Origin of the sequence: Amycolatopsis sp. NPDC102389 (genome assembly GCF_044765885.1) — a bacterium.
GTDB lineage: Bacteria > Actinomycetota > Actinomycetes > Mycobacteriales > Pseudonocardiaceae > Amycolatopsis.
In genome coordinates this window covers 129,427-186,002 of record NZ_JBIWKX010000006.1, presented here as the reverse complement: position 1 = coordinate 186,002, position 56,576 = coordinate 129,427, and the positions used below count along the sequence as shown (strand labels likewise).

Annotated in this window: 53 protein-coding genes and 1 pseudogene (1 of these 54 running past the window's edge); 37 read left to right on the top strand and 17 right to left on the bottom strand. The window is 69.7% G+C overall.

The features are described 5' to 3' along the window. Positions 1–68, top strand: partial view of a CBS domain-containing protein gene (locus tag ACIRGA_RS08455; protein ID WP_400938128.1) — the final stretch only. Its footprint begins 364 nt before the window's first position; 68 of the gene's 432 nt are visible here — the last part of the coding sequence; its start codon lies beyond the left edge, outside the window; the stop codon is at positions 66–68. Positions 69–124: 56 nt separating this feature from the next. On the opposite strand, the gene ACIRGA_RS08450 is transcribed toward ACIRGA_RS08455, so the two are convergent. Continuing rightward, positions 125–1,933 carry a glycoside hydrolase family 15 protein gene (locus ACIRGA_RS08450; RefSeq protein WP_400938126.1) on the bottom strand — a complete coding sequence of 603 codons (1,809 nt, stop codon included), beginning with the start codon at positions 1,931–1,933 and terminating at the stop codon, positions 125–127. Positions 1,934–2,127: 194 nt separating this feature from the next. Between ACIRGA_RS08450 and ACIRGA_RS08445 the strand changes: the two genes are divergently transcribed. Genes ACIRGA_RS08445 through ACIRGA_RS08435 form a run of 3 tightly spaced genes read left to right on the top strand, consistent with a single transcriptional unit; the run spans position 2,128 to position 4,270 of the window. After that, a complete protein-coding gene (locus ACIRGA_RS08445) occupies positions 2,128–2,661 on the top strand; it encodes a DUF1269 domain-containing protein (protein ID WP_400938124.1) in 534 nt (177 codons plus the stop codon). Continuing rightward, the gene (locus ACIRGA_RS08440; protein WP_400938122.1) at positions 2,658–3,098 is read left to right on the top strand and encodes a hypothetical protein; all 441 of its coding nucleotides are present in this window, start codon (positions 2,658–2,660) and stop codon (positions 3,096–3,098) included. The genes ACIRGA_RS08445 and ACIRGA_RS08440 overlap by 4 nt, the downstream gene beginning before the upstream one ends. Continuing rightward, positions 3,092–4,270 carry an AI-2E family transporter gene (locus ACIRGA_RS08435; protein ID WP_400938119.1) on the top strand — a complete coding sequence of 393 codons (1,179 nt, stop codon included), beginning with the start codon at positions 3,092–3,094 and terminating at the stop codon, positions 4,268–4,270. Before ACIRGA_RS08440 ends, ACIRGA_RS08435 begins: the two co-directional genes overlap by 7 nt. On the opposite strand, the pseudogene ACIRGA_RS08430 reads toward ACIRGA_RS08435, so the two are convergent. Beyond that, positions 4,213–4,734 (bottom strand): annotated as a pseudogene (locus ACIRGA_RS08430) (GAP family protein); the annotation flags it as partial. The gene ACIRGA_RS08435 and the pseudogene ACIRGA_RS08430 overlap by 58 nt on opposite strands. Positions 4,735–5,332: 598 nt before the next feature. On the opposite strand from ACIRGA_RS08430, the gene ACIRGA_RS08425 reads away from it, so the two are divergent. Further along, a complete protein-coding gene (locus ACIRGA_RS08425; protein ID WP_400938117.1) occupies positions 5,333–7,957 on the top strand; it encodes a LuxR C-terminal-related transcriptional regulator in 2,625 nt (874 codons plus the stop codon). A 9-nt stretch (positions 7,958–7,966) separates the two neighbouring features. Here the strand turns inward: ACIRGA_RS08425 and ACIRGA_RS08420 are convergent, their stop codons facing one another. Next, the gene (locus tag ACIRGA_RS08420) at positions 7,967–9,532 is read right to left on the bottom strand and encodes a DUF4139 domain-containing protein (protein ID WP_400938114.1); all 1,566 of its coding nucleotides are present in this window, start codon (positions 9,530–9,532) and stop codon (positions 7,967–7,969) included. A gap of 82 nt (positions 9,533–9,614) precedes the next feature. On the opposite strand from ACIRGA_RS08420, the gene ACIRGA_RS08415 reads away from it, so the two are divergent. The 3 genes from ACIRGA_RS08415 to ACIRGA_RS08405 all read left to right on the top strand — a co-directional run bounded on the left by ACIRGA_RS08415 (position 9,615) and on the right by ACIRGA_RS08405 (position 14,293). Beyond that, positions 9,615–11,426 carry a Xaa-Pro dipeptidyl-peptidase gene (locus ACIRGA_RS08415; RefSeq protein WP_400938111.1) on the top strand — a complete coding sequence of 604 codons (1,812 nt, stop codon included), beginning with the start codon at positions 9,615–9,617 and terminating at the stop codon, positions 11,424–11,426. A gap of 798 nt (positions 11,427–12,224) precedes the next feature. Further along, positions 12,225–13,079 (top strand): M23 family metallopeptidase, encoded by an 855-nt coding sequence (locus ACIRGA_RS08410; RefSeq protein WP_400938109.1) that lies wholly within the window; start codon positions 12,225–12,227, stop codon positions 13,077–13,079. A 149-nt stretch (positions 13,080–13,228) separates the two neighbouring features. Continuing rightward, the gene (locus tag ACIRGA_RS08405; protein WP_400938106.1) at positions 13,229–14,293 is read left to right on the top strand and encodes a DUF4192 domain-containing protein; all 1,065 of its coding nucleotides are present in this window, start codon (positions 13,229–13,231) and stop codon (positions 14,291–14,293) included. On the opposite strand, the gene galE is transcribed toward ACIRGA_RS08405, so the two are convergent. The 3 genes from galE to ACIRGA_RS08390 all read right to left on the bottom strand — a co-directional run bounded on the left by galE (position 14,268) and on the right by ACIRGA_RS08390 (position 17,347). Beyond that, a complete protein-coding gene (gene galE / locus ACIRGA_RS08400; RefSeq protein WP_400938223.1) occupies positions 14,268–15,221 on the bottom strand; it encodes a UDP-glucose 4-epimerase GalE in 954 nt (317 codons plus the stop codon). The genes ACIRGA_RS08405 and galE overlap by 26 nt on opposite strands. A 228-nt stretch (positions 15,222–15,449) precedes the next feature. Then, positions 15,450–16,631 carry a galactokinase gene (galK, locus tag ACIRGA_RS08395; protein WP_400938103.1) on the bottom strand — a complete coding sequence of 394 codons (1,182 nt, stop codon included), beginning with the start codon at positions 16,629–16,631 and terminating at the stop codon, positions 15,450–15,452. Then, positions 16,628–17,347, bottom strand: coding sequence for a metal-dependent transcriptional regulator (locus ACIRGA_RS08390; protein WP_016332755.1), 720 nt, complete (start codon positions 17,345–17,347; stop codon positions 16,628–16,630). The genes galK and ACIRGA_RS08390 overlap by 4 nt, the downstream gene beginning before the upstream one ends. 108 nt (positions 17,348–17,455) lie before the next feature. On the opposite strand from ACIRGA_RS08390, the gene ACIRGA_RS08385 reads away from it, so the two are divergent. From ACIRGA_RS08385 to ACIRGA_RS08375, 3 genes are read left to right on the top strand one after another with little or no spacing between them, the layout of a single operon-like run. Next, positions 17,456–18,304 carry a sulfurtransferase gene (locus ACIRGA_RS08385; protein ID WP_400938100.1) on the top strand — a complete coding sequence of 283 codons (849 nt, stop codon included), beginning with the start codon at positions 17,456–17,458 and terminating at the stop codon, positions 18,302–18,304. A gap of 56 nt (positions 18,305–18,360) precedes the next feature. Continuing rightward, positions 18,361–19,533 carry an acetoin utilization protein AcuC gene (locus tag ACIRGA_RS08380; protein ID WP_400938098.1) on the top strand — a complete coding sequence of 391 codons (1,173 nt, stop codon included), beginning with the start codon at positions 18,361–18,363 and terminating at the stop codon, positions 19,531–19,533. Positions 19,534–19,535: 2 nt separating this feature from the next. After that, positions 19,536–22,229: a GNAT family N-acetyltransferase gene (locus ACIRGA_RS08375; RefSeq protein ID WP_400938096.1), complete on the top strand. Its 2,694-nt coding sequence runs from the start codon at positions 19,536–19,538 to the stop codon at positions 22,227–22,229. On the opposite strand, the gene ACIRGA_RS08370 is transcribed toward ACIRGA_RS08375, so the two are convergent. Both ACIRGA_RS08370 and ACIRGA_RS08365 read right to left on the bottom strand, forming a co-directional pair. Beyond that, positions 22,222–23,133: a hypothetical protein gene (locus ACIRGA_RS08370; RefSeq protein ID WP_400938094.1), complete on the bottom strand. Its 912-nt coding sequence runs from the start codon at positions 23,131–23,133 to the stop codon at positions 22,222–22,224. The two genes, ACIRGA_RS08375 and ACIRGA_RS08370, sit on opposite strands and share 8 nt — an antisense overlap. A 28-nt stretch (positions 23,134–23,161) precedes the next feature. After that, on the bottom strand, positions 23,162–23,587 hold the full coding sequence (locus tag ACIRGA_RS08365) for an SgcJ/EcaC family oxidoreductase (RefSeq protein WP_400938092.1): 426 nt from the start codon (positions 23,585–23,587) through the stop codon (positions 23,162–23,164). A 64-nt stretch (positions 23,588–23,651) separates the two neighbouring features. Here ACIRGA_RS08365 and ACIRGA_RS08360 point away from each other — a divergent pair, with 64 nt between their 5' ends. Further along, a complete protein-coding gene (locus ACIRGA_RS08360; RefSeq protein ID WP_400938090.1) occupies positions 23,652–24,257 on the top strand; it encodes a TetR/AcrR family transcriptional regulator in 606 nt (201 codons plus the stop codon). Here the strand turns inward: ACIRGA_RS08360 and ACIRGA_RS08355 are convergent. The 4 genes from ACIRGA_RS08355 to ACIRGA_RS08340 are packed head-to-tail and all read right to left on the bottom strand — an operon-like array spanning position 24,209 to position 29,145. Further along, the gene (locus ACIRGA_RS08355; protein ID WP_400938089.1) at positions 24,209–25,306 is read right to left on the bottom strand and encodes an alpha/beta hydrolase family protein; all 1,098 of its coding nucleotides are present in this window, start codon (positions 25,304–25,306) and stop codon (positions 24,209–24,211) included. The two genes, ACIRGA_RS08360 and ACIRGA_RS08355, sit on opposite strands and share 49 nt — an antisense overlap. A 45-nt stretch (positions 25,307–25,351) precedes the next feature. Further along, complete coding sequence (locus tag ACIRGA_RS08350) at positions 25,352–26,884, bottom strand: long-chain-fatty-acid--CoA ligase (protein WP_400938087.1); 1,533 nt, start codon at positions 26,882–26,884, stop codon at positions 25,352–25,354. After that, on the bottom strand, positions 26,881–27,954 hold the full coding sequence (locus ACIRGA_RS08345; RefSeq protein ID WP_400938084.1) for an acyl-CoA dehydrogenase family protein: 1,074 nt from the start codon (positions 27,952–27,954) through the stop codon (positions 26,881–26,883). The genes ACIRGA_RS08350 and ACIRGA_RS08345 overlap by 4 nt, the downstream gene beginning before the upstream one ends. 9 nt (positions 27,955–27,963) lie before the next feature. Beyond that, the gene (locus tag ACIRGA_RS08340) at positions 27,964–29,145 is read right to left on the bottom strand and encodes an acyl-CoA dehydrogenase family protein (protein WP_400938082.1); all 1,182 of its coding nucleotides are present in this window, start codon (positions 29,143–29,145) and stop codon (positions 27,964–27,966) included. Positions 29,146–29,247: 102 nt separating this feature from the next. On the opposite strand from ACIRGA_RS08340, the gene ACIRGA_RS08335 reads away from it, so the two are divergent. From ACIRGA_RS08335 to ACIRGA_RS08275, 13 genes are all read left to right on the top strand, one after another. Then, positions 29,248–29,439: a ferredoxin gene (locus ACIRGA_RS08335; RefSeq protein ID WP_005164609.1), complete on the top strand. Its 192-nt coding sequence runs from the start codon at positions 29,248–29,250 to the stop codon at positions 29,437–29,439. Between the two features lie 71 nt (positions 29,440–29,510). Next, entirely contained in the window at positions 29,511–30,395 is an 885-nt protein-coding gene (locus tag ACIRGA_RS08330; RefSeq protein WP_400938079.1) for a 3-oxoacyl-ACP reductase, read from the top strand. Between the two features lie 16 nt (positions 30,396–30,411). Then, positions 30,412–31,173: a glucose 1-dehydrogenase gene (locus tag ACIRGA_RS08325; protein WP_400938077.1), complete on the top strand. Its 762-nt coding sequence runs from the start codon at positions 30,412–30,414 to the stop codon at positions 31,171–31,173. 91 nt (positions 31,174–31,264) lie between these two features. Then, complete coding sequence (locus ACIRGA_RS08320; protein ID WP_400938074.1) at positions 31,265–32,050, top strand: MlaE family ABC transporter permease; 786 nt, start codon at positions 31,265–31,267, stop codon at positions 32,048–32,050. A gap of 1 nt (position 32,051) precedes the next feature. Next, positions 32,052–32,900 (top strand): MlaE family ABC transporter permease, encoded by an 849-nt coding sequence (locus ACIRGA_RS08315; protein ID WP_400938072.1) that lies wholly within the window; start codon positions 32,052–32,054, stop codon positions 32,898–32,900. Beyond that, entirely contained in the window at positions 32,897–34,231 is a 1,335-nt protein-coding gene (locus tag ACIRGA_RS08310; RefSeq protein ID WP_400938070.1) for an MCE family protein, read from the top strand. Before ACIRGA_RS08315 ends, ACIRGA_RS08310 begins: the two co-directional genes overlap by 4 nt. 315 nt (positions 34,232–34,546) lie before the next feature. Then, positions 34,547–35,584 (top strand): MCE family protein, encoded by a 1,038-nt coding sequence (locus ACIRGA_RS08305; protein ID WP_400938067.1) that lies wholly within the window; start codon positions 34,547–34,549, stop codon positions 35,582–35,584. Further along, positions 35,581–36,612: an MCE family protein gene (locus tag ACIRGA_RS08300; protein ID WP_400938065.1), complete on the top strand. Its 1,032-nt coding sequence runs from the start codon at positions 35,581–35,583 to the stop codon at positions 36,610–36,612. The genes ACIRGA_RS08305 and ACIRGA_RS08300 overlap by 4 nt, the downstream gene beginning before the upstream one ends. Then, positions 36,609–37,790 carry an MCE family protein gene (locus ACIRGA_RS08295; RefSeq protein WP_400938062.1) on the top strand — a complete coding sequence of 394 codons (1,182 nt, stop codon included), beginning with the start codon at positions 36,609–36,611 and terminating at the stop codon, positions 37,788–37,790. The genes ACIRGA_RS08300 and ACIRGA_RS08295 overlap by 4 nt, the downstream gene beginning before the upstream one ends. Continuing rightward, entirely contained in the window at positions 37,787–38,992 is a 1,206-nt protein-coding gene (locus ACIRGA_RS08290; protein WP_400938059.1) for an MCE family protein, read from the top strand. Before ACIRGA_RS08295 ends, ACIRGA_RS08290 begins: the two co-directional genes overlap by 4 nt. After that, a complete protein-coding gene (locus ACIRGA_RS08285; protein WP_400938058.1) occupies positions 38,989–40,224 on the top strand; it encodes an MCE family protein in 1,236 nt (411 codons plus the stop codon). The genes ACIRGA_RS08290 and ACIRGA_RS08285 overlap by 4 nt, the downstream gene beginning before the upstream one ends. After that, a complete protein-coding gene (locus ACIRGA_RS08280; protein WP_400938055.1) occupies positions 40,224–40,712 on the top strand; it encodes a hypothetical protein in 489 nt (162 codons plus the stop codon). Before ACIRGA_RS08285 ends, ACIRGA_RS08280 begins: the two co-directional genes overlap by 1 nt. Beyond that, on the top strand, positions 40,709–41,203 hold the full coding sequence (locus tag ACIRGA_RS08275; protein ID WP_400938052.1) for a hypothetical protein: 495 nt from the start codon (positions 40,709–40,711) through the stop codon (positions 41,201–41,203). The genes ACIRGA_RS08280 and ACIRGA_RS08275 overlap by 4 nt, the downstream gene beginning before the upstream one ends. Here the strand turns inward: ACIRGA_RS08275 and ACIRGA_RS08270 are convergent, their stop codons facing one another. Continuing rightward, positions 41,204–41,707 carry a hypothetical protein gene (locus ACIRGA_RS08270; RefSeq protein WP_400938050.1) on the bottom strand — a complete coding sequence of 168 codons (504 nt, stop codon included), beginning with the start codon at positions 41,705–41,707 and terminating at the stop codon, positions 41,204–41,206. 177 nt (positions 41,708–41,884) lie between these two features. On the opposite strand from ACIRGA_RS08270, the gene ACIRGA_RS08265 reads away from it, so the two are divergent. The 3 genes from ACIRGA_RS08265 to ACIRGA_RS08255 all read left to right on the top strand — a co-directional run bounded on the left by ACIRGA_RS08265 (position 41,885) and on the right by ACIRGA_RS08255 (position 45,326). Further along, entirely contained in the window at positions 41,885–43,129 is a 1,245-nt protein-coding gene (locus ACIRGA_RS08265) for an aminotransferase class I/II-fold pyridoxal phosphate-dependent enzyme (RefSeq protein WP_400938048.1), read from the top strand. An 87-nt stretch (positions 43,130–43,216) separates the two neighbouring features. Then, on the top strand, positions 43,217–44,161 hold the full coding sequence (locus ACIRGA_RS08260; protein WP_400938046.1) for a ferritin-like domain-containing protein: 945 nt from the start codon (positions 43,217–43,219) through the stop codon (positions 44,159–44,161). Between the two features lie 67 nt (positions 44,162–44,228). After that, positions 44,229–45,326: an FAD-dependent oxidoreductase gene (locus tag ACIRGA_RS08255; protein ID WP_400938044.1), complete on the top strand. Its 1,098-nt coding sequence runs from the start codon at positions 44,229–44,231 to the stop codon at positions 45,324–45,326. A gap of 84 nt (positions 45,327–45,410) precedes the next feature. Here ACIRGA_RS08255 and ACIRGA_RS08250 read toward each other — a convergent pair whose 3' ends face one another. Next, a complete protein-coding gene (locus ACIRGA_RS08250) occupies positions 45,411–47,201 on the bottom strand; it encodes an AMP-dependent synthetase/ligase (RefSeq protein ID WP_400938041.1) in 1,791 nt (596 codons plus the stop codon). 125 nt (positions 47,202–47,326) lie between these two features. Here ACIRGA_RS08250 and ACIRGA_RS08245 point away from each other — a divergent pair, with 125 nt between their 5' ends. The 7 genes from ACIRGA_RS08245 to ACIRGA_RS08215 all read left to right on the top strand — a co-directional run bounded on the left by ACIRGA_RS08245 (position 47,327) and on the right by ACIRGA_RS08215 (position 52,539). Continuing rightward, a complete protein-coding gene (locus tag ACIRGA_RS08245) occupies positions 47,327–47,737 on the top strand; it encodes a polyketide cyclase / dehydrase and lipid transport (protein WP_400938038.1) in 411 nt (136 codons plus the stop codon). An 80-nt stretch (positions 47,738–47,817) separates the two neighbouring features. Beyond that, on the top strand, positions 47,818–48,606 hold the full coding sequence (locus ACIRGA_RS08240) for a metallophosphoesterase (protein ID WP_400938220.1): 789 nt from the start codon (positions 47,818–47,820) through the stop codon (positions 48,604–48,606). 27 nt (positions 48,607–48,633) lie between these two features. Beyond that, entirely contained in the window at positions 48,634–49,074 is a 441-nt protein-coding gene (locus ACIRGA_RS08235; protein WP_400938035.1) for an SRPBCC family protein, read from the top strand. A gap of 14 nt (positions 49,075–49,088) precedes the next feature. After that, positions 49,089–50,270 (top strand): ArsA family ATPase, encoded by a 1,182-nt coding sequence (locus tag ACIRGA_RS08230; protein ID WP_400938032.1) that lies wholly within the window; start codon positions 49,089–49,091, stop codon positions 50,268–50,270. Continuing rightward, complete coding sequence (locus tag ACIRGA_RS08225; protein WP_400938029.1) at positions 50,267–50,686, top strand: hypothetical protein; 420 nt, start codon at positions 50,267–50,269, stop codon at positions 50,684–50,686. Before ACIRGA_RS08230 ends, ACIRGA_RS08225 begins: the two co-directional genes overlap by 4 nt. A gap of 16 nt (positions 50,687–50,702) precedes the next feature. After that, positions 50,703–51,662, top strand: coding sequence for an ROK family protein (locus ACIRGA_RS08220; RefSeq protein ID WP_400938217.1), 960 nt, complete (start codon positions 50,703–50,705; stop codon positions 51,660–51,662). 4 nt (positions 51,663–51,666) lie between these two features. Then, positions 51,667–52,539 carry an NUDIX domain-containing protein gene (locus tag ACIRGA_RS08215; RefSeq protein WP_400938026.1) on the top strand — a complete coding sequence of 291 codons (873 nt, stop codon included), beginning with the start codon at positions 51,667–51,669 and terminating at the stop codon, positions 52,537–52,539. Between the two features lie 25 nt (positions 52,540–52,564). Here the strand turns inward: ACIRGA_RS08215 and ACIRGA_RS08210 are convergent, their stop codons facing one another. The 3 genes from ACIRGA_RS08210 to ACIRGA_RS08200 are packed head-to-tail and all read right to left on the bottom strand — an operon-like array spanning position 52,565 to position 54,986. Further along, positions 52,565–53,707, bottom strand: a complete 1,143-nt coding sequence (locus ACIRGA_RS08210; protein WP_400938023.1) for a glutamate--cysteine ligase — start codon at positions 53,705–53,707, stop codon at positions 52,565–52,567. 20 nt (positions 53,708–53,727) lie between these two features. Further along, on the bottom strand, positions 53,728–54,219 hold the full coding sequence (locus ACIRGA_RS08205) for a hypothetical protein (RefSeq protein ID WP_400938020.1): 492 nt from the start codon (positions 54,217–54,219) through the stop codon (positions 53,728–53,730). Then, positions 54,216–54,986 carry an alpha/beta hydrolase gene (locus ACIRGA_RS08200; protein ID WP_400938017.1) on the bottom strand — a complete coding sequence of 257 codons (771 nt, stop codon included), beginning with the start codon at positions 54,984–54,986 and terminating at the stop codon, positions 54,216–54,218. Before ACIRGA_RS08200 ends, ACIRGA_RS08205 begins: the two co-directional genes overlap by 4 nt. 216 nt (positions 54,987–55,202) lie before the next feature. On the opposite strand from ACIRGA_RS08200, the gene ACIRGA_RS08195 reads away from it, so the two are divergent. Together ACIRGA_RS08195 and ACIRGA_RS08190 are read left to right on the top strand one after the other, a co-directional pair. Further along, positions 55,203–55,964, top strand: a complete 762-nt coding sequence (locus ACIRGA_RS08195; RefSeq protein ID WP_400938015.1) for a lysophospholipid acyltransferase family protein — start codon at positions 55,203–55,205, stop codon at positions 55,962–55,964. 20 nt (positions 55,965–55,984) lie between these two features. Beyond that, positions 55,985–56,470, top strand: coding sequence for a polyadenylate-specific 3'-exoribonuclease AS (locus ACIRGA_RS08190; RefSeq protein ID WP_016332795.1), 486 nt, complete (start codon positions 55,985–55,987; stop codon positions 56,468–56,470). The last annotated feature ends 106 nt before the right edge of the window (positions 56,471–56,576 follow it).

Below are 56,576 nucleotides of genomic sequence, written 5' to 3'. Positions count from 1 at the left end.
TGAAGACCAGGATGGAGCAGCTGGAGCAGAGTCAGGAACAGCTGGAGGCGTACATCTCCCAGGGCTGAGCCGCCGGACGAAGGGCCGTTCCCGAGGCAGGGGAACGGCCCTTCGCGCGCGCGGCTCAGCCGATGGCCCTGTCGAGCGTGAGCGCGGCGTCGATCAGCCCGAGATGGGTGAACGCCTGCGGGAAGTTGCCGAGTTGCTCGCCGTCCGGGCCGATCTCTTCGGCGTAGAGGCCGACGTGGTTGGCGTAGGTCAGCATCTTCTCGAACACCAGCCGTGCCTTCTCCGGATACCCGGCTCGGGCCAGGGCGGTGACGTAGCCGAACGTGCACAGCGAGAACGTGCCCTCGTCGCCGCGCAGGCCGTCAGGTGAGGCATCCGGGTCGTAGCGGTAGACGAGACTGTCGGTCACCAGCTCGTTCTCGATACCCGCCAGGGTCGCCAGCCAGCTCGGGTCGTTCGGGGTGATGAACCCGACGTCGGCCATGCGAAGCAGGGACGCGTCGAGGAAGACCGAGTCGTAGCGCTGGACGAAGGCCTGCTTGAGCGGATTCCAGCCGTGCTCCCAGATCTGGTCGTAGACGCGGTCGCGTTCGGCTCGCCACGAGTCGAGCGCGCAGGGCAGGCCGTGCGCCGTCGCGAGGCGGACGCCGCGATCGAAGGCGACCCAGCTCATGAGCCTGCCGTAGGTGAAGTCGGCCTTCCCTTCCCGCGTCTCCCAGATTCCCTCGTCCGGCTGGTCCCAGTTCGCCGCGAGCCAGTCGAGCAGATCGGTGAGCGCCTTCCAGCCTTCGTGCCCGACCTCGGCGCCCCGTTTGTCGGCCTGGTACACGGTGTCGAGCAGCTCGCCGTAGACGTCGAGCTGGAGCTGATCGGACGCCGAGTTGCCGATCCGTACCGGAACCGAGCCGCGGTACCCGGACCAATGCGCGAGGGATTCCTCCAGCAGATCCGATGCCCCGTCGACGCGGTACATGATCTTCAACCGCCCGTCGCCCTCGAGGTGGCGATCCCGGAGCCAGCGGGCGAACGCGACCGCTTCGTCGGTGAACCCCAGAGCGAGCAGGGAAGTGACCGACAACGACGCGTCCCGCACCCAGGCGTAGCGGTAGTCCCAGTTCCGTTCGCCGCCGACCTGTTCCGGCAGGCTCGTGGTCGGCGCGGCGACCATCGCCCCGGTCGGCGCGTAGGTCAGCAGCTTGAGGGTGATCGCGGACCGGTCGACCATCTCGCGCCAGCGGCCCCGGTAGGTCGAACGGTTCAGCCAGTCCCGCCAGAAACGGACGGTCTCGTCGAAGGCCCGATCGATCTCGGCGACCCGGATCGCGCGCGGCTCCCCGCCGCCCGATTCGAGCACGAATCCCCGGGCCTGCCCGGTTTTCAGGATGACCGAGCCGTACACGCCGCCTTCGATGACGTGGGCGTGCACCGGTGGCGGATCACCCGGTTCCCGGACCGCGTGCAGGGTCAGTGAGGACTCCTCGCTGGCGAACAGCACGCCGTCTTCGGTGACGGTGGTGGTGTGCGGACGGCGCGCGTAGTCGAAGCGCGGAACGACCTCCATGGCGAACTCGACGTGCCCGCGCACGCAGCGGACCATCCGGATCAGCCGGTGGCCGCCGTCGGCGCGCGGCCCGTTCGCCGGACGCATGAAGTCGATGACCTCGCCGGTGCCCAGCCTGGTCATGAACCGGGTGATCAGCACGGCGGTGCCGGGGAAGTAGAACTGGCGCGACGTGTACGGCTCCCGGACGGGACGGATCCGGCAGTGGCCGCCGCCGGGATCCAGGAGCGCGCCGAACACGCTCGGGGAATCGAACCGGGGACAGCAGAACCAGTCGATCGAGCCGCCGGTGCTCACCAGCGCGGCGGTCTGGAGATCCCCGATCAGCCCGTGGTCGGCGATCGGCGGTTGGTGGTGGTTCACGGGCGACTCCTTGCCGGAAGGGCTTTTCCGACCACCCTTGTCCGCGCCGGGGGAGCCGGGCGTCACCCTGGCCGGATGACTTCCCGGCCGGGGCGGGTCCTGACGCTCATCCGCCTGAGGTGATGTGCGCACCCCCGCCGCCGCTGTGCGATGGCCACCGTCAGATCACCCATTTTCAGAAGGGACGGTGAGCCGTGGACACGTTGACCATCTGGACGTTCCGCACGGCCGAAGGCGCGGATCGCGCGGCGGAGGCGCTGAGGAGCCTGGCGAAGAACCAGCTGATCTCCGTGCACGACGCCGCGACGGTGTCGTGGCCGGTGGGCGCTTCCAAACCGAAGCTCCGCCAGTTGCGCAATCTGGCCGGCCGCGGCGCGCTGAGCGGCGCGTTCTGGGGCCTGCTCTTCGGCCTGATCTTCCTGGTGCCGTTGCTCGGCGCGGCGCTCGGCGCCACGGCGGGGGCCTTCGGCGGTCTCACGTCGGATTACGGCATCGACGACGACCTGATCAAGGAGATCAGGGGAGACGTCACCGAGGGCACATCGGCCCTGTTCCTGCTCAGTTCGGGTGCGGTCATCGACAAGGTGCGAGACGCCTTCACCGGCGAGGAAACGCCCGAGCTGACCTTCACGAACCTGACGTCCGAACAGGAAGCCGCCCTGCGGGAAAGCTTCCTGCCGGACCAGGAACTCCAGACCGCCGAGGCGCCGGGAACGGGGACGAAATGAGCAGGCAGTGGAGTGCCGGCGCCGATCTCGCCGACCAGTCCGGGATACGGTCGGCCTGGGCCGGATGGATCGTCTTCGCCAGCGTGATCATGCTGATCCTCGGCGCGTTCGACGTCATCGCCGGGATCGTGGCGCTGGCGCGGGGCGACTACTACATCTCGGGCCCGGTGTACTCGATCGTCCTCGACGTGACCGGCTGGGCGTGGGCGCATCTGGTCGGCGGCACGCTGGTGGCGGTCGCGGGTGTCTTCCTCATCTCGGGAGCCATCTGGGCGAAGGTGGTCGCGGTGCTCTTCGCGGCCGGGAACGCGGTGACCCATCTGGTGTTCCTTTCGGCTCATCCGCTGTGGTCGATGCTCGTGATCGCCTTGTGCGTGACGGTCATCTGGGCGATCGTCGTCCACGGTGACGCGGTCCCGAACCGCGAGTCATGGTGACCGATCGGCCTGCGACCCGGACACCGCGGGCGCTCGTCGTCCTGCTCGGCGCGGCCGCGATCGTGGTCGGTATCGCGGGGATCAAAGCGGTCGCGTGGCTGGCGGCGCCGACGTTGCTGGCGCTCGTCATCGTGATCACGCTCAGCCCCGCGCATGGCCGGTTACGGCGCTTCGGTTTCCCGCGCTGGGCGGCGACGGCGGCGCTCGTGGTGTTCGTTTACGGGATTCTCATCGCCTTCTGTGTCGCGATGGTCGTTTCGGTCGCCCAGCTCGCGGCGCTGCTGCCCCGCTACGGCGACCGGATCACGGCCCTGTACGAACAGATCGCCGGCGTGCTGGCGGACTTCGGTGCCGGGCCCGCCCAGCTGCGCGACATCTTCCACGCCCTCGATCCCGGCAAGCTCGTTTCCTATGCCGGTTCCTTGCTCGCCGATCTGACCGGTGTCACCACGAGCCTGGTCTTCCTGCTGGGCCTGTTGCTGTTCCTCAGCGCGGAGACGGCGGACATCGACGGCCGGATCGCCGGCATCGCGGGAGAGCGGGCGCGCACGGCCGAAGCACTGCGTGACTTCGGCCGTCGCGTCCGGGTGTATCTGGTGGTGACCACGGTGTTCGGGCTCGTCGTCGCGGCGATCGACGTCCTCGCGCTGATCCTGCTGGGAGTCCCGCTCGCGGCCTTGTGGGGCCTGCTTTCGTTCGTGACCAACTACATCCCGTCGATCGGTTTCCTGCTCGGCCTCGCCCCGCCCGCCACGCTCGCCCTCCTCGACGGCGGCTGGCAGGCGATGGCGGCGGTCGTGGCGGTCTACGGCGTGATCAATTTCGTGCTGCAGTCGCTGATCCAGCCGCGGTATGTCGGTAACGCGGTCGGCCTGTCCGCGACGGCGACGTTCGTCGCGCTGGTGTTCTGGGCCTGGGTGCTCGGACCGCTCGGGACGTTGCTCTCGGTGCCGGCGACCCTGCTGGCGCTGGCCGTGCTGGTCGACGATCCGGCGCGCAGCTGGGTCACCGCGCTGGTGGGTTCGCCCCGGCGGGAACCCGGCGGCGATCAGAACAGGATGAGCACGACGAAGAAGAGGCACGCCACGATGTTCAGCAACCAGCCGTGGTCGTTCGTCCAATCGCGGACGGCGGGCATGACCCGGGCGGCGCGCCGCCGGAAGAGGAGATAGGCCAAGAGCGGCAGGGCGGCGATCAGCGTGGTGGTCAGGAGGAACGGGACCGCCGCGCCGAACCCCGCCCCGCCGCGGCCGAGTTCGAGGCCGACGACGCACATCACGACGACGTCCGACGGAAAGAACGCGATGAGCAGGAATCCGGTGCGGAATCCTCGCCGCGGGCCCGCGGACATGAGCGTTCCCAGCCATTTCGGCGGTTCCGCGGTCTTCCGGTGCGTCCAGTTCCAGAGCGCGACTCCCAGGAGGAGCGCGACCAGACCGTATTGGATCAGCGTGTAGACGGAGCCGCCCGAGCCGGCGACGACAGGCTCTGGCGGCAGGAATCCCGCCAGCCAGGTGGTGAGCGCGGTTCCCGTCGTCACGGCCGTGGCGACTCCGGCCACGAACGCGAGCGACGTCGGCACCGCGCGCGCCGTCGTGATCAGGATCAGCGCCGACACGAATTGCGGCCCGGCCATCATGGTGATCGCGAGCGGGAGCACTGTGAGCGAGTCCGTCATTCCGTACTTCCCGTCAGAGGGTGTTCCGGCAAAAGAATCGCGTTGCCCGCCGCCGGTTCCCTACGGCGACGGACAACGCTCGCGCGGCGGTGTCACCACCGGAGCCCTGGGCAGAAGCGGGCCGCTCGATCCGCGATCTCCAGAATGCGCGGCCGTCGCGCGGGTTTCTTCGTTCTTAGTGGGTGAAAACGGTTCCTCGATTCCGTCACCCACCGCGAGAAAAGCCCCTCGGAAACCACTCTTCGCGATCGGTGGTGACCTGACTCACCCGTCAAGGAGGAGGTGACTCTCGCACAGGGTGAGCAGGATCGGTCCCCTCACTCGTCTGGGGAATCGAAGGGAGACAATCGGTGAGCACTGAGCCGCGTGGTCGGTCCAGAGCCAAATTCGTTCTGACAGCACTGACCTTCGTGCTGGTCCTTTCGGCGCAACCAGGAAGCCGGTCATCGACGGAAGCGGCACTTTCCGGTATCGGCGTCGTCTTCAGCGGGACATCCCGCGTTTTGGGCTTCGCCTGGCATGTTCTCTCCAGTGTGGCGATGTCATGCGCCGTCCGATGACGCAGGACGAAGTAGCGGTCGTGGTGCCGTCGCCGAAACTGGCGCCGCCACCGCCCGCGTCCGACGTGCTCGAACGGGACCGGTTGATGGACGTCCTCGATCAGGCCACCTCGGGCGAAGTCCCCAGCGTCACCCTGCTCAATGCGCCGGCCGGGTCCGGGAAGACCGTGCTGCTCGGCAGCTGGTTCCGGCGCCGGGCACGCCACCACCCCGGCGGCGAGCACCTGGCCTGGGTCTCCTTGGACGCCAACGACAACAAGGTGTTCTCCCTGTGGTCGTCGGTCCTCCAGGCGTTGTCCCGCGGCGTGGTCCCCGGGCAGGCACTGGCGCGGGACGCCGCCGCGCACGAACGTGTCGGCGCGTTCGTCGACGCGTGCGCGCGGCTCGGGCGGCCGGTGATCCTGGTGCTGGACAACGCACACGAGCTGACCGAGCCGGACGCGGTCAAGAACGTGAACCTGCTGCTGCGCTACCTGCCGTCCGGCGTACGGGTCGTCATCGCGGCCCGGTTCCCGCCGCCGCTGATCCTGCCCCGGATCCGGCTCGAAGGCAGGCTTCGGGAGATCACGGCGCACCAGCTGAACTTCACCGAGGAGGAGACGGGGAAGCTGCTCGCCCGGAAGAACCTCGCGCTGTCCAAGGCGGATCTGGACCGGATCAGGGAGCGAACGGAAGGCTGGGCGGCCGGCCTGCGGTTCCTCACTCTCGCACTGGACTCCGCGCCGGACACCGGCGGGGCCATCCGGGCCTTCACCGGTGACGACCGTCTGCTGGCCGAATACCTGTCCGGGGAGATCGTCGGCCCGCAGCCCGCGTACATCCGCGAGTTCCTGCTGAGCGTGTCGGTGTGTCCCGAGATCACCGACGGGCTGGCCACCCGGCTGACCGGTCAGGAACACGCCGGTCAGATCCTGTACACGCTCACCCGCACCAACGCCCTGGTCACCCAGCACGGCGGCGAAAGCGTGCGCTACCGCTGCCATCCTCTGCTGCGCGACTACCTGCGCGCGGAGCTGAGCCGACGCCATCCACGGGCGTATCGCAAGCTCCACCGTTTGGCGGCGGAATGGTTCACGGACGCCGGAGACGTGCTCACCGCGCTGGAGCACAGTGTCGCGGCGAAGGATGAAGAGCTGATCACGCGCTATATCCAGCGATCGGGTCTGCGGATCGTCCTCAAAGGACACGGGGCACGGTTGCACAAGCTGCTCGGCGCGCTGCCGGAACACCTGCTGGCCCGGCCACAGGTCGCCCTCGTCGCCGCCATCGCGTCCCTCGACGACCACGATCTCGTTGCGGCGGACCGGTACCTCGGCCGGATCGACAATTCGGCCCAGCCGCTGCGGTCCGGACGGTTGCGCGCGTTGAACGCCGTGGCCGTCCTCTACCGCGCGAGGTACGGCGGACAGCTGGACAAGGCGCTCGCCGGGCTCCGCGCCACGAGCGCGGGCGACACCGGCGACGCCGACCTCGACCTGCTGGCGCTGGCCACCCGGGGGACCGCCGCCTTGTGGCTGGGCGACATCCCGGGCGCCGTCGAGGATCTGGAACGCGCGCTGCGGACGGCCACCCTGGAGCGCCGCGACGCCGTCAGCCTGCACTGCGAGATCCACCTCGCGGGTATCGCCTGGGTCCAGGGCGATCTCGCCGGGCTGGCCGTGCACACCGGTGCCGCCCTCGAACTGGCCCGGTCCCACGGCTGGGCGGAGACTTCGCGAACCGCCTTCCTGTACACCGTTCTCGGGCTGGCGGCGTACCAACGGCTGGACCTGGAGAGCGCTCGCCGGTTTTCCGCGCTGGCGTCGCGGCTCTTGCCCGAGGTCGTGGACCCGGCCGTGGAACTGCTGACGGCGACGCTCAGCGCCGCCGTCGAATTCGGCCTCGCGGCCGATCCGCACGCCGTCGTCGAAACGTTGCGGGGGCACCGGAAACGGCTCGCCGGCGAACCGCTCGCGCCGTGGCTGGTCGCCTGCACGGCGCCGATCGAGCAACGCCTGGCCCTCCGCGTCGGAGAACCCACTTGGGCGATGGACGTACTGGAACGGCACCGGCACCTGCTCGCGCCCTACGCCGAGCACGCGCTGCTGAGCACTCTCGTGCACCTGCATCGCGGGCGGACCGGCGCCGCGCGCCGCCGCTTGCGGCCGGTCATCGAGCGGCAGACCAGGACGCTGGTGGCGCACACCCTGATCGAGAGCTGGCTCCTCGAAGCGATCCTCGCCGACCAGGCCGGTGAACAGAACCGGGCGCACACCGCCGTCGGCCACGCGCTCGACCTCGCGGCACCCCAGCAGGCACTCCGGCCGTTCCACGACGCGGGGCAGGACATCCGGGAGCTCCTGGTGCGGGGTGCCGGGCGCTTCGGGCGCACCGAAGAGTTCGCGAGCGCCGTGCTGCAGGCCTTGCCCGCCCACCCCGGGACACCGGTCGATCCACTCACCTCACGCGAGCTCGAACTGCTCACCGAGCTGCCGTCCATGCGCACCGCGGAACAGATCGCCGATTCGCTCTACGTCTCGGTGAACACGGTGAAGACGCACCTGCGCGGCATCTACCGGAAGCTCGGCGTCAATCACCGCCGCGACGCCGTCGTCGCCGCGCGAAGGCGTGGCCTGTTGTAGGCCCCTCGGCTACTCGCGCCAGCCGGACAGCTCGACGCCCTTCGCGACGTCCACCCGGTACCCGAGCGTCACGACGCCCTTCGCGCCTGGAGCGAGCGTCAGCCGCCAGGTGTACTCGCCCAGCTCGGTCCGTTCCACCGGCTCCGGCGTGGTGCGCACGTCCCGGACGGTGATCGCGTCGTCCCGGGAGACCGGTGCCTGGTCCAGCACGGTCACGACGGCTTCGCGCGGGCTGTGGTTGACGATCGTCGTGGTGTAGGCGGCCTCCCGTTTGCGGGCGCCGGACAGCGTCGCCTTGCTCGCCGAGCGGTGCGCGAGTTCGCGTTCGACCCGGATCCGGTCGTCGACGCCGAGGGCGAGTTCGAGCTCCTCACCCGGCGCCCAGACGTCCAGCCGCGTGGTGCCGACGAACTCCGTCTCGTGGAACACCGACGCCTTCCCGGGCCGCAGCGTGTGCTCCGAAGTGTTGACCACGGTCGCCCGCAGGAACGCCTCCGGTGACGCCGCGGGAGCGGTGATGTAGCCCAGTTTCGCCGTCAGCTCCAGCTGCGCGAGCGTCGTGCGGTGGCCCTGCGCTCCCGACGGCACCGCCACCGGGCGTCCGGGCCGGTAGGTGACCGCGGTGGTGCCCTGTTCGACGGACGCGGTCCGCATCGCCATCGGGGGCCCGGCGGGGGCCGCCATGGCCACCGACTCGGGAATCCCGCCGCCCGCGGGTGACGCGCTGCCGTACGCGGCGCGCGCCATCACCGGCTGGACCGGACGCACGCGGTCGAGGAACCAGGGTTCGAGTTCCGGTACCTCCACGGTGTTGGCCGGCCGCGCGGTGGAGAGGGCCAGGTCGCATTCCGGCCAGTCCTCGCCGGTGTGCTGGGTGATCCGCCCGTACCAGGTCACCGAGACGTCCTCGCCGCGGACGCGCACGTCGTAACCCGGCTCCCAGCTCGCGTTCGCGACCACATAGGACAGTTCGAGGCCGATCTCCGCGCCGTCCTCCCGGCTCTCCAGCTCGACCGTGACCGTCGCGCTGTCCACTTCGGACGTTCCCTGTTTCGCCTCGATCTCGCGGTCGAGCGCCTTGAGGTCGTCACGGAGCCGGGCGAGGCGGATGCCGAGTTCGCGCCGCTTGCCCAGCGCCTCGGCCAGTTGCGTGCCGAGTGCGTCGGTGACTTCGGCGACCCGGGGCGGCTCGGCCGTACCCGCCGCGAGAGCCTTCGCGAAACTCTTGCCGCTGCGCGTCGCCAGCCCGGTCAGCAGGTCGACCTTCGCCGTCTCCGCGGCGACCGCGTCCGCGACCTCGTCGACCACCGCCTGATCGGCCCGTCGCCGTTCGGTGAGCGCGCGCAGGGACGCGTCCGCGGGCGCGGGATGGCGCTCGACGGCGACGTCGACCCCGGCGATGACCGCGGGACCGGAACCGGTGACGCGGACCGAATCGGTGTCCAGGTTCCACGGAAGGCCCGCGAAGGCGAAACGCGTTTCCCCGTCGAGGGCCGCCGAGGCCCGCCTCGTGATCCGGGCGTGGTGCGGATAGACGGTGACGGCGACGATCGGTGCTTCCAGGGTGCTCGGCATGCCTCCGACGTTAGTCTCTTGACACCCGTTCGGGTGGCCGGAAACCTCAGCTGCGTCTTGCCCGTCCGCCCTTGGGGGTCACGTGAGAGTCGCCAGGCTCGCCGCCTTGTTCACCGCAGTCCTGGTTCTTCCAGCGACCGCGTTGCCCGCCCAGGCCGACACGCCACCGGCGCCGGTCTTCAAGGACGGCCAAGCCCAGCCGGTGTTCGACCCGGCGGACGTCATCCGGGAGAACGTCTGGGTCACCGCGCCGGTCGACAGCGACCACGACGGCAAGGATGACCTCGTGCACGCGGAGGTCGTGCGGCCTCGCGCGACGCAGCAGGGCATGAAGGTCCCGGTCGTCTACCAGGCCAGCCCGTACTACGCGGGCGGCAACGACGTCGCGAACCACAACGTCGACGTGGAGCTGTACGTGCCCGGCGCGAAGCGCGCTCCGGCGGGCCCTCGGATCGCGACGAAGACCGTCGGCCCGAACGCGGCACCGATCAGCTGGCGTTACCAGGACTACTTCACCGCTCGCGGGTTCGCCGTGGTGTACGGGGAGTCGCTCGGCAGCGGTCAGTCCACCGGGTGCCCGAGTACCGGCGACGTCAACGAGACCATCGGCGCGAAGTCCATTGTGGACTGGCTGAACGGCCGCGCGACGGCGCGGGACGCGGCGGGCAAGGCCGCGGTCGCGGACTGGAGCACCGGCAAGACCGGCATGACGGGCGTCTCCTACAACGGGACGCTGCCCAACGCGGTGGCCAGCACCGGCGTCGAAGGGCTGGAGACGATCGTCCCGATCGCGGCGATCTCCAGCTGGTACGACTACTACCGCAACGACGGCGCCGTCGTCGCGGCCGGCGGTTTCCAGGGCGAGGACGCGGACGTGCTCGCCGATTACGTCTACACGCGCCAGGATCGCGCCGTCTGCCGCCCGCTGATCGACCGGATCGCCGTCGACCAGGACCGGGTGACCGGTGACTACAGCCGCTTCTGGGACGTGCGGAACTACCGCAACGACGTGAACAAGGTGCGGGCGTCGGTGCTCGTGGTGCACGGCCTCGGTGACTGGAACGTCAAGACCGACCAGGGCACCCGCTGGTACGAGATGCTCAAGGCGCACGGTGTCGAGCACAAGATCTGGCTGCACCAGGCCGGGCACGCCGACCCGTACAGCCTCCGCCGCGACGTCTGGCTCGTCACGCTGAACAAGTGGATGTCGCACTACCTCTACGGCATCGACAACGGCATCGAGCGCGAGCCGAAGGCCACCATCCAGCGCGAGGACAAGTCGTGGGTGGACGAGCCGGAGTGGCCGCTGCCCGGCACCCAGGACGTCAAGCTCTACCCGTGGCCCGGCGGTTCCTCGAAGGGCAAGCTCGACACGCGCAACCCCGTTCCGGGCAAGGCCGCGGTCGAGACGCTGGCGGACGACGCGAGCAAGACGATCGAGCAGCTCGCCGCCGCGGCCTCGTCGGGCAACCGGCTGCTGTACTCGACCACCGCGGCGAAGCAGCCCGTGCGGCTCTCCGGAACGGTGAAGACCGACCTGTCGCTGTCGTTCGACAAGCCGGCGGCGAACGTGACCGCGGTGCTCCTCGACCGCGCTCCGGACGGGACGGCGAAGGTGATCACCCGGGGCTGGACCGACCCGCAGAACCGGCGTGACCCCGCCAAGACCGAACCGCTCACCCCTGGTGAGAAGTACAAGGTCGAGGTGGAACTGGTCGCGAAGGACTACCTGCTCGCGGCCGGGCACAAGATCGAGTTCCTGGTGGCCTCCAGCGACCACGACTACACGCTCCGGCCGAAGCCGGGCGCCGGCGTCTCGGTCGAGCTGAACCGGACTTCGCTGGTACTGCCGGTGGCGGGCGGCAAGCCCGCGCTGCGTGCCGCCTTCGGCTGAGCGAACCTGCATCCGGATGCCCGGCGCTCGCTATGCCGCGACGTCCGTGAAGGCCTCCTTGCCTACCCTGAAAGTAGGGAAGGGGGCCTTCACGGAATGCAGGGCGGGCGAGCGCGGCGGTGGCCGGCTGGGTCACGTCTCGTGAGTGGTAAGGACGGTTAGAACGGACCGGTATTTGTCTCCCCACGTCTGAGCAGGGCGAATGCGAAGTGTCGGCGGGTCGTCGAAGGGGGCGCAGGTCTCGGAGTCCGGTGACGTCGGACGCTCGCCGCGACACGGTCGAGTGTGGAGTTTTCGGTGCTTTCTGTGTCCCTTCTCCCACTTTCGCTTGGGCCCGATGGGGCTTTGCTGGTTCGCCCCGGTGTGTGTTGGATTGGGTAAAACCACCGTCCTAAATCCTCCCCACTCGCCGACATCGGCCCCCGCCACGGCAGAACGACGAGGGCAAGGCCAGCAGGTAAGCAAAGAGCGGTCCATCAGAACGACACTTGCCACTCACGGCCCCCTGCGAAACCGCACCGGGCCGCCGACGAGGTACGGCCCAAGAGCGGCACTGACCACCGGTTATACGACTTACCGTGGCCCTTGCCCTCAGGCAGGGAAGGGGGCCCTCACCACGTCACCGATGTGCCGTGGTGACGCAGAGGCTTTCACGGCACATCGGTGCCGCTGCCGGACGGGACGGGATCCGGCGTTTCCGGGTGGAAAACGCCGACCCGACCTCGGGCTTGTACGGAAAATGTATTTCCCCCGGCTTTGCTCCCTGCTGTCCGGCTTCCCCACCTGATGGAGGTCTCCATGTCCAGGTTGCGCCGTTTCGCAGTGCTCGCCGCGGCCGCCGTTCTCCCCGCGCTCGGCCTGACCCTCGCCGGTACGACGCAGGCGTCGGCCGCCCCGAACTTCCAGGTCCCCTTCAAATGCGGCGTCACGGTCACGGCGGCGACGTTCAGCGGGCACAGCCCGGCGTACTCGGTCGACTTCCAGAAGTCGGGGATCACCGGGATGCCGGTGCTGGCGTCGGCGGGCGGCACCATCACCCGGGTCGCCAACGAAGGCAGCACGAGCTACGGGCGCTGGGTCGAGATCGACCACGGTGGCGGCTGGCGTACCCGGTACGCCCACCTGTCGACCCAGTCCGTCTCGGTCGGCCAGGCCGTCAGCCTCGGCAAGCAGATCGGCACGGCCGGCGCGACCGGCGGCGTGACCGGCCCGCACCTGCACTTCGAAGAGCGGCTCAACGGAGTGGTGCAGAAGGCGGTGCTGAACGGGGTCGCGGTGCCGTACTACGGCCACACGAACTTCACCAGCAAGAACTCGTGCGGCGGCAACCCGTACGAGGCCACCGAGGTATGCGGCAGCGGCTTCTCGGTCGTCGACTCGCAGGGGCTCGCGAACGGTTCGGGAACCGCGTACCTGCTCTACAACGCTTCGACCAAGTCCAACTGCGTCACCACACTGAAGGCCGTTTCGCTCGGCACCGCTTCGCCGGTTTCGGCGTTCCTCGAGGTGCAGGGTTCGGCTCGCGTGACCGACTCCGGCAGCTTCACCTACTACGCCGGACCGGTGAAGAAGACGGCCGCCTCGACCTGCGTCAAGTGGGGCGGTTCGGTCGGGTCGAACGCCTACGAGAGCCCGTTCGAACACTGCGACTGACCCTGCGGAGCCCGGCACTGTAGAGCGCCCCACCGACAGGATCGGCGTCCCGCGATCGGTCCCGCGGCGGTTGTCCACAACGGTCCCGGCTGTCCACAGATGTGTCCCGCCCCCACCCAGCGGCCCCATTCCCGCCGCAGGGTGGGGGCATGACCACTTCCACCCCGACCAGCAGGACCAAGGTCGATCTGACGGATCCGGCGGACCTGCTCGCCGCGATCCCGTACCTTCTCGGATTCCACCCCGAGGACTCCGTCGTCGTCTTCGGCCTTCGCGGGCCGGGCCGGATGAAGCAGGGCCTCGTCATGCGCGTGGACCTGCCGCCGCCGAGCCTGGAACAAGACCAGGCCCGTGACCTGGCGGTCAGGCTCGCCATGACCGGCCACACCGGTGCCACCGTCGCGGTGATCGGTGGTGGCACCGCGAACAAGGCGGGACGGCCACCGCGCCGCCGGTTCGTCCGGCGCCTGGAAGCCTCGCTGGCCGAGTACGAGATCTCGCTGACGCATTCGGTGTGGGCGCCGAGTATCGCCGCCGGCGCGCGCTGGGGCTGCTACCGGGAAAGGACCTGTGGCGGTGTCCTGCCGGACCCACGCGACTCGGTGGCCGCCGCGGTCGTCACCGGCGCCGGGCAGATCACCCGCGCGAGCCGGGACGAGCTCGAGCGTCTCTTCGATCCCGTCGCGCCGGAGACGCTCGACCGCCGTACCGATCTCCTCACCAGGATGGCCGATCCGCCGTGGCGAGGGCGAGATCCCGTCCAGGCCGGAGTCGCCGAGGTGAACGCCGCGCTCACCCGCATCGCCGACGGCGACCCGACGATCACCGACGACCAGGCCGTCCGGCTGGCCTGGGCCCTTTCCCTCGTCGAGGTCCGGGGCGCCTGCCTGCTCACCGCCGCTCCCGCGGAGTCACGCCTCGCCCGCACGGCGGAGGAGCTTTGGCTCAGGTTGGCCCGGGAGTTCCCGGCGCCGGAAGCCGCCGAGGCGCTGGCGCTGAAAGCACACGCCGCCTACGTCCGCGGCGACCTGGCGACCGCCGGGATAGCCCTGGCCAGGGCCGGCGAAGCCGATCCCGACCACGGGCTGACGAAGCTGCTGACCACGGCCCTGCACACGATGGTGCAGCCGTCCGAACTGGTCAGGGTGGTCCTGATGCAGCGGGCCGAAGGAACTCCCGAGATCCGCCTCAGGCGGTCCGGCGGGACCGGGTGAACGCCCACGCGTCGGCCACGATGCCGTCGAGGTCGGTGCGCTCGGGCTTCCAGCCGAGTTCGTTCCCGGCCCGCTCACTGGAGGCCACCAGCACCGACGGGTCGCCCGCCCGGCGCGGCGCGACCGCGGCGGGGATCTCGTGACCGGTGGTGCGGCGGCACGCCTCGATCACCTCGAGCACCGAGAAACCGGTGCCGCTGCCGAGGTTGTAGATGCGGTGCTCGCCGTCGGCCGCGTGACGCAGGGCCAACAGATGCGCGTCAGCGAGGTCGACCACGTGGATGTAGTCGCGGATGGCGGTGCCGTCCGCGGTCGGATAGTCGTCACCGAAGATCTGGATCCGCTCGCGGTCCCCGGTGGCGACCTGGAGCACGAGGGGGATCAGGTGGGTTTCGGTGGTGTGCCGCTCGCCGAAGGAGCCGTAGGCGCCGGCGACGTTGAAATAGCGCAGGCTGACGGCGGCGATGCCGTGGGCGCGCGAGAACGAGGTGATCGCGTGGTCGATGGCCAGCTTCGTCGCGCCGTAGGTGTTGGTCGGCTGCGTCGGCGCCGTCTCCGGGATGGGGGAGGACTCGGGTTCGCCGTAGGTGGCCGCGGTGGAGGAGAACACCAGCCGCTTCGTGCCGTGGTCGCGCATCGCCTCGAGCAGGCGGAGCGAGGTCAGGACGTTGCCTTCCCAGTACTTCGCCGGATCCGTCATCGATTCGCCGACCAGCGATTTGGCGGCGAAGTGGAGCACACCGTCGAAGCCGTCGCCGAGCAGGCGCTGGGCGACCTCGGCGGCGTCGCCCTCGACGAAGGTCGCGTCCGGGTGCACCGCGTCGGCGTGCCCGGTGGAGAGGTCGTCGACCACGGTGACGTCGTGCCCGGCCTCGATGAGGCGGGCCGCGCAGACACTGCCCACATAACCGGCTCCGCCCGTCACCATCAGCTTCAGGGTCTTGGTCGGTTCGTCGGTCACGTTCGCGCCTTTCTGCTGCGGATGCGGTCGCGGCCCAGTGTCCTCGCCCCCGGGCACGAGGCGCGCCCGGGGGTGCGGGTGCGGTCCACGGAATCCGGCCCCGGCGTGTTCGCCCTTCAAACACGCGAGTTCCGCCTCCAAGCACGCGAGTCACGTGCCTGGACACGCGAATCACGCCGTGGGGCCGGACAGCGCCTAGAGCTCGTCGCGGCCGGCGCCGCGCGACGGCACCGCGGTGAACAGCCTGGGGTGGCGCAGATCCGCCGCTTCGTACGCGGCCTTCACCGCTCGCCCCACGGTGTCCACATCGGACTCGCGGACCAGCGCGATCGCCGACCCGCCGAAGCCGCCGCCGGTCATCCGCGCGCCCAGCGCCCCGGCTTCACGGGCCGAATCGACGGCGAGGTCGAGCTCGCGGGTGGAGATCCGGTAGTCGTCGCGCATGCTCACGTGCGAGGCGTCCAGCTGAGGGCCGATCTCGGTGATCCGGCCCGCCCGCAACAGGCTCACCGTGTCGAGGACGCGCTGGTTCTCCGTCACCACGTGGCGCACCAGCGGCACGAGTTCGTCCGGCAGCTTGGCGAGCGCGGCGTCCAGCCCGTCGACGCCGATATCCCTCAGCGCCTTCACCCCGAGCAGCTCCGCGGCGCGCTCGCAGCCCCTGCGGCGTTCGCCGTAGCCGCCCTCGGCGTGCGAATGCTTCGTGCGGCTGTCCATGATCAGGATCCGGACGCCGGATTCCTCCAGCGGGAACGGCACCTGCTCCATCTCGCCGGAGCGGACGTCGAGGAACAGCACGTTCGATTCCGTGCAGCACAGGGAAGCGGTCTGGTCGAGCAGGCCGGTCGGCGCCCCGACGAAATCGTTCTCCGAACGCTGCACCCAGCGGGCCACCTCGTGCAGGGACGGCGAACCCGCGCCCGCCCCCGGGGTGATGCCCGCCAGGCCCAGGAGAGCGAGCGCGACGGCGCATTCGAGCGCGTGGGACGAAGACAGCCCCGCCCCGGAGGGCACGTCCCCCGCGATCGCCACGTCCGCGCCGCCGCCGAGACCCTGGTCGCGCAGGACCCACGCGACCCCGGCCGGGTACGCGGCCCACCCCTCGACCGAGCCTGGCCGCAGATCGGCGATGGCGAGCGAGCCGGATTCCTGCACCCGGCCGTCCGAGCCGAGGGTGGCCACGGTCAGCACACCGTCCTCGCGCGGCGTCGCCGCGGCGGCGAGCCGGTGCGGGAGGGCGAACGGCAGCACGAAACCGTCGTTGTAGTCGGTGTGCTCACCGATCAGGTTCACCCGGCCCGGAGCGGACCAGACGCCGGCCGGAGCCCGGCCGTGGAGGCCCTGGAAGGTCTCCGCGGCGTCGGACGCGGCGCTCACCTGGCCTGCGCCAGCACGGCGTGCAGCGCCGAGACGGGTACCTGCGCGGTGCTGCTCCCACCGGTGACCTCGATGGTCCCGCCGGGCGCCGTCTTGCCGACCTTGACCCGGCTGCCGGGCACGATGCCGACCGACTTGAGCTCCGTCATCAGCGTCTCGTCCAGCTGGACGTGCTCGGCGATGCGGCGGATCTCGACCTCGCCGCCACCCATGCGGGCGAACTCGTCGAGCCGCACGAGGTCGGCTTCGGCGGGCGGGGCGGGATCACCGTCGCCGAGCTTGTCCAGCCCCGGGATCGGGTTGCCGTAGGGCGACGTGGTGGGGTGGTCGAGCAGTTTGACCAGCTTGCGCTCGACGGCCTCGCTCATCACGTGTTCCCAGCGGCAGGCCTCGTTGTGGACGTGCTCCCACTCCAGGCCGATGACATCGACCAGGAGGCGCTCGGCCAGCCGGTGCTTGCGCATGACCGCGATGGCGAGTTCGCGACCGTGTTCGGTCAGCTGCAGATGCCTGTCGTCCGCGACCACGACCAGCCCGTCGCGTTCCATCCTGGCGACGGTCTGGCTCACGGTCGGGCCGCTCTGCTGCAGCCGCTCCGCGATCCGGGCCCGCAGCGGGACGACACCTTCTTCTTCGAGCTCGTAGATGGTACGCAAGTACATCTCTGTGGTGTCGATGAGATCGTTCACGCTGTCCCCTTCGTCCGCGTTGCTCATCGTAGTCGCTGGCACCGACAGCGACGCAGGCGTGGGGACAACAAGCACCGAGGCGGGAAAAGTCCCCCAAGCTGGTCGCGGAGCCGTGAGGCACGGGAAGATGGGCCCATGCGCCCCATGATCACCACCGGCGAACTCGCCGCGCAGCTCTCCGGGCCGGAATCGGCACGCTCCGTGATCCTCGACGTCCGCTGGCGGCTCGCGGGCCCGCCGGGAGCCGATTCCTACCGTGAAGCGCATCTCCCGGGCGCGGTGTACGTCGACCTCGACACGGCGCTCGCCGGGGCGCCGGGTGAGGGCGGCCGTCACCCGCTGCCCGAACCGGAGACGTTGCAGCGGCACCTGCGGGCGGCCGGGGTCCGCGCCGGTCACCCGGTCGTGGTCTACGACGACTCCGACGGTTCGGTCGCGGCCCGGGCGTGGTGGTTGCTGCGCTGGGCGGGGCATGCCGAGGTCGCGGTGCTGGACGGCGGGTTCGCGGCCTGGGCCGAGGAGGAACGCCCTGTCACCGACGAGGTCCCTTCGCCTGCGGAGGGCGACATCGTCGTCGAGCCCGGCGGCATGCCGGTGCTCGACGCGGCAGAGGCCGCCACCCTCGCCAGGGATGGGCTGCTCCTCGACGCGCGGGCGCGGCCGAGGTACGCGGGGGAGACCGAGCCGATCGACCCGCGCGCCGGGCACATCCCCGGCGCGGTCAACGCGCCCTTCTCCGGGCACGTCGGAGAGGACGGCCGCTGGCGTGACGCCTCGGAGCTGGCCGAGCGGTTCGAAGGGCTCGGCGTGGCCCCGGAGACCCCGGTCGGTGTCTACTGTGGATCGGGCGTCACCGCCTCGTCCGTCGTGCTCGCGCTCGAGGTCTCCGGTCACCCGGGGCCCGCGGCGCTGTACGCGGGTTCGTGGTCGCACTGGTCCCGCGATCCGGAGCGCCCGGTGGCCACGGGGGATCTGCCCGGCTGACGCGCGGGCGGTCCGGAGCGGCGCGCGACCCGACGCAGGGCACTAGAGTTCGGGCCATGCGAGCACCGGCCGTCGTATGGGACTCCTCGCTGCTGGGTTACGACCTCGGCGGCGAGCATCCGTTCAATCCGGTGCGGCTCGAGCTGACCATCCGGCTCGCCACCGAACTCGGTGTGCTCGACGGGGTCGAATTGCTGATCCCCGGCCCGGCGGGCGACGACGAGCTGCGCCGCGTGCACCTCGGCGAGTACATCGAGGCCGTCCGGCAGGCCCCGATGACCGGTGCCGATTTCGCGCACGGGCTCGGTACCGAGGACAACCCGGTGTTCAGCGGGATGCACGAGGCCTCCGCGCTGGTCGTCGGTTCGACGCTGCTGGCCGCGCGGAAGATCGCCGAGGGCGAGGCGACCAGGGCGGTGAACATCGCCGGCGGGCTGCACCACGCGATGCCGGGCAAGGCGTCGGGCTTCTGTGTCTACAACGACTGCTCGGTGGCGATCTCGTGGTTGCTGGACCACGGCTTCGACCGCGTCGCGTACGTCGACACCGACGTCCACCACGGCGACGGCGTGCAGACGGCGTTCTACGACGACCCGCGGGTGCTGACCGTTTCCCTGCATCAGCACCCGTTCACGTTGTGGCCGGGAACGGGCTACTCCGCGGAGATCGGCAAGGGCGGCGCCGAGGGCACCGCGGTCAACCTGCCGCTGCCGCCCGGCACCCGCGACGGCGGCTGGCTGCGGGCGTTCGAGGCGGTGGTGCCGTCGCTGCTGGAGCAGTTCCGGCCGCAGATCCTCGTCACCCAATGCGGCGTCGACTCGCACGAGGAAGACCCGCTGGCGGACCTTTCGCTTTCGGTGGACGGCCATCGCGCCATCTACCGCAGGCTGCGCGAGCTGGCCGAAACGCATACCGGCGGCCGCTGGCTGGCCGTGGGCGGCGGTGGCTACCAGCTGATCCGGGTGGTGCCGCGGTCCTGGACCCATCTGCTCGCCACCGTGCTCGACCGCGACGTCGACCCGGCGACGTCGCTGCCGCCGAACTGGGTCGCGTCGATCTCCAGGGCGGCGCCGAAAGCCGAGATCCCGGCCGGCATGTCCGACGACCGCGACACCGCCTTCGTCCCGTGGGGGGACGGCGAGGACGAGCCGGTCGACATCGCCATCCGCGACACCCGCCGCGCGATCTTCCCCCTGCACGGCCTCGATCCGGACGATCCGAGGGACTGAACATGGTCAGTGAGGACACCAAACGCGACCCCTACGACTACCCGCGTGAGTGGGAGGCCGACGTCCTGCTCTCCGACGGCGGCACGGTGCACCTGCGCCCGGTGATCCCCAGCGACGCCGACGGGCTGGTCGCCTTCCACGGCAGGCTGTCCGAACGCACCCGGTACTTCCGGTACTTCGGCGCCTATCCGCGGATCCCGCAGCGGGACCTCGAACGGTTCTCCGTCGTCGATCACCACGACCGGGTCGCGTTCGTCGCGCTGCTGGGCGACGACATCGTCGCGGTCGGCCGGTACGAACGGCTCGAACACGGGCCGTCGGCCGAGGTCGCGTTCGTCGTCGACGACGCCCACCAGGGCCGCGGGCTCGGGTCGATCCTGCTGGAGCATCTGGCCGCCGCCGCCTCGGAGTCCGGGCTGCGCCGTTTCGTCGCCGAGGTGCTCGCCGAGAACGCGGCGATGGTCCGCGTGTTCCGCGACGCGGGCTACCAGGTCAGCCGCGAGATCGAAGAAGGCGTGCTGCACCTGGAGTTCGACATCGACCCGACCGAGGAATCGCTCGCGGTCGCCCGTTCCCGGGAGCAGGCCGCCGAGGCGCGCAGCGTGCACAACCTGCTGCATCCGAAGTCGGTCGCGGTGATCGGCGCGTCCACCGATCCGACGAAGATCGGCTACGTCGCCCTCACCAACCTGCTCAGCGCCGATTTCGCCGGCACCGTCTACCCGGTCAATCCCGAGCACAAATCCGTCCGCGGCGTCCGTGCTTATCCGTCCGTCGTGGACATTCCGGAGGATGTCGACCTCGCGCTGGTCGCCGTGCCCGCCGAGGCCGTCGAGTCCGTTTTGGACGGTGCGCTGGCCAAGGGGGTCAAGACCCTCCTGATCGTCTCCGGTGGGTTCGCCGAGGCCGGCCCGCACGGGCTGCACGCCGAGCTGAGGCTGGTCGGCGAGGCCAGGGCGCACGGTATGCGCGTCGTCGGCCCGAACGCGCTGGGCGTGCTCAACACCGACGCCTCGGTCCGGCTCAACGCCACCCTCGCGCCACGCTTGCCCGCGCGCGGCCGCACCGGGTTCTTCTGCCAGTCCGGCGCGCTGGGCACCGCGATCCTGGCCGACGCCGAAGCGCGCGGCCTCGGGCTTTCGACGTTCGTCTCGGCGGGGAACCGGGCCGACGTCTCGGGCAACGACCTGCTCCAGTACTGGGAGACCGATCCGGCGACCGACCTCGTCCTGCTGTACCTGGAATCGTTCGGCAACCCGCGCAAGTTCGCGCGGCTCGCGCGGCGGCTGGCGCGGACGAAGCCGGTGGTGGCGGTGAAATCCGGCAGGCACGCCGTCCGCCCGCAGCTCGCCGCGACCTCGGCGGAGGTCGACGAATCCAGCGTCCAAGCCCTCTTCGAGCAAGCGGGCGTCGTCCGCGTCGACACGCTCGCGCAGCTCTTCGACACCGCGCTCGTCTTCGCCCATCAGCCGCTGCCCGCCGGGCCGCGGATCGCCATCGTGGGCAACTCCAGCGCCATCGGGTTGCTCGCCGCAGACACGGCGCGGGCGCACGGCCTCCGGCTGACCGCGGACCCGGTCGACGTCGGGCCGCAGGCGAGCCCGGAGGAATTCGCCGCCGCCGTGCGTGAAGCGCTCAACTCGCCGGAGACCGACGCGCTCGTCGTGGTCTTCGTGCCGCCCTTGGCGATCCCGGGCACCGCCTACGCCCGCGCGCTGCGGGAGGCCGTCGTCGAGATGGACAAGGACAAGCCGATCGTGTCGACCTTCCTCGCCGTCGAGGGCGTGCCGGACGAGCTGGCCGTGCTGTCCGAGGACGGTGTGCCGACGCGAGGCTCTGTTCCGTCGTATCCGAGCCCGGAACGCGCGGTGAACGCCCTCGCCCGGGTCGTGCGGTACGCCGCCTGGCGGCAACGGCCGCAGGGCAACCTGGTGCGTCCCGCGGGTCTGCACGCCGAGCAGGCGCAGGTGATCGTCGCCGAACTGCTGGCGGGTGAGGACGGCAAGACGACACTGCTCTCCGACGACGACGTGGTCCGGCTCCTGGGCTGCTACGGCATCGACGTCGTCCCGTTCCGGGTCGCCTCCTCCGCGGACGAGGCGGTGAAAGCGGCCGAGGAGCTGGGTTTCCCGGTCACCCTCAAGGCCGTCGACGAACGGCTGCGCGGCAGGCCGGACCTCGCGGGCGTGCGGCTCGATCTGTCCTCTGTGGACGGAGTGCGCCGGGCGTACTCCGATCTGCGTGAGATCTCCCATGACGACGAGGTCTACGTCCAGCGGATGGCGCCCAAGGGCATTTCGTGCGTGGTCGGGCTGCAGGACGATCCGTCGTTCGGCACGCTCGTGTCGTTCGGCCTCTCCGGGCTGGTCAGCACGCTGCTGGGGGACCGGGCCTACCGCGCCGTCCCGCTGACCGACGTCGACGCCGCCACCCTGCTGCGCGAACCGCGGACGTCGCCGCTGCTCACCGGCTACCGCGGCGACGAACCGGCGGATCTGGCCGCGCTCCAGGACATCGTGCTGCGCGTCGCGGCGCTCGCGGAGGACAATCCCGAGGTCCGCTCGATGACGCTCGACCCGATCCTGGCCTCGCCGGACGGCGCCTTTGTCGCCAACGCCCGGATCGTGCTGGGCCCGCCACCGTCCCGGCCCGACACCGGACCGCGACGCCTGCGGCCGATCAACGCCCCTACTTGAGCCCGGGGATCGCCACGGCGAGCACGCTCACCGCGAGCGGCGCGAGGATCCCGAACGCCGCCGTGACGGACTTGCCCACCGTGGCGTCGGTCCCGAGAAGCTGTGTCAACCGCGCGCGTCCGGCGAGCCAGTCTTCGCCGGGCCGCGCGTCGGACGGCAGCGGATAGACCTCGTCGACCAGCCGCAGGCACCGGGTCTTCCACGCGAGGAACACCGGGACGTAGAGCAGGAGCGAGATCGTGGTGAACAGCGCGCCGTAGAGCAGCACGGATTCGGGTGGGAAAGCCTCCTTCGGCGTTCCTGTCGCGAGGAAGGCCCGGCGCTGGGCCCCGGCGTCGATGACCGCCGTGGACACGATGAGCGCCAGCACGCCGAGACAGATCCCGTTGGCACGCTTGCATTCGAGGAGTTCGCTGAGCACGTCGGCGGCTTGTCCCCGTGCCTCGCCGTCGAACACCCGCGAGATCCGGCGCAACCGGGTGTGGTTGAGCCACAGGCCCAGCACCGCGGGCGCCGCCGCGATCAAGCCGAGGGCGAGCAGCGTCCGCGACACCCCGAGCGCCGTCGTGGGCTTGAGGTTCCCGATCGGCGAAGCGGTGTTCCACTGGAACGCGAACAGGATCGCCGCGAAGATCCCATACGCCAGAGCCGGTTTCCAGACCGCGACACCGGCCACACGGCGCCAGTCCGTCAGATGGATCGCGTGCGCGAACAGGAAGGCGAAAAGTACCGCGGAGGCCCCGATCAGCAGCGACCACACCCCGAACTCCCCGGTGTCCGCCAGCGCGCGGTCGCCTCGCGAGCCGAGCACCGCTCGCGTGAGCAGGCCGAGCCCGGCGAAGGCGCCGAGCGCGAGCACACTGATCACGAGCGGCCAGAGCCAATGCTTCCTCAGACGCGTCACAGTGTGAGTCTGCCGGGAACGGCGCCGGTCAGGAATCCCACTCTTGGGGCGAGCGGGCGGCGAGGTCCTCGTCATGGCCGGTGAACGCCGCGATATCGCCCCGGATCGTGTTGTGGAACGAGACGATCAGCCCGTCGTGGACCAGCTTCGTCTGCACCGCCCGGGCTTCCCCGGCCAGCGGACCGGCGGGGATGGAGAGGGTGGTCGCGGTGTGCACGAGATCGAACCCGGCGCCGAGCGGACGGCTCGACACCTGGCGGATCCGCAGCGTGCTTCCCCGGTAGATGGTGTCGAAGATGTTCTGGCTCTCGCGCGCGATCGTCGCGCGGCCGCGCTGGATCCGGCCGACGACGTCGACGAAGTCCGCGTCCTCGGCGAAGTTCGCCGCCCACGCCTCGCCGTCGCCCGCGTTCCAGGCGCGTTCCAGCGCGGTGATGATCTCCTCGGTGGTCATCGCTATCCTTCCTGTAACAGCGATCCATTAGTTAGAACAACGTTCCAACTTTCGAGGAGCATACATGCCAGCGGACCTTCCCGGCATCGTCCGGCTGCGCGACCGTCGTGAGGCGCTGACGCTGCGCACGATCCTGACGGCGGCCCGCGGCCTGTTCGCCGAGCGCGGGTACGCGCGGACGCCGATCCGCCTCATCGCCCAGGAAGCGGGGGTGTCGCCGCAGACCATCTACGCCCATTTCGGTTCGAAGGCCGGTGTCCTCGGCGGTCTCGTCGACCTCCTCGACGACGAGGCCGGGATCCCCGACCTCGTCGCCGAAGCGCGGCGGACCGAGGATCCGGTCGCGCTGCTCGGCCTGCTGGCCACGGTCGCCCGTCAGGTCCGGGAACGCTGCGGGGACATCGTCACGATGCTGAGCTCCGGCGCCGCCGTCGATCCGGACATCGCCGCGACCCAGGCGGAAGGTGCGCGGCGCAACCGGCTCGGCGTCGAGATGGTCGTGGACCGTGTCCGGAAGAGCGGCCGCGCCGTGGTGCCCAGGGCCGTGGACATCGCCGTGGCCCTGATGAGCGCCGACGTCCACGCCGCCCTCGTCGCCGAGGCCGGGTGGAGTCACGACGACTACGAAGCCTGGCTCAAGGACACCCTGGTCGCGTCGCTGCTTCGGTGACGCAGGTTCTTGTCGAAGAACGCCGAGAGCCGAGCGCGCTGCACGGCGACGCTTCGTGCCGGATCGATGGTGCCGACGAACGCGGCCGGGGCGTTCCCCAGCTGCGGCAACAGGGTCTGATAGTCGGTGAAGCTGAAGTGCTCACCGTCCGGCAGACGCGTTTCACCGGTCCAGCCGCGCTGGTTGCGCTGGAACTCCTGCCAGGACGGGTCCGACGCCGCGCTGTGATCGCCGGCGCTCATCAGCAGGAACGGCCGGTCCAGCCCCTCGTCGGCGACGCGGCCGAAGATCCGCTGCGACTGCGAGTGGGCCATGCTGCCGTCCAGGTTCGCCCCGGCGACGACGCGCCGGTCGCTCACCATCGTCTCGCCCGCGGTGAACCCGCCGGCGGAGTGGCCGAACATGCCGGCCTGGGTCAGGCCGAGCGAGTCGAGGACGAAGCGCGTGTCCCGCACACGGGTCTCGATCACGCGTTTCGACACCTCGATGCTCGACGGCGGCAACGCCTTCTTCGCGACACGCCCGTCGGGGAACTCCACCGCTTCCGCTTCGTGGGTGTGGTCGATGGCCACCACGACATAGCCCTCGCTCGCGAGCTGTTCCTGGTGTGTGGTGCCGTGCGAACGCGACAACGTGCCGCCGGGTGAATACAGCACGACAGGTCGTTTGCCGCCGATCGCGGGCGCACCGATCCGGGAGTGGGTGGGGAAGCGGTAGTCGAGCTGATCCGCCGGCATACCCAGCTTGACGGCGTCGCCCTCGGCCACCACTTTCGCGACACCCGGCGCCATGTACGGCGCTTTCGGCTTTCCGCTCGGCAAGGCCGGGTACCGCACGGTGACCATCAATTCCCTTGTCTCACCGGAAACCCACGGGTCCTGACGGGAGTGGTCGATCAGGTGGAGGTCGGTGCTGCCGACCGAGTACGGGCCGGTCGGCGCGGGAAGGCTCAAGCGGACTGGCGCCGCCGACGCGGACGGTGTGAGGAGGACGGCGGGGAGGGTGAGCGCGGTGGCGAGTACGCCGATCCGGCGGGTTGTTCGTTTCATGGCACCGAACGTAGGCAGCGGGCCGATGCCGGGACATCGGGAAGATCACCGGTGCCGACCCTGGGATCGGTCCCGGGGGTAGCGCAGCTCTTGGGCGTCGTGTGTCCCGTCCGCCGCCAGTTCCCGCTTGAGTACCTTGTGCGTCGCGGTCCTCGGCAGTTCCTCGATCACTCGGATGAACCGGGGCCACTGTTTCGGCCCGAGATCGCCTTGTGCGGCAACGAAAGCGGCGAACTCGTGCGCGTCGATCGGCGACCGGCAGACCAGCGCGGCCATCACCTGGTCGCCGACGCGCGGATCCGGAACGCCGTATACGGCGGCCTCGCTGATGGCGGGATGGCGCAGGAGCGCGCGTTCGATCGGGGCGGTGCCGAGGTTTTCGCCGTCGACGCGCAACCAGTCGCCGAGCCGTCCCGCGAAATAGCAGTAGCCGTCCGCGTCGAGGTACGCCAGGTCGCCGGTGTGGTACATCCCGTCACGCATCCGTTCGGCCTCGGCCGCCGGATCGCCGTAGTACCCGGCGAAGAAGCCGGGACCGCCGGTGTTGACCAGTTCGCCGACCGCCTCGGCGGCGTTGAGCAGCTTCCCGCCCGCATCGAATTCCGCCGGGGGACAGGGTTTCGCGGTCTCCGGATGGAGGACGGCGACGCCGTCGAGCAGGCGGCCGAGCGAACCGGCCGGGGTCGTGGCGTCCCGGCCGAAGTTCACGCCGCCCTCGGTCGAACCGAACGCGTCGACCACGTGACAGCCGAAGCGCGTGCCGAAAGCGGCGAGGTCGGCTTCCGCGCCTTCGTTGCCGTAGACCAGTTTCAGCGGGTTGTCGGCGTCGTCGTCCCGTGTGGGAGTGGTGAGCACATAGGACAGTGGCTTGCCGACGTAGTTGGCGTACGTCGCGCCGAACTTCCGGACGTCGGGCAGGAAACCGGAGGCGGAGAACCGTCGCCGCAGCGCGATCCCCGCGCCCGCGGCGAGCCCGACCGACCAGCCCGCCATGATGGCGTTGGAGTGGAACATCGGCATCGACACGTATACCGTGTCCTGTGTGGACAGACCGAACCGGGTCGCCAGCATCTCGCCGGGGTAGGCGATCTTGCCGTGGGTGCACCGGACGGCCTTCGGGTCACCGCTGGTGCCGGAGGTGAAGATCAGCATGAGCAGGTCTTCGGGCTTCGCGGCCACGGGGACGACGGCCTCCCGGGCCGGTTCGAGCCCGCTCAGCGGCAGCACCGGCACACCGGCCTCGGACAGCAGCGGAAGGTACTTCTCCTCCGCGAACACCAGCTCACAGTCGGCCAGTGCGACGTCGCGGGCCAGCGCCGCGCCCCGGCGCGTCGGGTTCAGGCCGACCAGCACGTGTCCCGAGAACGCGGCCCCGCCGAGCAGGAAGGAGAACTCGGGGACGTTATCCGCCAGCAGCCCGAAATGCCCGCCGGGACGGAGGACCCCGGCGAGCGCGGCGGCGTATCCGGCGCAGGCCCGGACGTGCTCGGCCCAGGTCCAGCGCCGGTCCTCGAACAGCAGGCCGGTCGAGTGGTCCTCCGCCCGCGCGAGCAGGAGTTCCGTGACCGTGGGGGTCATGCCGGAGCCGCGGCCAGGAGATCGCCGAGCCCGCCCAGCTGCGCGGTCGCCCCGCCGAGGGTGAACTCGAGCCGCTTCGCCGCGACGAAGTAGCGATGCAGCGTGTGGTCGACGTCGATGCCGACTCCGCCGTGGATGTGCACGGCCGTGTGCGCGACCCGATGTCCCGCCTCGGCCGCCCAGAACTTCGCCGTCGCGACCTCTTCGGCCGCCGGAAGTCCTTCGCTCAGCCGCCAGGCGGCCTGCCACAACGTCAGCCGGACGGCTTCGACGTCGACGTAGGCGTCGGCGAGCCGTTGCCGTACCGCTTGGAAACTCCCGATCAGGTGACCGAACTGCTTGCGCTCCCGCGCGTACGCCGCGGTCAGCTCCAGCGCCCGTTCGACGACGCCGAGCTGCTGCGCGCAGACACCGATCGTGCCCCGCAGCCGCAGCCATTCACCGATGTCGCCCAAGGACGTGGCGGCCTTCGCGCCGGACAGTTCGACGAGCGCCGCGTCGGCGTGGTCGACGGTCCGCTGCGGCGAGACCGTCACCGCGTCCCGGTCGAGCAGGAACACCTGCCGTCCGCCGTCGATGGCGGCTTCGACGAGGAACCCGTGCGCGAACGCGCCCGAAGACACCGCCGTCTGGGCACCGGTCAGCCGCCAGCCGTCTCCGTCGGCCTCGGCGGTGAACCCGCACGGCACGCCGTAGTCCGGCAACGCCACCGCGAGGACGTGGTCGCCGCGCAGGACGGGGACGATCCAGCGCTCGGCCAACCTGCCGTCGCCGAACTCCGCGACCGCCGCGGCACCCATGACCACTGAGGTCAGATACGGCACGGGCGCGACCGCGCGGCCGATCTCGGCCAGCACCGAACACTGCTCCAGCAGGCCGAACCCGCCACCGCCGACCGACTGCGGCAGCGCGGCGTCGAGCACCCCCGCCTGGGCCAGAGAAGTCCACAGTGGAGCGTCGAAGCCGCCGGAACCGTGCGGGCCCAGCACATCGGGGGTGACCTTGTCCGTCAGGATCCGGCGCGTGAGCGACGCGAGGTCTCGTTGCGCTTCGGTATGCGTGAAGTCCATCGATATCTCCTAGCGCGTGACGGGCAGGCCGAGGGCGGTCGCGGCGATCATGTCCCGCTGGATCTCGTTGGCACCGCCGCCGAAGGTGAGGATCAGCGACGAGCGGTGCAGCCGTTCGATCCGGCCGCGCAGCTGGGCGCCGGGGGAGCCCTCGCGGACCACCGCGCCCGCGCCGAGGATCTCCATCATCAGCCGGTAGGCCTCGGTCGCGAACTCCGTCCCGAACACCTTGGTCGCCGACGCCTCCTCGGGGCCAAGCTCGCTGCTCGCGGCGGCCCAGGCGATCCGCCAGTTCCGCAGTTTCAGGTACTCGGCGTGCGTGTGGATCCGCGCCAGATGCAGCCGCACCCACGGCTGGTCGACGACGCGGGTGCCGTCGGGCAGCTTCGTCGTCTGCGCCCACGCCCGCACCTCGCGCAGCGACGTCTGGATCGGCGCGGCCGAGGTCAGCGCGACGCGCTCGTGGTTGAGCTGGTTCGTGATGAGCGGCCAGCCCTCGTTCTCCCCGGCGACCCGGGAGGTCACCGGGACGCGCACGTCGTCGTAGTAGGTCGCGCTCGTGCCGGGACCGGCGACCGTGTGCACCTTCGTCCAGGAGAACCCGGGGGCCGACGTCGGCACGATCAGCATGCTCAGGCCCTTGTGCCGATGCGCCTCGGGGTCGGTGCGGGCGGCCAGCCAGATGTAGTCGGCGTACTCGATCAGGCTCGTCCACATCTTCTGGCCGTTGATGACGTAGTCGTCGCCGTCGCGGATCGCGCGAGTGCGCAGCGCCGCCAGGTCGGTGCCCGCGCCCGGCTCCGAGTAGCCGATCGCGAAGTGCAGCTCGCCGGCGGCGATCTTCGGCAGGTAGAACGCCTTCTGTTCTTCGGTGCCGTAGCGCATGATGGTCGGCCCGACGGTGTTCACCGTGAGGAACGGGACGGGCACCCCCGCCGCGGCCGCCTCGTCGGTGAAGATGAGCTGGTCGAGCATCGGCCGGGCCTGTCCGCCGTACTCGCGCGGCCAGCCGATCGCCAGCCAGCCCGAACTGCCGAGGTCTCGGACGATTTCCTTGTACACCAGGCCGTTGCCGTACTCGCCGCCGTCGCCGGCGAGGGCTTCGCGGCGTTCCGGGGTCATCAGCCCGGCGAAGTACTCCCGGAGTTCGCCCGCCAGTGCCCGCTGCTCCGGCGTGTAGTCGATCCGCATCCGTCACCTCTGCCGTCGGTGCTCGTTACTGGTGCCATGGCCGCTCGCGGCGGTAGGGTAGAACCTGTTCTAGTTGTACCAGTGAGGCGGCGAGGAGGGAATATGGAGATCGACGTCGATCGCTCGCTTTGCGAGGCGAACGCGATCTGTGTCGGCTTCGCGCCCGAGGTCTTCGATCTCGACGACGACGAGGAGCTTGTCCTCGCGTCGGCCGAAGTTCCGCAAAATCAAGTAGAACGTGTTACTCAGGCTGTGGCGAGCTGTCCGAAAAATGCCCTGCTCATACGCAGTTAGTGCCGTTCATTTGCTGCTTGCATCGAGCAAGAACAGATTCTAGTGTGTGCGGAGAGCCAGGGAGGTCCGGAGTGGGTTTGGACGGCAAGACGGCCATCGTGACCGGCGCCGGCGCGGGACTCGGCCGGGCCGAGGCGCTGGCGCTGGCCGCCGCGGGGGCGTCGGTGGTGGTCAACGACGTGTCGGCCGCGGCGCGGACGGTGGCCGACGAAATCGAGGCCGAGGGCGGCAAGGCCATCGCGGTCACCGGCGACGTGTCGGAGTCCGCGACCGCGGACGCGCTGCTCACCGCCGCCGTCGACCACTTCGGCGGCCTGCACGTCCTGGTCAACAACGCCGGCGTCCTGCGCGACCGGATGCTGTTCTCGATGACCGACGACGAATGGGACACGGTGCTCCGCGTCCACCTGCGCGGGCACTTCCTGCTTTCGCGCAACGCCGGGGCGTACTGGCGCGACAAGTCCAAAGTGGACGGCGCGCCGGTGTACGGCCGGGTGGTCAACACCGCGTCGGAGTCGTTCCTGCTCGGCGCGCCCGGCCAGCCGAACTACGGCGCGGCCAAAGCGGGGATCGCCGCACTGACCGTCTCCACCGCGCGCGGCCTGTCCCGCTACGGCGTCCGCGCCAACGCGATCTGCCCGCGCGCCCGCACCGCGATGACCGAAGGCGTCTTCGGCGCCGACGCGCCGGAGGGGATCGATCCGCTATCGGTCGACCATGTCGCGCCGTTCGTGTCCTTCCTCTGCTCGCCGGAGGCCGACCGCGTCAACGGCCAGGTCTTCCTCGTCTACGGCGGCATGGTCGCGCTGATGCGGCCGCCGTCGGTGGAACAGCGGTTCGACACCGTCAACGGCACCTGGACCGCCGACGAACTCGCCACCAGTGTGGGCGGCTACTTCGCCGACCGAGACCCGGAACGCATGTTCTCCGCGTCCGAGATCATGTCGCTGCCGTGAATCAGAGGAGATGACGATGGGCAGGCTCGACGGCAAGGTAGCGCTGATCACCGGCGGCGCGCGCGGACAGGGCGAGGCGGCCGCGCGGCTGTTCGTCGCCGAGGGCGCACGCGTGGTGATCGCCGACATCAACGACCTCGACGGTAAGAAACTCGCCGCCGATCTCGGCGAAGCGGCCGTCTACCAGCATCTCGACGTCGGCGACGAGGCCGAATGGGACGCCGCGATCGAGCGCACCCGCTCGGAGTTCGGCCCGCCGACCGTGCTGGTCAACAACGCGGGCATCCTGCACTTCTCGGAACTGGGCAAGACCACGCTCGCCGACTACGAACGCGTCATCCGGGTCAACCAGATCGGGGCGTTTCTCGGGATGCGCTCGGTCGTTGAACCGATGACCGGGGCCGGAGGCGGCTCCATCGTCAACGTGTCCTCAGTGGAAGGCCTCGCCGGGATGCCGTTCCTCGTCGCCTACACCGCGAGCAAGTTCGCGATCCGCGGGATGACCAAGGTCGCGGCGCTCGAACTCGGCGCGAAGAACATCCGGGTCAATTCGGTCCATCCCGGCGCGATCGACACCCCGATGGTCGCCGCCGCCGCGGGCGGGCAGAAAGTCGACATGTCGTGGGTGGGCAAGAAGGTCGCCCTCGGCCGCGTCGGGCAGCCGGAGGACATCGCGAAACTCGTGTTGTTCCTGGCCAGTGACGAGAGTTCGTACAGCACAGGTGCGGAGTTCGTCGCCGATGGCGGTGCGACCGCGACGCACGCACTCAAGTTCTGACGCGGAGGTGCCGAGAGCAAAGTGAACACCGCTAACGCAATGGGGCGTTGACAGGTGGAGTAAGACTCGGGGCAGGCTACTGGGAGGTTCTGTGAACGCATCGGTGTCCGTCCCGGGTACGGGTGCGCTCATCCAGGTCGGCAGGCTCGCGACTCTGTCGTGGGAGGTCTTCCGCGCGATCTTCAAACGCCCGTTCCAGTTCCGCGAATGGATCCAGCAGTGCTGGTTCTTCGCCAGCGTCACCATCCTGCCCACGGCGCTCGTGGCGATCCCGTTCGGCGCGGTCATCGCCCTGCAGCTGGGCTCGCTGACGCAGCAGATCGGCGCGCAGTCGTTCACCGGCGCCGCGAGCGCGCTCGCGATCGTGCAGCAGGCGAGCCCGCTGATCACGGCGCTGCTGGTGGCGGGTGCGGGCGGCAGCGCGGTCTGCGCCGACATCGGCGCCCGCAAGATCCGCGAAGAGATCGACGCGATGGAGGTCCTCGGGGTCAACCCGATCCAGCGCCTCATCGTGCCCCGTGTGCTCGCGGCGATCGTGGTTTCGGTGCTGCTGAACGGTTTGGTCAGCGTCGTCGGCGTGCTCGGCGGCTACTTCTTCAACGTCGTCATGCAGGGCGGCACCCCGGGCGCGTACCTCGCCAGCTTCAACGCGCTCGCGCAGGTGCCGGACCTGTGGGTCAGCGAGATCAAGGCGCTGCTCTACGGTTTCGTCGCCGGGGTGGTCGCGGCGTTCCGCGGGCTGAACCCGGCGGGCGGGCCGAAGGGCGTCGGCGACGCGGTGAACCAGGCCGTGGTCATCACGTTCCTGCTGCTGTTCCTGATCAACGTCGTGCTGACGGCGATCTACCTGCGGATCGTCCCGCCGAAGGCGATGTGAGATGGCAGGCGAACCCGCTGTTTCGGACCGGACGCTCGAAATCATCGCGCGTCCCGGAGCGATGCTGGAAGGCTTCGGCGGCCAGCTGTCGTTCTACTTCCGTGCGCTGGCCTGGACCCCGCGCACGATCCGGCGCTACGGCCGCGAAATCTTCCGTCTGCTGACCGAAGTCAGCTTCGGCACCGGCGCGCTGGCGGTGATCGGCGGGACGCTCGGCGTGATGATCGGGATGACGCTGTTCACCGGTCTCATCGTCGGCCTGCAGGGCTACTCGGCGCTGAACCAGCTCGGCACCGCCGCGCTGACCGGGTTCATCTCGGCGTACTTCAACACCCGTGAGGTCGCGCCGCTTTCGGCCGGGCTCGCGCTTTCGGCCACCGTCGGCTGCGGGTTCACCGCGCAACTGGGCGCGATGAAGATCTCCGAGGAGATCGACGCGCTCGAAGTGATGGGCGTGCCGAGCATGCCGTACCTCGTGACGACGCGGGTGATCGCCGGCGTCACCGCGGTCATCCCGCTCTACGCCGTCGGCCTGCTTTCGTCCTATCTCGCCTCGCGGCAGATCACCATCTGGCTCTACGGCCAGTCCGCGGGCACCTACGACCACTACTTCACGCTGTTCCTGCCGCCCGAGGACGTGCTCTGGTCGTTCCTCAAGGTGATCATCTTCAGCGTGCTCGTCATCCTGTCCCATTGCTACTACGGCTACACCGCCAGCGGTGGGCCCGCCGGGGTCGGCGTCGCGGTCGGCCGCGCGGTGCGGACGGCCATCGTGCTGATCTCGGTCCTCGACTTCTTCCTGAGCCTCGCGATCTGGGGCGCCACCACGACAGTGAGGATTTCCGGGTGAACAGGGGGATTCTGCTGCGGCGGCTCCGGCATCAGGTGCTGGGGCTGGTCTTCCTCGTGGTGGTCGTGCTGTTCTTCGTCACCACCATCGCCTTCTACCAGAAGGCCTTCACCACGGTGACCCTGGTGAAACTGGAGACCGACCGCATCGGCAACCAGATGCGCGAGGGCGCGGACGTCAAGGTGCGGGGGATGGTCGTCGGCGAGGTGCGGTCGATCCAGGCCCACGGGGATCGCGCGACGATGGATCTGGCGCTGCAGCCGGACAAGACGTCGGTCATCCCGTCGAACGTGTCCGCGCGGCTGCTGCCGAAGACGTTGTTCGGCGAGCGGTATGTCGCCTTGCAGGTGCCTGAGAAACCGGAACGGCACATCGCCGAGGGCGACGTCATCCCGCAGGACCGCAGCAGCAGCGCGATCGAGCTGGAAACCGTGCTGGGTAACGTGATGCCGTTGCTGCAGGCCGTCCAGCCGGAGAAGATGGCCAGCACGCTCAACGCCGTCGCGTCCGCTTTGGACGGTCAGGGCAAGCAGCTCGGCGCGACGATGGCGGGACTTTCTCAATATTTGGGGAAAGTGAACCCATCGCTGCCGGATCTCAAGGCGGACATCACCGGAGTCGCCGACGCCGCCGCGATCTACGACAAGGCCGCGCCGGATCTGCTGGCCGCGCTGTCGGATCTGACCACCACGAGCAAGACCCTGGTCGAGAGCCAGCGCGGTCTCGCCGACGTCTACTCGACGGTGACCGCGGCCTCGATCGACCTGACGAGCTTCCTGAAAGTCAATCAGGACAACCTGATCCGGCTCACCACGAACCTCCAGCCCACTTTGGACGTCCTCGCGAAGTACGCGCCGGAGTACCCGTGCCTGCTCAAACAGCTCGCCGGATCGGTGCCGCGCGCGGAGCTCGCGTTCGGCAAGGGCACCGCGCATCCCGAGGTCAGCCGGGTGACGATCGAGTTCACGCCGAGCCGGGGCAAGTACCTGCCCGGGGTCGACGAGCCGAAGTACAACGACAAACGCGGCCCGCGGTGCTATCCGGAGCTGCCGCCACCGGGCCGCTGGCCCCAGTACCCGCCGGACGGCGCCATCGACGACGGCTCCTCGAAGCCGGCGCCGCCGCGTGACCCCGACGGCACGCTGCCCTCGAACGGGACCATTCCCGCGGGCGGGAACGGGGGCGGTTCGGTGGTGAACACGCCGGACGAACAGCGGCTGATCGACCTGCTCGTGTCGCCAGCGATGGGCACGTCGCCGGACCAGGTGCCGAACTGGGGCAGCCTGCTGGTGGGGCCGCTGTACCGCGGGGCGGAGGTGGAACTGCGATGAGGACTCAGCCGAACTCGGGTTCCGGGGCCTTCACGGACCGCCGCCGCGACACGCTCGTGGTGGCCGCGGCGGGGGGGGGGGGGGGGGGGGGGGGGGGGGGGGGGGGGGGGGGGGGGGGGGCCCCCCCCCCCCCCCCCCCCCCCCCCCCCCCCCCCCCCCCCCCCGGGGGGGGGGCCCCCCCCCCCCCCCGCCCCCCGGGGGGGGGGGGGGGGGGGGGGGGGGGGGGGGGGTTTTACACCCCCCCCCCCCCCCCCCCCCCACCCCCGGCACCGACGCCTCACCGCCACCTTCCCTCGCGGGCGGGAGGTCGGCCGAGTGAGGTCCTTCGTCCCGGATCTGGTCAAGATCCTCGTCTTCGCCGTGGTGACCGTGCTGCTCACCGCGATCCTGGGCGCCACCATCGCGAACACCAACTTCGGCGAGACCTCGGGCTACACGGCCAAGTTCACCGACGCGTCCGGCCTCAAGGAGGGCGACGACGTCCGCATCGTCGGCGTGAAGGTCGGCCAGGTCGGCAAGATCGAGGTCGAGGAGGGCGACCGCAGTTTCGCCCAGGTCCACTTCGACGTCCAGACCGCGCATCGGCTGCCCGCGTCGGTGACCGCGACCATCAAGTACCGCAACCTGGTCGGGCAGCGGTACCTCTCGCTCGGTACGGACATCGGGGACGAGAAGTCGTTGCCGCGCGGCGGGGTCATCCCGCCCGAGCGCACCAAACCGGCGCTGAACCTGACCGTGCTCTTCAACGGGTTCAAACCGCTCTTCCGCGCGTTGAACCCCGAGGACGTCAACAAACTGTCCTACGAGATCATCCAGGTCTTCCAGGGCGAGGGCGGCACGATCACCAGCCTGCTCGCGCACACCGCGTCGGTCACGTCGGCCATCGCGGGCAAGGACAAGATCATCGGTGAGGTCATCGCGAACCTCAACACCGTGCTCGGCACGGTCGAGCAACGCTCGCCGCAGCTGGGCGAGCTGATCGACCAGACCCAGCGGCTGGTCACCGGCCTGGCCGAGCAGCGGCAGCCGATCGGCGACGCGGTCAAGGCGCTGGGCGACCTCACCGTCGCCACGACCGGCCTGCTCGCCGACGCGCGGCCCGCGCTCAAGGACGACGTCGCGCAGCTCGGCGCGCTGTCGCAGAACCTCGGCGATTCGGAACAGCTGCTCGACCATCTCCTGCAGGTGCTGCCGGGCAACCTGCAGAAGTTCACCAGGACGCTGAGCTACGGCAGCTGGTTCAACTACTACCTGTGCGGGATTTCCGGCAGCATCGGCATCAAGTCGCTCGACATCGAACTGCCGATCACGCCGCTGCCCGGCACGCAGCGACCGGAGAGGTGCGGGCCGTGAAGCCGCTCAAGGAACGCAACCAGGCCGTGGTCGGCGGCGTGACGCTCATCCTGATCGTGCTGATCACGGCGACGACGTACTTCTCCGACCGGATCCCGTTGTTCGGCAGCGGGACCACGTACTCCGCGTACTTCGGCGAGTCGGCCGGGCTGGCGCCGGACAACGAGGTCCAGGTCGCGGGCGTCAAGGTCGGCCAGGTCAGCTCGGTGGAGCTGGCGGGCAAGAAGGTGCTGGTGAAGTTCCGGGTCAAGGATGTCAGGGTCGGCGACGCGACCGCCGCGTCGATCGAGATCAAGACGCTGCTGGGGGAGAAGTTCCTCGCGCTCACGCCGAAAGGCAAGGCGAACCAGGATCCGAACACCACCATCGGGCTCGACCGCACGCGGACGCCGTTCGAGCTGCAGGACGCGTTCCAGGAGCTTTCGGGCACGGTCGGCGAGATCGACACCGCGCAGCTCGCGACGAGTTTCACCGTCCTCTCCGACGCGCTCAAGGACAGCCCGCAGTACCTCAAGGACGCGCTGGGCGGCCTTTCCTCCTTGTCCAAGACGGTGTCCTCTCGCGACGGTGACCTGAAGACGTTGCTGGCCAATACGAGCAAGGTGTCCAAGACCTTGTCCGATCGCAACGCCCAGCTGAAACGGATCCTCGACGACGGCAATCTCCTGCTCGCCGAACTGCAGAACCGGAAGGACGCGATCAGCACCTTGCTCAAGGGCACGCAACAGGTCTCGGCGCAGCTGTCCGGTCTCGTCGCCGACAACCGGCAACAACTGAAGCCGACACTGGAGAAACTCGGCAAGGTCACTGACATCCTGCAGCGCAACCAGGACAACCTCAGCCGCAGTCTCGCGCTGATGGCGCCGTTCGCCCGCGTCGGCGCCAACGCGACCGGCAACGGGCGCTGGTTCGAGGGCTACCTGTGCGGCCTGCTGCCGCCGACGATCATCGCGGGCGCGTTCCAGGTGAACCCGGAGGGCTGCACCCCGCCGATCGCGGCACCGAACCAGGGGGTGGGCGGACGATGAGCACGCGGACCCGCACGTTGTACAACTGGGTCGCGTTCGCCTGCGTCCTCGTGCTGCTCGTGACCGCCGGTCTGTGGCTGGTGTTCAAGGAACCCGGCGGTACCAGGATCAGCGCCTACTTCGGGAAGACGGTCGGGCTCTACGCGGGTTCGTCGGTCCGGGTGCTCGGGGTGAAGGTCGGGGAGATCACCGGCGTGACACCGCAGGGCGAGGCGGTTCGCGTCGACATGCGGATCGACGGCGACACCCCGATCCCGGCCGACGCGGGCGCGGTCGTCGTCGCGCCGAGCCTGGTCAGCGACCGCTACGTCCAGCTGACCCCGGCCTACGAGAGTGGCCCCGAAATGGCGACGGACACGGTGATCGCCAAGGAGAAGACGGCGACACCCGCCGAACTGGACGACCTCTACACGAGCCTCGACAAGCTCTCGACCAGCCTGGGACCCAACGGTGCCAACAAGAACGGCGCGCTGTCCGACGTGCTCGACACCGCGGCGGCGAACCTCGGCGGCAACGGGAAGAACCTCAACACCACGGTGACGCGGCTGTCCGAACTGGCGAAGACCTTGGACAGCTCCAAAGGCGACTTGTTCACCACGATCCAGAACCTGAACTCCTTCACCGGCGCGCTGGCCGAAAGCGACAAGCAGCTCAACGAGTTCTACCGCCGGGCCGCGGACGTGAGCGGGTTCCTGGCGGCGGACTCCGCCGACGTGGGCTCCGCGCTGAGCTCTCTGGCGACGGCGATGGGCGACGTCGAGAAGTTCGTCGCGGAGAACAAGGACCTGCTCTCGTCCAATGTGGACAAGCTGGCCGGGCTGACGAAGGTGCTCGTGGACCAGCGGGCCTCGCTCGCCGAGGTGATCGACATCGCGCCGACCGGGGCGACCAACTTCATCAACTCCTACGACGCCGCGTCCGGCACGATCGCGGTGCGGGACAACCTGAACGAGCTGACCCATCCGCCGATCCTGACCGTGTGCCGCCTGATCAGCGCGAGCACGCCGAAACCGATCCCGGACGCGCTGGGCAACATCTGCAAGCAGCTGGCGCCCGTCCTCGACGGCACGCTCAAACTCCCGTCGGTCCCGCAGGTGCTGGCCTCGTTGCAGAGCGGCGAACTGCCGCCGTTGCCGCTCCCGCTGGTCGACGTCATGACCAAGGGACTCCCGAAATGAGGCGGCAGCGGCAGAAGATCGCCGGGGTGATGGCGGGCGTCCTCGTGCTCGCCGGCTGCAGTGACGGCGGTTTTTCGGGGCTGTACAACACACCTTTGCCGGGTGGCGCGGATCTCGGAGACCATCCGTACCGGCTCTCCGCGCAGTTCTCCGACGTTCTCGACCTCGTGCCGCAGGCGAGTGTGAAGGTCAACGACGTCCCGGTCGGCAGGGTCGAGAAGATCGACCTCGCGGAAGACACTCGGTCGGCGTGGGTGAGCATGGTGGTCAACGGCGACATCGTGCTGCCCGCGAACGCGCGGGCCGAGCTGCGGCAGTCGAGCCTGCTGGGGGAGAAGTTCGTCGACCTGCACGCTCCCGAGAAGCCCGAAGGAGCGCTCGCCGAGGGCGCGAAGATCCCGCTGGACCGCACGAACCGTAACCCCGAGGTCGAAGAGGTCCTCGGCGCGCTTTCCCTGCTGCTCAACGGCGGCGGGGTCGAGCAGATCCAGAAGATCAGCCACGAACTGAACGAGGCGCTCACCGGAAACGAGGCCGAGGTCCGCTCGCTGCTGTCCCAAGTGGACAAGCTGGCGACCGAACTCGACGGGCACAAGGGCGAGATCCTGCGCGCCATCGACGGACTCGACAAGCTGTCCAAGACCCTCGTCGGCCAGACGCAGAACCTCACGAACGCGCTCGACCATCTCTCGCCGGGGCTCAAGGTCGTGACCGAGCAACGGGATCAGCTCGTCGGGATGCTGCAGTCGCTGAACACCCTTTCCGGGGTCGCCACCGAAACGATCAAGGCGAGCAAGGACACTTTGGTCGCGAACCTGCGCGCGTTGCAGCCCACGCTGAAGAAGCTGACCGAGGCGGGCCAGGATCTGCCGACGGCGCTGCGGATCCTGCTCACGTATCCGTTCCCGGACTACGCGGGCAACGTGATCAAGGGCGACTACGCGAACGTGGAAGCCAAGATCGACCTGAAGCTGGACACCTTCCTGGAGAACATGAACAACTCGTCGCAGCCGATCATCCAGCTGCCGGGCACCCAGGGCACCGGCACACCCGGCGCGATCCCGTTCAACAACGGTGCGGCCCCACCGGTGCTGCCGCTGCCCACGGGCGACCTCCCGCAGGCTCCCCAGGCACCGCAAGGGAACGCGCTGGGCGGCGTGCTCGGCGGGATCCTCGGGCCACTGCTGGGAGGTGGCAAATGATCACGCGCAAGACCAAGATCCAGCTGGCGGTGTTCGTCGTCATCGCGGTGGTTTCGGTGGTCTACGCGGGCGGCAAGTACGCCGGGCTGGACCGGCTCCTCGGCACCCGTGGCTACCTCGTCACCGCGCAGCTCGTGGACTCCGGCGGGATCTTCGTCAACGCCGAGGTCTCCTACCGCGGTGTCGCGGTCGGCAAGGTCGCGTCGATGACGCTCACCGAACACGGCATCGACCTCGGCCTCGACATCGATTCGGGCGCGCCGAAGATCCCCGCGGACACCAAGGCCGCGGTCGCGAACCGGTCCGCGGTGGGGGAGCAGTACGTCGATCTGCTGCCCATGCACGAAAACGGGCCGTACCTGGCCGAGGGTTCGGTCATCAAACGCGACAAGACCTCGATCCCGCTCGCCCCCGACACCGTGCTGTCCAATTTGGACAAACTGGTGTCGAGTGTGAAGCCGGAGTCGTTGCGGACCGTCGTCGACGAGACGTATGAGGCCTTCGCGAACGCCGGCCCGGATCTGCGGCAGCTGCTGAACAGCACCGGCTCGCTCACCGCGACCGCGACGCAGTACCTGCCCGACACCCAGGGCCTGCTCGCCAACTCGCGGACGGTGCTGGACACGCAACGGCGGCAGGCGGACAACATCACCCAGTTCTCCAGCGGCCTCAAGACGATCGCCGCGCAGCTGAAGACGTCCGACCCGGACCTGCGGCGCGTGATCGACGAGGCACCGAAGCTGAGCCGCCAGATCAGCGACGTGCTCGCGGTCTCCGGGACCGACCTCGGCGTGCTGTTCGCGAACACGCTCACGACCGCCCAGATCACCTCCGCCCGCACCGACGCCATCGAGGAACTCCTCGTCGCGTACCCGATCATCTCGGCGTTCTCGCGCTCGACGTCGCCGGACGGCACCGGTCACCTCGGCGTCGTGTTCAACTTCTTCGACCCGGTGTCGTGCACGAAGGGCTACGAGGGCACGAAACAGCGTCCCGCCAACGACACCACCGAGGCACCGGTGAACACCCAGGCGTACTGCGCCGAGCCGCCGGGAAGCCCCACAGGCGTGCGAGGCTCGCAGAACGCCCCGTACGCCGGGAAGCCGCCCGCAGTCCCGGCGCGGCCTAAGCAGACCCAGCAGGCGGCGGACTCCGCCCAGCTGCCGGGAGTGCTGAGCCTGCTCACAGGATCCGCGCCCGGCGGCCTCGGCGCGTTGCTGGGCGGCAAGTAGTGCTCACCCGTGCCCTCACCGTCGTGGCCGCGCTGGCGGTTCTCGCGGCCGCCTGGTTCGGCTGGTCCTGGTGGAGCGCCGCCCGTGACGACGGCCTGGCCAGGGGCCGGGAGCGTGAGGCCGTGCTCGCCGCCGCGTCCGGCCAGCTGGAGGTACTCAACACGATCGACTACCGCAGCGGGGCGAAGGACGTCGACCGCTGGCTCGGCGTCACCACCGGTCGGCTCGGCAAGGACCTCACCGGCGACCGGCAGATCCAGATCGACCGGGCGACCTCGATCAAGACCGTCGCCACCGCGAAGCTCAAGCAGGCCGCGGTCACCGAGCTCGACGCCACCGCCGGGACGGCCCGCCTGATGGCCGTGCTGGACGTGCGGATCAGCACCGGCGGCGGATCGGCCGCGCCCAAGGTGAGCAGGCTGACCGTGGATTACCAGCGCGTCGAGGACGGCTGGAAGGTCAGCGCGGTCCAGGCGGCGGGCTCATGACCGGGCGCGTCCCGCGGCTGCTGATCGCGATCATCGTGCTGGCCACCGGCTGCGCGGTGTGGTTCGGCCTTCAGGCGTCCTCGCTGGGCTCGGACGGCAACGCGGCGCTGGTCGACCAGGCCGCCACGGCCGAGGTCGCGGACCAGGTCGGCGCCGGGGTGAAGGCCGTGTTCTCCTACGACTACAGCAACCTCGCGCGCACCGAACGGGCCGCCGCCGACGTGCTGACCGGCGAGGCGACCGGGCAGTACCGGGACCAGTTCGCGTCGGCTCGCAAGCGGGCGGAGGAACAGAAGCTCGTGCGCACGACGACGGTCCGGTCACTGGGCGTCCGGTCCCTGCGCGGCGACCAGGCCGAGGTGCTGTTGTTCCTCGACCAGCAGACGTTGACCGCCGGTGGCGGTGCGCCGCAGTCGTCGGTCTCCCAGCTTTCGGTCACCGCGCTGCGCGTCGACGGCCGGTGGAAGATCTCCCAGCTCACTCCGCTGTGATCAGGAGAGGCGTTTCACCTTCGCGCCGGTGATCGCCCCGCCGGAAACGGTGTAAGAACCGGAAAAAGCGCGGAGTGAACCATCGGTCTGCCGGGCCGAAAGATCGACGTACACGGTGTTTCCGCTCGTGCTCCGCACGGTGAGCGCCACCCACGAAGTCGTCGCGTATCCGCCGGCCCAGGAGGCATAAGTGCCGCCTTTCGCCAGTCGCTGACCGCCGAGATTCCACGCGGTGAGGTAATCACGCCGGTTGAGCGCGTCGTAGAAGGCGATCACCGTTCGCGCCACCGGAACCGCGGATTCGGGATACACCGTCTGGGTCGCCGGTGGTGCGACATAAACCGTCTGAGGTGGCGCCGCGACCACCGGTGGCTGGATCACGATCGTGTTCGGCGGCGCGGCCACCGCGACGGCCGGCATCGCCGTTCCCTGATTCGGTACCGCGCACGCGGCCAGCGTCCCCGCCGCCATCAGCGTCATCACGGCCCACTTCGTGGCTCCCATTTCTCTCCCCTTTTCCTCGTGCTACCGAGAATGCGGGAACGGCGACCGGCTCGATAGGGGATTTGGCCTCGTTACGAATGGTGAAAAACGCGCCGGAACCGTTATCGGATCTTGTGCGCCCCTGGGCTAAAGCCACCCTCGTCTCACACCGGAACGCCGCCGGGTTTAGCGTTAGGCATGACCACTGCACCTGTCGATGTCGAGAGCGCCCGCCGCGACTACGCGGCCCTCGTCGACCGTGGCCTCTCCCTGGACATCACCCGCGGCAAGCCGTCCCCTCGCCAGCTGGACCTCGCCGACGGGCTGCTCGCCCTCCCCGGAGACGTGCGCAAGGCCGAAGACGGCACGGACGTCCGCAACTACGGCGGCCTCAAGGGCCTGCCCGAGCTCCGCCGCATCTTCGCCGGGCCGCTGCAGGTCCCGGCCGAGCAGCTGCTGGCCGCGGGCAACTCCAGCCTGGAGCTCATGCACGACTCGATCGTGCAGGCCTTCCTCAGCAAGCTCCCGGGCGCCGAGCGCCGCTGGGCCGACGAGCCGAGCGTCAAGTTCCTGTGCCCCGTGCCGGGCTACGACCGCCACTTCGCGCTGGCCGAGCGCTTCGGCATCGAGCTGATCCAGGTGCCGCTGACCGAAACCGGCCCGGACATGGGCTTCGTCGAGCGTCTGGTCGCCGAGGACGCCGCGATCAAGGGCATCTGGTGCGTGCCGAAGTACAGCAACCCGACCGGCATCACCTACAGTGACGACACCGTGCGCCGCCTGGCGACGATGATCACGGCCGCCCCGGACTTCCGGATCTTCTGGGACAACGCCTACGCCGTGCACCACCTCACCGAGGACGAGGCGGAACTGGCCGACCTTCTCGCGCTGGCGACCGAGGCGGGCAACGCCGACCGCGTGTTCGTCTTCGGCTCGACCTCGAAGGTCACCTACGCGGGTGGCGGCGTCGGCTTCTTCGGCGCGTCCGAGGCGAACCTGGCCTGGTGGACCGGCCTCATCGGCAAGCGGACCATCGGCCCGGACAAGGTCAACCAGCTCCGTCACGCGCAGTTCCTGCGCGACGAGGACGGCGTCCGCGAGCACATGCGCAAGCACGCCGAGCTCATCGGGCCGAAGTTCGCGGCCGTCGACGAGATCCTGACCAAGGAACTCGGCGAATCGGGCCTCGCGTCCTGGACCAAGCCGACCGGCGGGTACTTCATCTCGCTGACCGTCCCGTCCGGGACCGCCAAGGAGGTCGTGCGGCTGGCCAAGGAGGCGGGTATCGCCCTGACCCCGGCCGGCGCGACCCACCCGTACGGCGACGACCCCGAGGACGCCGTCATCCGCATCGCGCCGACGTACCCTGAGCTGGCCGAGGTGGAAGAGGCCATCCGCGGTCTCGCCGTCTGCGTTCGCCTTGCCGCGGCGACGAAGAAATAAGTTCGAGATCTTCTCCAATCCGGGCCGCGAGTGGTTCCGAACGTCCGAGTGGGTGGGTGTGCACCGCAAAGACGAGAGGAACCACTCGTGTTCGGAAAGCCCTTCGTTCGTACCCTGATCTCGCGCAGCGCCGAGAACCGCACGGATCGCCGCCGGTTCCTGAAGGCCGCCGGCGCGGCGGGCCTCGGCGTCGTCGGCGCGACCTACCTCGGGGTGCAGGCCACATCGTCCGCTTCGGCGACGGGTGAGGCCGCTGCCGCCGAGGCTCCGAGTGACGCGGCCGTGCTCAACTTCGCGCTCAACCTGGAGTACCTCGAAGCCGAGTTCTACTCCTTCGCCGTCTACGGCCGCGGGCTGCCGGACGACCTCACCGGTGGCGTCGGCACCCAGGGCGGCGTCGCCGGCGGCAAGAAGGTGATGTTCCACGACAAGGCGTTGCACCAGTTCGCGAAGGAGATCGCGGGCGACGAGGTCGCGCACGTCAAGTTCCTGCGCGGCGCTCTGGGCGAGGCCGCGGTGTCGCGGCCGGAGATCGACCTCAAGGACAGCTTCACCGCCGCGGCCAAGGCGGCCGGGCTGATCAGCGAGTACCAGCAGTTCGACCCGTTCGCCAACGAGAAGAACTTCCTGCTCGCGGCGTACCTGTTCGAAGACGTCGGCGTCACGGCCTACAAGGGCGCCGCCCCGCTGATCACCAACAAGACGTTCCTCGACGCGGCCGCCGGCATCCTGGCGGCCGAGGCCTACCACGCCGCCACCATCCGGACCTCGCTGTTCGACCGGGACCTCGGCGACGCGGCGGCCAAGATCTCCAACGCGCGCGACGCCCTCGACGGTCCCGGCGACGACGACCAGGGCGTCCTGCTCGGGAACCAGGCCAACATCGTGCCGACCGACCACAACGGCATCTGCTTCGGCCGCGGTGCCGACCGGGTGCTGAACGTCGTCTACCTGAACCCGGGCGCGGTGAAGCAGGGCGGGTTCTTCCCCAAGGGGGTCAACGGCGACATCGTCGCCAGCGGCGGCGCGTGATTCGCCCTCTGTCGTGTCGCCGTTTCCCGGTACCGTCGGGTGTCGGCGACACGACAGGGGGTTCGCGGTGAAGGCAGTGATCATCGGCGGCGGCATCTCGGGCACGGTGACCGCGATGGCGTTGCGGCGGGCCGGGATCGAGGCCAGCGTCCACGAGGCGTATCCGTCCGGCGGTGAGGACGCGGGCGCGTTCCTGACGATCATGCACAACGGCATGGACGCCCTGCGCGCGATCGGCGCCGACGGGCCGGTGATCGACAACTCCTTCGGCGCCGTTGGGCTGGAGCTCGTCACTCCGGACGGACGGACCGTCGACCGGCGTTCCTTTGACATCGACGGTCTCGCCGGGCCGCGCACCTTGACCCGGGCGGCCCTTTACCGTGCGCTGCAAGAGGAAGCGATCTCGCGCGGGATCACCTTCGAACGCGGGAAGCGGCTGGTTTCCGCCTCGCCGGGGATCGCGCGGTTCGAGGACGGGACCACGGCCGAGGGCGACATCCTGATCGGCGCCGACGGCCTGCGCTCGGTCGTCCGGACGATCATCGACCCGGACTGCCCGCCGCCGCGCTCGACGGGCCTCGACGTCGTCTACGGCTACACGACCGACACCAGCATCCCGCAGGCGCCTTCCCTCTACCGGATGGTCCAGAGCCTGCACGCCTTCTTCGGCTACACGAGCACGCCCGACGGCTCGACGTACTGGTTCGCGCGGCTTCCCACGGCCGAGGGAGTGCGCTCCGGCCTGACGCCTGCAGAATGGCGCGCGGCCGCTTTCGCCGCCTTCGACGGGGAACCGTTGCCTGCCGCGGAAATCATCCAGTCCACCGGGGACGACGTCTTCGGCGGCCACTCCTACGACGTGCCTTCGACGCCGGTGTGGTCCAACGCGTCGATGGTGCTCGTCGGCGACGCGGCGCACGCGGCCTCGCCCGCCGCGGGGCAGGGCGCGTCGATGGCGCTGGAGGACAGTGTCGTGCTGGCGCAGTGCCTGCGGGATCTTCCCGACGCGCCAACGGCTTTCGCGGCCTACGAGCGGTTGCGGCGGGCGCGGGTGGAGGAGCTGGTCGCCGGCAGCGCGGCGGTGTCTTCGGGAACAACTTCCGACCGGGACCGGAACTGGCTGTACCAGCACCACATCGAGTGGGACGAGACGATTCGCGTTTAGCCGACTAATTGCGAGAGCCCCAAGTCCGTGAAGGCCTCCTTCACTACCTTCAGGGTAGGGAAGGAGGCCTTCACGGCGTCAGAGCTACTTCTTGTACAGCGCTTCGATGTCGGTCGCGTAGTTCTTGTTCACGATGTTGCGCTTCAGCTTCAGGCTCGGCGTGATCTCCCCGCCCGCCTCGGTGAAGTCCTTCGAGAGGATCGTGAACTTCTTGATCGCCTCGGCCTGTGACACCGCGCTGTTGGCCTGATCCACGGCCGTCTGGATCTCGGCGCGCAGTTCGGCGTCGTCGGCCAGGTCGGACACGGAGGCGTCGGAAGGCTTGCCGTGCTGCGACTTCCACGACGGGAAGTACTCCTCGTCGATGGTGATCAGCGCGCCGATGAACGGCCGCTGGTCGCCGACGACCATCGCCTGGCTGACCAGCGGGCTGGCCTTGATGGTGTCTTCGAGCCCGGACGGGGCGACGTTCTTTCCACCCGCCGTGACGATGATCTCCTTCTTGCGCCCGGTGATCTTGAGGAACCCGTCGCTGTCCAGCTCGCCGAGGTCGCCGGTGTGGAACCAGCCGTCCTCCAGCGCTTCGGCGGTAGCTTCGGCGTTGTTGAAGTAGCCGCCGAACACGACGTCGCCCTTCAGCAGGATCTCGCCGTCGTCGGCGATCCGGACCGACGTGCCGGCGACCGGGCGGCCCACGGTGCCGACGCGGAACCCGTCCTGGGTGCCGACGCAGGCCGCCGCGGAGGTCTCGGTCAGGCCGTAGCCCTCGAACACCGGGACACCGATGCCGCGGAAGAAGTGCGCCAGCCGCACGCCGAGCGGGGCACCGCCGGACACCGCGGCGACGCACCGGCCGCCGAGGGCCGCGCGCAGCTTGCTGAAGACCAGCTTGTCGAACAGCGCGTGCTTGACCTTGAGACCCAGCCCGGCGCCGCCGGCGTCCTGAGCCTGGCTGTAGGCGACCGCGGTGGCTTCGGCGGCGTCGAAGATCTTGCCCTTGCCGTCGCCGTGCGCCTTCTGCTTCGCGCTGTTGTAGACCTTCTCGAACACCCGCGGCACGGCGACGACGAACGTCGGCCGAAAGGTGCCGAGGTCGGCGACGAGGTTCTTGACGTCCGAGGTGTGCCCGAGGGTCACCCGTGCGCTGAGCGCGGTCACCGCGATGGCGCGGGCGAGGACGTGCGCGAGCGGCAGGAACACCAGCAGCGAGTTGCCCTGCTCCATCAGCTGCGGGAACGCGGCGATGTCGGCGCGGATCTCGGCGAGGAGGTTCCGGTGGGTCAGCTCGACGCCCTTGGGGCGGCCGGTCGTGCCCGAGGTGTACACGATCGTGGCCAGGTCGCCGGCCTTCACCGAGCGGCGGCGCTCGTGCAGGTCGTCGTCGCCGAGCTCGGCGCCCTGTTCGGTGAGATGGTCGACGGCGGCCGCCTCGATCTGCCAGGTGTGCTCGAGCGTGTCGAGGCGGGCCTTGACCGATTCCAGCGTCGCGAGGTGCTCGTCGGTCTCGACGAACACGGCCTTCGCGGCCGAGTCCGAGAGGATCCAGTGGACCTGCTCGGCCGACGAGGTGTCGTAGATCGGGACGGTGACCGCTCCGGCGGCCCAGATCGCGAAGTCGATCAAGGTCCATTCGTAGCGGGTCTTCGACATGAGCCCGACGCGGTCGCCCGGTGCGATGCCCGCCTGGGCCATTCCCTTGGCCACGGCCAGAACCTGGGCGGCGAAGTCTTTGGCGGTGACGTCCAGCCAGGTACCGTCGACCTGGCGGCGGAAACTCACGACATCGGAGAACCGCTCGGCGTTCGCCCAGACGACGTCCGCGAGGTTCTCGTCGTCGGTCACCGGATTGGCGGCGGGGGCGCTGAATTCGCGCACGAGGAACCTCCGTGTTCGCGTGCAAGTGGTGTGACCGGTGTTACCCGCCAGTCAACTTAGCGTGCCGTGCACCTTAAGACCATGCTGACGAATCGGCCATACCCAGGGCATGACATTCTGCCGCTGTGAACCAGGCGCCGCCAGCTCTCGACATCGTCGACGAGACCTTCCTCGTGGTCCCGCCCTCCACCGTGGCCGCCGCTTTCGCCGATCCGCGATCTTGGTCACGTTACTGGCCGGACCTCGTCCTGGAGGTCTACACCGACCGCGGGGACCAGGGATTGCGCTGGACCGTGCGCGGTGCCTTGATCGGTACCATGGAGGTCTGGCTCGAGCCGGTGCTCGACGGCACCTTGCTGCACTACTTCCTGCGCGCCACTCCCGCCGGTCCCGACGGGGAGCCGCTCGGCCTGGCGCCGCGGGAGCTGCGCCGCGAGTTCGACCGCCGGGCCCGCGCCGCCAAGGCGATCGCGCTCGGGCTCAAGGAGGTCTTGGAGGACGGGCGCGAGCCCGGAGTCGGCCCGCGGGCCGAATAGGGGAGAGGCGGAGCTGCGGATGTGTCGCGATGTGGTGACCACCCACGACCGCGGGTCCACCAAGGAGCACAGGGGTGAGCATGCGGGTTCACGTGGTGTCGGACGTGCACGGCAACGCCGACGCGCTCAAACGCGCGGGCGATGGCGCCGACGCACTGGTCGTGCTGGGCGACCTGCTGGATTTCGTCGACTACCGCGAGCACGACAAGGGCATCATGGGCGCGCTGTTCGGCGCGGAGAAGGTCGGCGAGTTCGCGCGGCTGCGGCGTGAGGGCACTCGTGACGAGACCGTTGCCTTCTCGCGATCGTTGTGGGCCACTTTGGCCGATCCCGCCGCCGCCGTCGGCGAAGCGATCCACGACCAGTACGCCGTCCTGTTCGGTGCTTTGACCGCGCCGACGTTCGCGACCCCCGGCAACGTCGACGACCCTTCGCTGTGGCCCGAGTTCGCCGGCGACGGCATCACCGTCCTCGACGGCGAGGTCGCCGAGTTCGGCGGCCTGCGGTTCGGGTTCATCGGCGGCGCGCTGCTCCCGGCGAACGTGGTCCCGCGCCGCAACGGCTTCTGGCGGCCGTACCTGCGCACCCGCGAGGAGTACGACGCCGCCGTCGCCGGGCTGGAGAACGTGGACGTCCTGTGCACCCACATCCCGCCCGCCATCCCGGAGCTGACCTACGACGTGATCGCGCGGCGGTCCGAAATCGGCTCGGCGGCGCTGGTGGATCTCATCCGCGAGCAGCGGCCGCGCTGGTCGGTCTTCGGGCACGTCCACCAGCCGCTGACGCCGAGGACGAGGCTCGGCAGGACCGAATGCCGTAACGTCGGTCACTTCAAAGAGACCTCACAGCCGTACGTGCTGCGCTGGTGACCCTCGGCTGCGGCTAGAGTTTGGACCATGGCCGAGCAGTCCACGCAATCCATCGAGGTCGACGCCGAGCCCGAGCAGGTCATGGCCGTCATCGCCGACTTTCCCGCGTACCCGGAATGGGCCAAGGCCGTCCGGGAGACCGAGGTGCTCGGCGAGGACGCCGACGGTCGCGCCAAGCAGGTGAAGCTCACCCTCGACGCCGGACCCATCAAGGACGTCTACACCCTCGAGTACGACTGGGACGCCGACGGCCACGGAGTCAGCTGGCACCTGGTCAAGGGGCAGATGCAGAAGGCCCAGAACGGCCGCTACGCCCTCGAAGCGCTGGGCGCCGGACGCACCAAGGTGACGTATACGCTGTCCGTCGAGCTGGCGCTGCCGATGATCGGGCTGCTGCGCCGCAAGGCCGAGAAGATGGTCATGGACACCGCGCTCAAGGAGCTCAAGAAGCGCGCTGAAGCATCCTGAGTCGAAGGGTAGGCATGCGGATCCTGCTGTTCACCGGCAAGGGGGGTGTCGGCAAGACCACGCTGGCCGCGGCGACGGCGGCGGCACTGGCCGGGCGGGGCAGGAAGACACTCGTGGTCTCGACCGACCCGGCGCATTCCCTCGGTGACGCCTTCGGCCGCGCGCTCGGCGGCGAACCGTCCGAAGTGGACGCTGTGTCCGATGGTCCCTCCGCGGTAGGGAGTACGTCGGGACTGCTCCACGCCGCCCAGATCGACACCCGCGGCCTCGTGGACAGCACCTGGCGCGAACTCCGGCGGGAACTGCAGACCGCGCTCGCGGGAGCGGGCCTCGACTCGCTCGACGCCGAAGAGCTCACCGTGGTGCCCGGCGTCGACGAACTGCTCGCCCTCACCGAGGTCCAGCGCCTCGCCGAGCACGGTCCCTGGGAGACGGTCGTCGTCGACTGCGGGCCGACCGCGGAAACCCTGCGCCTGCTGGCCTTGCCCGAAGCCGTCTCGGGGTATCTGTCGCGGATGTTCAAACCGGGCGCGCGGCGGACCGCGGCCGCCGTGCGGCGGCTCGGCGCGCATCTGGAGTCGCTGCGCGCGTTGCTGACCGATCCGGCCACCACCACCGTGCGGCTCGTGCTGACGCCGGAACGCGTCGTCGTCGCCGAAGCCCGCCGCACCCTCAGTTCCCTTGCCCTGCGCGGGATCCTGGTCGACGGCCTGATCGTCAACCGGCTGATGCCCGCGCCCGGGTTCTGGCGTGGCGCCGCGGCCTCGTGGATGCGGACCCGGCGCACCCAGCAGAACGCCGTCCTCGCCGAACTCGCCGACGCGGGCTTCGGGCCGGGACAGGTGAAACCCGTCGAGCATCGCGCCGTCGAGCCGGTGGGGCTCGAGGCGTTGCAGGAAATCGCGTACGAGCTCTATCAAGGGCTGGATCCCTTGGCAGGGAACGAAAAAGGTGTGACCCCGCTGCTGCAGGTGTCCGAATCGGACGGCGGCTACGAGCTGCGCGTCGCGGTGCCGTTGCACCGAGACTCCGAAGTGGACCTGGCCAGAGTGGACGATGATCTCGCCGTCACCGTGGACGGTTTCCGGCGGCTGATCGCGCTGCCGGAGATGTTGCGCCCGTGCCGGATCACCGGTGCGGAATCCGACGCGCACGGCCTGGTCGTGAGCCTGGCCGGGAACCGGGGACCCGGGTGAGCGAGAACAACGAGGACACCGGATCGAGGCCGCTCGAACTGGCCGAAGAGATCCGCCTGCTGGTCGAACTGGTCGTCGAGCACGCCGCGCCGTGGCTGGAGGGCCTGATCTCCGCCGGGCACGGCTGCACCGACCACGACGCCGACGGGTGGTGCCCGCTCTGCGCGATCGTCGGGGTCTTCCGGGGGGAACGGCCCGAGTTCGTGGCCCGCCTGATGGAGCAGGCCGCGCAGCTCGTCGCGTTGCTGCGGGCGGTGCTCGCCGATCGATGGGAACCCGAGGCCGGCGTGCACATGCCGGGGTTCCAGCCTGCGCGGAAGGAGCCCGCGGCCGAAGATGTCCCGATGGGAGCTTCGCGGGTCCAGCACATCACGGTGACCAGGCGCGACGCTTGGCAGCCGGACCGGGAGAACTGAGTTGCTGACGGTAGGGGTGGACGTCGGGGGCACGAGTGTGCGCGCCGGCGTGGTGGACGAGCACGGCTCGCTGATGGACACCGCCAGGGTCGGGACGCCGAGCGGGGAGGACGCGCTCGAAGACGCCATCGCCGGTGTCGTCGAGGACCTCCGCAACCGGCACGACGTGTCGGGTGTCGGGCTCGCGGTCGCCGGATTCGTCGCCAAGGACCGGCGGACGGTGATGTTCGCGCCGCATCTGTCCTGGCGTGCCGCGCCGGTCGCCGAGCGCATCGAAAAACGGGTCGGCCTGCCGGTGACCCTGGAGCACGACGTGAACGCCGCCGCGGTCGGCGAATACCGCTTCGGGGCCGCCCGGGGCGCTCATGTCGCCGCGCTGATCGCCCTCGGTACCGGCATCGGCGCGGGACTGCTGCTCGACGGCAAGATCTACCGGGGCGCGTACGGCGTCGCACCGGAGCTCGGGCATCTGACCGTCGTCCCCGGCGGCAGGCCCTGCCCGTGCGGGAAGTACGGCTGCTGGGAGCGGTACTGCAGCGGGACGGCGCTGGCCGCGACGGCGGTGGAACTGCTCGCGCGGCATCCCGGCCGCTCGACCGTGCTGGCGCGCGAGACCAGGGGAGACCCCGGTTCGGTCACCGGCCGCCGGGTCGCCGGGGCCGCCCGCGACGGCGACCCGGTCGCCCAGCGCGCGATGACCGAGCTGGCGAAATGGCTCGCCGAGGGGCTGGCGCTGGTCGCCGACGTCTTCGATCCGGAGCTCATCGTGATCGGCGGCGGCGTGTCGGAATCGGCTCCGCTGTTCCTCGACGAGGCCCGCGAGCACTACGCGGACAAGATCACCGGAGCCGGGCACCGTCCGCTGGCGCGGATCCGGGCCGCGCACCACGGCGACGATTCGGCGATCGTCGGTGCCGCCGCCCTCGCCGTCGACGCGGCGAAGGCTCCCGGTGCCGAGATCGGTGTGACACGCTGAAGCGGTGACCCGGCAAGACGGCAACGGCTTCGTGAAGTGCGACTTCGGGCATCTTCACTGGGGTTTGAACGGCGCGGCCGGGTTGCTGCTGTCCGATCCCGCGCGCGGTGTCCTGCTGCAGCGGCGGGCCTGGTGGGTCCACCATGGACGCACCTGGGCGCTGCCCGGGGGCGCCGTCGAGGCAGGGGAGAGCCCGCGTGAGGCGGCCACCCGCGAGGCGCACGAGGAGGCCGACATCCCGCCCGCCGGGGTCCGTCCGCTGGCGGCGTCGCACGTCGACCATGGGAACTGGCGCTACACCACCGTCCTGGCCGTGCCGATCGGCCCGCTTTCGGCCAGGGTGAAGAGCGCGGAGAGCGCGGAACTGCGCTGGGTCCGCGCGGGCGAGGTCGCGGATTTCCGGCTGCATCGCGACTTCGCGGCCGCGTGGCCGGGATTGAGGGAGCACTTGGATCGCAGGCTGGTACTGGTGGTCGACGGCGCGAACGTCGTCGGGTCGCGGCCGGACGGCTGGTGGCGGGACCGGCGTGGCGCCGCGGAACGGTTGCGGGACAAGCTCGCGACCCTGTCCGAGACCGGGCTCACCGATCCGGCACTGCCCGGTGGCGGCGAATGGTCGTGGTGGCCGAAGGTCGTCCTGGTCGTCGAGGGCAAGGCACGGGGAGTCGCGACGGTGCCGGGCGTCGAGGTCGTCGACGCCGAGTCCGACGGGGACTCCCAGATCGTGGCCGTCGCACGCGAGGCCCGGGCGGCCGGTCCGGACGACCACGTCGTCGTGGTGACCGCCGATCGGGAGCTGCGGTCTCGCGTCGAGGCCCTGGGCGCTTCGACCTTCGGCCCGAGCACCCTCCTGGCGCACCTCGACTCCCGCATTTAGTCCTCTGAATGCGGTAGTTGCACGGTCAGGGGCGTGGGATCTTCCCGTCCCGCATCTCCGCGATGAGCGAAGCGACGACGGCGCGAAGGCTGCCGTTGTACTGCTTCGCCACCGCGCGCTGACGCAGGTAACTGGGCCCGTAGGCCAGGATGGTCTCCACGGATCGCAGCTCGTCGGCGCAGTCCAGGCGCCGGGCCACCGGTTCGAGCCGGTCCAGCAGGTCGTAGGTGTCGTCGGTGACGAGCCGCTCGTTGCCCGCCGCGTCGAGGATGACGATCGCGTCGACGCCGTAGCGCGCCGCGCGCCACTTGTTCTCCTGGACGTGCCACGGCGGCAGCGTCGGCAGGATCTCGCCGTCGTCGAGGCGCGCGCTGAAGTCGTCGACCAGGCATTGGGTCAGCGCGGAGATCGCGCCGACCTCCTCCAGCGTCGGCAGCCCGTCGCACACCCGCATCTCGATCGTCCCGAAATGCGGCGCGGGCCGGATGTCCCACCGGATCTCGGAGAAGTGGTCGATCACGCCCGTGGTGAACATGTCGTCGACGTAGCTCTCCAGCTCGGTCCACTTCCGGAACTGGAACGGCAGCCCGGCCGTCGGCAGCTGCTGGAACATCAGCGCGCGGTTCGACGCGTACCCGGTGTCCTCCGCGCCCCAGTACGGCGAAGACGCCGAAAGCGCTTGCAGATGCGGCGCGTACTTGAGCAGGGCGTCCAGGATCGGCAGGGCCTTGTCACGGTGGTCGACGCCGACGTGCACGTGGACGCCGTAGATCAGCATCTGCCGTCCCCACCACTGGGTCCGGTCGATGAGCTTGGCGTAGCGCTCCTTGTCGGTGACCTTCTGCTGATACCACGTCGAGAACGGATGCGACCCGGCCGAGAACAGCTCGACGCCCAGCGGGTCCAGTACCGAATGCACGACGTCGAGCGAGGTGTTCAGATCGGCCTTGACCTCGGCGATCGTGTCGCAGATCCCGCTGATCACCTCGATGGTGTTGAGCAGCAGTTCCTGTTTGATCTTCGGGTGCTCCTCCTCGCCGTCGGGACGGACGGCGTCGAGGACCTGCTCCGCGACCGACGAGAGCTCACCGGTCCGCCGGTCGACGAGGGCGAGCTCCCATTCCGCGCCGACCGTCGACCGGCGCGAGGGAGTGAAGTCGATCTTCATCTTCCGAATTGTCCGGCAGATCAGACCTGGGCGCCGTTGTTCGGATCCGCGCCGGGCGGCGGCCCCTGGCGCACCCGCAGCAGGAGCAGGGCGATCGCGGTCGCGAGGGCGAGGATCCCGAGCGGGGTGCCGAGCCGGGTGCCCATGCCGATCAGGGTGGGCGCGATCAGGAGCAGCAGGCCGAGCAGGAAGAACAGCAGGACGATGAACGCGCCCTTGCGCGGACGCGGCAGGGGAGGTGGCTCGGGCGGCACGAAGTGGCCCTCGTCGTCGCTCGACCCGGCGGGGTCGTCCTCGAAAAGGGTCTTGTCCCAGCTGGTGCCGCCGCCGCGCCAGCCCGGTTCGGGTTCGGCGTCCGGCTGCTCGGGCCGTGGTGTCTTCTCGGCGGGCTTTTCCGCCGGTTTCTCCAGTTCCTCGTCCGGGAACAGACCGACGCCCTCCGCACGGAGGTCGGCCACGATCTCGGCGAACGTCGCGTCGACGTCCTCCGGCCCGTCCTTGCCTCTGCTCATCCGGCGTCCACCTGTCCCGCCCGGCGCACGGACCGGGCGAAGTCCACCGTACGCGTGAAGATCAGGCCCGCGTCGTGGTCTTGGGTGGCGACGTGGAAGCTGTTCTCCAGCACCACCTCGGTCACGTCCTCGCTGCCGATCCCGTCCAGGATCACCTGGGAGTTGACCGGCTCCACGATGTGGTCGACGGCCGAGTGGAGCAGCAGCACCGGCTGCGTCACCTTGCCCAGATCCGCGCGGGTGAGCTTCCACAGCTTCGCCAGGCTCGCCGCGGCGCGCACGGGCGTCCGCGAGTAGGCCAGCTCCGTCTCGCCGGGCTTCGCGATGTCGTTCGCCACGCCCGGCACCGAGGGCAGGATCCGCGACAGGACGGGCAGCAGCTTGGCGTCCCAGCGCAGGGTCAGCACCGATGGGTTCACCAGCACGATGCCGGCGATCCGGTCGCCGAACTCCTCGGCCAGCCGCAGCGTCAACGTCCCGCCCATCGACATCCCGGCGACGAATACCGTCTCGCAGGTCGAGAAGAGCGCCAGCAGCTCTTCGCGGACCGCGCCGTACCAGTCCTCCCAGCCTGTCCGGTTCATGTCCTGCCACCGTGTCCCGTGCCCGGGGAGCAGCGGGCAGCGCACCGTGTAACCGGCTTCGGCCAGATGGTCGCCCCAAGGCCGCATACTCGCGGGGGTACCGGTGAATCCGTGGCAGAGCAGGAACCCTGCTTCGGACGAACCGGTGTGAGCGAACGGTTCCGCGCCGGCGAGGACGGCCATGCGATCGCCTTCCGTGAGAGCTGGGTAGGTCTACTATGTTCGCACGACCGGAGCGGCTTGTGGGCCCCCGCACTCACTTCGAAAATCAGGTGGGATCGGGTGTGAGATCCGTCGCTGGGTGCGGGTAACCGGGTGGACTTCGTTGTGCCTGGCGAGCGCGATTCGTAGTCTTGACCATCGGGCGCGGGGGTTGAGCTGCTAGGAGGAGTTTTCGCAGTGCTGTACTGGCTCATGAAACACGTGTTTATCGGGCCACTGCTCAAGGCGCTGTGGCCCACCAAAGTCGTCGGCGCGGAGAACATCCCCGACGACGGTGGCGCGATCCTCGCGGGCAACCACCTCGCGGTGGCCGACTCCTTCTTCATGCCGCTGCGCGTCAAGCGCAAGGTGACCTTCCCGGCCAAATCGGAGTACTTCACCGAAAAGGGCTTCAAGGGTCTGCTGAAGAAGTGGTTCTTCACCGGCGTCGGCCAGTTCCCGATCGACCGCTCCGGCGGCAACGCCGCGCAGGCCGCGCTCGACACCGCGACCCGGCTGGTCCGCGAAGGACACCTCCTCGGCATCTACCCCGAAGGCACCCGTTCCCCGGACGGCCGCCTGTACAAGGGCAAGACCGGCGTCGCGCGGATCGCGCTCGAATCCGGTGGCGTCGTCGTCCCGGTCGCCATGATCGGCACCGACAAGGTCAACCCGATCGGCTCGAAGATGTGGTGGCCGCGCCGCCTGGAGATCCGCTTCGGCAAGCCGCTCGACTTCTCGCGCTACGAAGGTCTCGCCGGCGACCGCTTCATCGAGCGGTCCATCACCGACGAGATCATGTACGCGCTCATGGAGCTCTCCGGCCAGGAGTACGTCGACATCTACGCCGCCAAGGCGAAGGAACTGCTCGCCGCCGAGGAGGCGGGAGTCCGTCCGAAGGTGCCCGCGCAGCCGTCCGCCCACGACGTCGCCCGTATCCCGGACACCAAGGTCGGCTGACGCCCCACTAGGGTTCTCCGGTGCGCTTTTTCTACGACACCGAATTCATTGAGGACGGCGTGACCATCGATCTGGTGTCGATCGGTGTCGTGGACGAAAGAGGACGCGAGTTCTACGCGGTCTCGACCGATTTCGATCCCGGCAAGGCCGGCCCCTGGGTCCGCGACAACGTGCTCCCGAAACTTCCGTCGCCCGCCGACCCGGCGTGGCGCAGCCGCGAAAAGATCCGCACGGATCTGCTCGAGTTCTTCGGCAAACCGCCCGGCGGGATCGAACTGTGGGCCTGGTTCGCCGCCTACGACCACGTCGCGCTGGCGCAGCTGTGGGGGCCGATGCCCGCGCTGCCGCGCCAGCTGCCGCGCTTCACGCGTGACCTGCGGCAACGCTGGGAGGACGCGGGCAAGCCGAAGCTGCCGTCGGCCCCGGACGACCAGCACGACGCGCTGGCTGACGCGCGGCACAACTACCAGCGGTGGCAGATCATCGAGAGCTATTGGCACCGGTAGGGCCTTGAAGGCCGTGAAGGACGCCTTGAGGGGCCCCCCGTGCCGCCAAGCGGGCCTAGACCCCCCAGGCCCCCACCCCCCGCGGCCCGGGGGGGGGGAGGGCGGG

Coding starts and splice junctions, on each gene's coding strand:
- ACIRGA_RS08365 (WP_400938092.1), bottom strand. CDS start 23,587: ATGACCACCGAGGAGATCATCACCGCGCTGGAACGCGCCTGGAACGCG.
- ACIRGA_RS08410 (WP_400938109.1), top strand. CDS start 12,225: ATGTCCAGGTTGCGCCGTTTCGCAGTGCTCGCCGCGGCCGCCGTTCTC.
- ACIRGA_RS08340 (WP_400938082.1), bottom strand. CDS start 29,145: ATGCGGATCGACTACACGCCGGAGCAGCGGGCACTGGCGGGCGAACTC.
- ACIRGA_RS08435 (WP_400938119.1), top strand. CDS start 3,092: ATGGTGACCGATCGGCCTGCGACCCGGACACCGCGGGCGCTCGTCGTC.
- ACIRGA_RS08270 (WP_400938050.1), bottom strand. CDS start 41,707: ATGGGAGCCACGAAGTGGGCCGTGATGACGCTGATGGCGGCGGGGACG.
- ACIRGA_RS08265 (WP_400938048.1), top strand. CDS start 41,885: ATGACCACTGCACCTGTCGATGTCGAGAGCGCCCGCCGCGACTACGCG.
- ACIRGA_RS08440 (WP_400938122.1), top strand. CDS start 2,658: ATGAGCAGGCAGTGGAGTGCCGGCGCCGATCTCGCCGACCAGTCCGGG.
- ACIRGA_RS08405 (WP_400938106.1), top strand. CDS start 13,229: ATGACCACTTCCACCCCGACCAGCAGGACCAAGGTCGATCTGACGGAT.
- ACIRGA_RS08360 (WP_400938090.1), top strand. CDS start 23,652: ATGCCAGCGGACCTTCCCGGCATCGTCCGGCTGCGCGACCGTCGTGAG.
- galE (WP_400938223.1), bottom strand. CDS start 15,221: ATGGTGACGGGCGGAGCCGGTTATGTGGGCAGTGTCTGCGCGGCCCGC.
- ACIRGA_RS08210 (WP_400938023.1), bottom strand. CDS start 53,707: ATGAAGATCGACTTCACTCCCTCGCGCCGGTCGACGGTCGGCGCGGAA.
- ACIRGA_RS08230 (WP_400938032.1), top strand. CDS start 49,089: ATGCGGATCCTGCTGTTCACCGGCAAGGGGGGTGTCGGCAAGACCACG.
- ACIRGA_RS08335 (WP_005164609.1), top strand. CDS start 29,248: ATGGAGATCGACGTCGATCGCTCGCTTTGCGAGGCGAACGCGATCTGT.
- ACIRGA_RS08290 (WP_400938059.1), top strand. CDS start 37,787: ATGAGGCGGCAGCGGCAGAAGATCGCCGGGGTGATGGCGGGCGTCCTC.
- ACIRGA_RS08325 (WP_400938077.1), top strand. CDS start 30,412: ATGGGCAGGCTCGACGGCAAGGTAGCGCTGATCACCGGCGGCGCGCGC.
- ACIRGA_RS08355 (WP_400938089.1), bottom strand. CDS start 25,306: ATGAAACGAACAACCCGCCGGATCGGCGTACTCGCCACCGCGCTCACC.
- ACIRGA_RS08420 (WP_400938114.1), bottom strand. CDS start 9,532: ATGCCGAGCACCCTGGAAGCACCGATCGTCGCCGTCACCGTCTATCCG.
- ACIRGA_RS08345 (WP_400938084.1), bottom strand. CDS start 27,954: ATGGACTTCACGCATACCGAAGCGCAACGAGACCTCGCGTCGCTCACG.
- ACIRGA_RS08425 (WP_400938117.1), top strand. CDS start 5,333: ATGACGCAGGACGAAGTAGCGGTCGTGGTGCCGTCGCCGAAACTGGCG.
- ACIRGA_RS08380 (WP_400938098.1), top strand. CDS start 18,361: ATGCGAGCACCGGCCGTCGTATGGGACTCCTCGCTGCTGGGTTACGAC.
- ACIRGA_RS08315 (WP_400938072.1), top strand. CDS start 32,052: ATGGCAGGCGAACCCGCTGTTTCGGACCGGACGCTCGAAATCATCGCG.
- ACIRGA_RS08205 (WP_400938020.1), bottom strand. CDS start 54,219: ATGAGCAGAGGCAAGGACGGGCCGGAGGACGTCGACGCGACGTTCGCC.
- ACIRGA_RS08240 (WP_400938220.1), top strand. CDS start 47,818: ATGCGGGTTCACGTGGTGTCGGACGTGCACGGCAACGCCGACGCGCTC.
- ACIRGA_RS08285 (WP_400938058.1), top strand. CDS start 38,989: ATGATCACGCGCAAGACCAAGATCCAGCTGGCGGTGTTCGTCGTCATC.
- ACIRGA_RS08385 (WP_400938100.1), top strand. CDS start 17,456: ATGCGCCCCATGATCACCACCGGCGAACTCGCCGCGCAGCTCTCCGGG.
- ACIRGA_RS08295 (WP_400938062.1), top strand. CDS start 36,609: ATGAGCACGCGGACCCGCACGTTGTACAACTGGGTCGCGTTCGCCTGC.
- ACIRGA_RS08200 (WP_400938017.1), bottom strand. CDS start 54,986: ATGGCCGTCCTCGCCGGCGCGGAACCGTTCGCTCACACCGGTTCGTCC.
- ACIRGA_RS08350 (WP_400938087.1), bottom strand. CDS start 26,884: ATGACCCCCACGGTCACGGAACTCCTGCTCGCGCGGGCGGAGGACCAC.
- ACIRGA_RS08375 (WP_400938096.1), top strand. CDS start 19,536: ATGGTCAGTGAGGACACCAAACGCGACCCCTACGACTACCCGCGTGAG.
- ACIRGA_RS08235 (WP_400938035.1), top strand. CDS start 48,634: ATGGCCGAGCAGTCCACGCAATCCATCGAGGTCGACGCCGAGCCCGAG.
- ACIRGA_RS08390 (WP_016332755.1), bottom strand. CDS start 17,347: ATGAGCAACGCGGACGAAGGGGACAGCGTGAACGATCTCATCGACACC.
- ACIRGA_RS08275 (WP_400938052.1), top strand. CDS start 40,709: ATGACCGGGCGCGTCCCGCGGCTGCTGATCGCGATCATCGTGCTGGCC.